The organism is Novosphingobium sp. (assembly GCF_032093395.1).
In the GTDB taxonomy this organism is placed as follows: domain Bacteria; phylum Pseudomonadota; class Alphaproteobacteria; order Sphingomonadales; family Sphingomonadaceae; genus Novosphingobium.
In genome coordinates this window covers 1-53,307 of the sequence record NZ_DAMDBA010000001.1, presented here as the reverse complement: position 1 = coordinate 53,307, position 53,307 = coordinate 1, and the positions used below count along the sequence as shown (strand labels likewise).

At 64.6% G+C, this 53,307-nt stretch carries 34 protein-coding genes, 1 pseudogene and 1 other annotated feature; of the genes and pseudogenes, 10 read left to right on the top strand and 25 right to left on the bottom strand.

Annotated features, from left to right (window positions below; translation table 11 throughout):
• The 10 genes from RT424_RS00175 to RT424_RS00130 all read right to left on the bottom strand — a co-directional run.
• Window positions 1-505, bottom strand: a 505-nt coding sequence (locus RT424_RS00175; RefSeq protein WP_313433547.1) for a calcium-binding protein, incomplete at its 3' end; no start/stop codon positions are given.
• A 482-nt stretch (window positions 506-987) separates the two neighbouring features.
• Window positions 988-3,678, bottom strand: coding sequence for a S8 family serine peptidase (locus tag RT424_RS00170; RefSeq protein WP_313433545.1), 2,691 nt, complete (start codon window positions 3,676-3,678; stop codon window positions 988-990).
• A 799-nt stretch (window positions 3,679-4,477) separates the two neighbouring features.
• Window positions 4,478-6,217 (bottom strand): hypothetical protein, encoded by a 1,740-nt coding sequence (locus RT424_RS00165; protein ID WP_313433543.1) that lies wholly within the window; start codon window positions 6,215-6,217, stop codon window positions 4,478-4,480.
• A 47-nt stretch (window positions 6,218-6,264) separates the two neighbouring features.
• Entirely contained in the window at window positions 6,265-7,566 is a 1,302-nt protein-coding gene (locus RT424_RS00160) for a polysaccharide pyruvyl transferase family protein (protein ID WP_313433541.1), read from the bottom strand.
• 13 nt (window positions 7,567-7,579) lie between these two features.
• Complete coding sequence (locus RT424_RS00155) at window positions 7,580-8,887, bottom strand: FAD-dependent oxidoreductase (protein ID WP_313433537.1); 1,308 nt, start codon at window positions 8,885-8,887, stop codon at window positions 7,580-7,582.
• A gap of 541 nt (window positions 8,888-9,428) precedes the next feature.
• Complete coding sequence (locus tag RT424_RS00150; protein WP_313433534.1) at window positions 9,429-10,415, bottom strand: MucR family transcriptional regulator; 987 nt, start codon at window positions 10,413-10,415, stop codon at window positions 9,429-9,431.
• Window positions 10,416-10,576: 161 nt separating this feature from the next.
• Complete coding sequence (locus RT424_RS00145; protein ID WP_313433532.1) at window positions 10,577-12,859, bottom strand: glycoside hydrolase family 3 N-terminal domain-containing protein; 2,283 nt, start codon at window positions 12,857-12,859, stop codon at window positions 10,577-10,579.
• A 140-nt stretch (window positions 12,860-12,999) separates the two neighbouring features.
• Complete coding sequence (gene proP, locus RT424_RS00140; protein ID WP_313433531.1) at window positions 13,000-14,514, bottom strand: glycine betaine/L-proline transporter ProP; 1,515 nt, start codon at window positions 14,512-14,514, stop codon at window positions 13,000-13,002.
• Window positions 14,515-14,971: 457 nt separating this feature from the next.
• The gene (locus RT424_RS00135; protein WP_409521405.1) at window positions 14,972-15,904 is read right to left on the bottom strand and encodes a DMT family transporter; all 933 of its coding nucleotides are present in this window, start codon (window positions 15,902-15,904) and stop codon (window positions 14,972-14,974) included.
• Window positions 15,905-16,004: 100 nt separating this feature from the next.
• Window positions 16,005-16,787, bottom strand: a complete 783-nt coding sequence (locus tag RT424_RS00130; RefSeq protein ID WP_313433526.1) for an AraC family transcriptional regulator — start codon at window positions 16,785-16,787, stop codon at window positions 16,005-16,007.
• A gap of 119 nt (window positions 16,788-16,906) precedes the next feature.
• Window positions 16,907-16,963 (top strand) — a sequence feature (sul1 is cis-regulatory element that is thought to sense ions involved in sulfur or methionine metabolism; They are found in Alphaproteobacteria).
• A gap of 65 nt (window positions 16,964-17,028) precedes the next feature.
• Here RT424_RS00130 and RT424_RS00125 point away from each other — a divergent pair.
• Window positions 17,029-18,525: a SulP family inorganic anion transporter gene (locus RT424_RS00125; protein WP_313433523.1), complete on the top strand. Its 1,497-nt coding sequence runs from the start codon at window positions 17,029-17,031 to the stop codon at window positions 18,523-18,525.
• Window positions 18,526-18,570: 45 nt separating this feature from the next.
• Here the strand turns inward: RT424_RS00125 and RT424_RS00120 are convergent, their stop codons facing one another.
• The 4 genes from RT424_RS00120 to RT424_RS00105 form a co-directional block, all read right to left on the bottom strand.
• Entirely contained in the window at window positions 18,571-20,652 is a 2,082-nt protein-coding gene (locus RT424_RS00120) for a glycoside hydrolase family 97 protein (RefSeq protein WP_313433522.1), read from the bottom strand.
• 225 nt (window positions 20,653-20,877) lie between these two features.
• Window positions 20,878-22,470 (bottom strand): alpha-amylase family glycosyl hydrolase, encoded by a 1,593-nt coding sequence (locus RT424_RS00115; RefSeq protein ID WP_313433520.1) that lies wholly within the window; start codon window positions 22,468-22,470, stop codon window positions 20,878-20,880.
• A 36-nt stretch (window positions 22,471-22,506) separates the two neighbouring features.
• On the bottom strand, window positions 22,507-24,321 hold the full coding sequence (locus RT424_RS00110; RefSeq protein ID WP_313433518.1) for an alpha-amylase family glycosyl hydrolase: 1,815 nt from the start codon (window positions 24,319-24,321) through the stop codon (window positions 22,507-22,509).
• A 163-nt stretch (window positions 24,322-24,484) separates the two neighbouring features.
• Window positions 24,485-27,199 carry a TonB-dependent receptor gene (locus tag RT424_RS00105; protein ID WP_313433517.1) on the bottom strand — a complete coding sequence of 905 codons (2,715 nt, stop codon included), beginning with the start codon at window positions 27,197-27,199 and terminating at the stop codon, window positions 24,485-24,487.
• A 314-nt stretch (window positions 27,200-27,513) separates the two neighbouring features.
• On the opposite strand from RT424_RS00105, the gene RT424_RS00100 reads away from it, so the two are divergent.
• Together RT424_RS00100 and RT424_RS00095 are read left to right on the top strand one after the other, a co-directional pair.
• The gene (locus RT424_RS00100) at window positions 27,514-28,548 is read left to right on the top strand and encodes a LacI family DNA-binding transcriptional regulator (RefSeq protein WP_313433515.1); all 1,035 of its coding nucleotides are present in this window, start codon (window positions 27,514-27,516) and stop codon (window positions 28,546-28,548) included.
• Between the two features lie 139 nt (window positions 28,549-28,687).
• On the top strand, window positions 28,688-30,193 hold the full coding sequence (locus RT424_RS00095) for an MFS transporter (protein ID WP_313433512.1): 1,506 nt from the start codon (window positions 28,688-28,690) through the stop codon (window positions 30,191-30,193).
• Between the two features lie 162 nt (window positions 30,194-30,355).
• Here RT424_RS00095 and RT424_RS00090 read toward each other — a convergent pair whose 3' ends face one another.
• Entirely contained in the window at window positions 30,356-31,672 is a 1,317-nt protein-coding gene (locus RT424_RS00090) for a dicarboxylate/amino acid:cation symporter (RefSeq protein WP_313433511.1), read from the bottom strand.
• A 475-nt stretch (window positions 31,673-32,147) separates the two neighbouring features.
• Here RT424_RS00090 and RT424_RS00085 point away from each other — a divergent pair, with 475 nt between their 5' ends.
• The 3 genes from RT424_RS00085 (at window position 32,148) to RT424_RS00075 (ending at window position 37,244) form a co-directional block, all read left to right on the top strand.
• Window positions 32,148-34,568 carry a glucose/quinate/shikimate family membrane-bound PQQ-dependent dehydrogenase gene (locus RT424_RS00085; RefSeq protein WP_313433510.1) on the top strand — a complete coding sequence of 807 codons (2,421 nt, stop codon included), beginning with the start codon at window positions 32,148-32,150 and terminating at the stop codon, window positions 34,566-34,568.
• A 108-nt stretch (window positions 34,569-34,676) separates the two neighbouring features.
• Window positions 34,677-36,017, top strand: a complete 1,341-nt coding sequence (locus tag RT424_RS00080) for a carbohydrate porin (protein WP_313433508.1) — start codon at window positions 34,677-34,679, stop codon at window positions 36,015-36,017.
• A 162-nt stretch (window positions 36,018-36,179) separates the two neighbouring features.
• Entirely contained in the window at window positions 36,180-37,244 is a 1,065-nt protein-coding gene (locus RT424_RS00075) for a BON domain-containing protein (protein WP_313433506.1), read from the top strand.
• A gap of 238 nt (window positions 37,245-37,482) precedes the next feature.
• Here the strand turns inward: RT424_RS00075 and corA are convergent, their stop codons facing one another.
• The 4 genes from corA to RT424_RS00055 all read right to left on the bottom strand — a co-directional run bounded on the left by corA (window position 37,483) and on the right by RT424_RS00055 (window position 42,352).
• Window positions 37,483-38,463 (bottom strand): magnesium/cobalt transporter CorA, encoded by a 981-nt coding sequence (gene corA / locus RT424_RS00070; protein WP_313433504.1) that lies wholly within the window; start codon window positions 38,461-38,463, stop codon window positions 37,483-37,485.
• Between the two features lie 84 nt (window positions 38,464-38,547).
• Window positions 38,548-41,199, bottom strand: a complete 2,652-nt coding sequence (mprF, locus tag RT424_RS00065) for a bifunctional lysylphosphatidylglycerol flippase/synthetase MprF (RefSeq protein ID WP_313433502.1) — start codon at window positions 41,197-41,199, stop codon at window positions 38,548-38,550.
• Entirely contained in the window at window positions 41,181-41,609 is a 429-nt protein-coding gene (locus RT424_RS00060) for a DUF2147 domain-containing protein (protein ID WP_313433500.1), read from the bottom strand. The genes mprF and RT424_RS00060 overlap by 19 nt, the downstream gene beginning before the upstream one ends.
• Window positions 41,606-42,352 carry an AcvB/VirJ family lysyl-phosphatidylglycerol hydrolase gene (locus tag RT424_RS00055; RefSeq protein WP_313433498.1) on the bottom strand — a complete coding sequence of 249 codons (747 nt, stop codon included), beginning with the start codon at window positions 42,350-42,352 and terminating at the stop codon, window positions 41,606-41,608. Before RT424_RS00055 ends, RT424_RS00060 begins: the two co-directional genes overlap by 4 nt.
• A 294-nt stretch (window positions 42,353-42,646) precedes the next feature.
• Here RT424_RS00055 and RT424_RS00050 point away from each other — a divergent pair, with 294 nt between their 5' ends.
• From RT424_RS00050 to RT424_RS00035, 4 genes are all read left to right on the top strand, one after another.
• Window positions 42,647-43,093: a PDZ domain-containing protein gene (locus tag RT424_RS00050; RefSeq protein WP_313433496.1), complete on the top strand. Its 447-nt coding sequence runs from the start codon at window positions 42,647-42,649 to the stop codon at window positions 43,091-43,093.
• A gap of 26 nt (window positions 43,094-43,119) precedes the next feature.
• Window positions 43,120-43,806, top strand: a complete 687-nt coding sequence (locus RT424_RS00045) for a response regulator transcription factor (protein ID WP_313433495.1) — start codon at window positions 43,120-43,122, stop codon at window positions 43,804-43,806.
• Window positions 43,803-45,194 (top strand): HAMP domain-containing sensor histidine kinase, encoded by a 1,392-nt coding sequence (locus tag RT424_RS00040; protein WP_313433493.1) that lies wholly within the window; start codon window positions 43,803-43,805, stop codon window positions 45,192-45,194. Before RT424_RS00045 ends, RT424_RS00040 begins: the two co-directional genes overlap by 4 nt.
• A 167-nt stretch (window positions 45,195-45,361) precedes the next feature.
• Complete coding sequence (locus RT424_RS00035) at window positions 45,362-46,033, top strand: hypothetical protein (protein WP_313433491.1); 672 nt, start codon at window positions 45,362-45,364, stop codon at window positions 46,031-46,033.
• Between the two features lie 439 nt (window positions 46,034-46,472).
• On the opposite strand, the gene RT424_RS00030 is transcribed toward RT424_RS00035, so the two are convergent.
• The 6 genes and pseudogenes from RT424_RS00030 to RT424_RS00005 all read right to left on the bottom strand — a co-directional run.
• Window positions 46,473-49,835: a glycosyltransferase gene (locus RT424_RS00030; RefSeq protein ID WP_313433489.1), complete on the bottom strand. Its 3,363-nt coding sequence runs from the start codon at window positions 49,833-49,835 to the stop codon at window positions 46,473-46,475.
• Window positions 49,836-50,183: 348 nt separating this feature from the next.
• The gene (locus tag RT424_RS00025) at window positions 50,184-50,339 is read right to left on the bottom strand and encodes a YezD family protein (RefSeq protein WP_313433486.1); all 156 of its coding nucleotides are present in this window, start codon (window positions 50,337-50,339) and stop codon (window positions 50,184-50,186) included.
• Complete coding sequence (locus RT424_RS00020; protein ID WP_313433485.1) at window positions 50,336-51,316, bottom strand: sulfate ABC transporter ATP-binding protein; 981 nt, start codon at window positions 51,314-51,316, stop codon at window positions 50,336-50,338. Before RT424_RS00020 ends, RT424_RS00025 begins: the two co-directional genes overlap by 4 nt.
• Window positions 51,313-52,152, bottom strand: coding sequence for a sulfate ABC transporter permease subunit CysW (gene cysW / locus RT424_RS00015; RefSeq protein WP_313433483.1), 840 nt, complete (start codon window positions 52,150-52,152; stop codon window positions 51,313-51,315). The genes RT424_RS00020 and cysW overlap by 4 nt, the downstream gene beginning before the upstream one ends.
• A complete protein-coding gene (gene cysT, locus RT424_RS00010; RefSeq protein ID WP_313433481.1) occupies window positions 52,149-52,991 on the bottom strand; it encodes a sulfate ABC transporter permease subunit CysT in 843 nt (280 codons plus the stop codon). Before cysT ends, cysW begins: the two co-directional genes overlap by 4 nt.
• A 47-nt stretch (window positions 52,992-53,038) precedes the next feature.
• Window positions 53,039-53,307 (bottom strand): annotated as a pseudogene (locus RT424_RS00005) (sulfate ABC transporter substrate-binding protein); the annotation flags it as partial.

Here is a 53,307-nt window from a genome sequence, read left to right as displayed (position 1 = left end):
AGAGCAGCACCGAGGTGCCTCCGTAAGTCAGGATGGTGTTGTCGCCCGAGAAGACGAACGAATAGCCGGCGCCTTCGGTCAGGCGAACTTTGTCCGTCCCCTGTTCGAAATCGAAGACCTTGTCCGATCCATCGTCCTTGTCGAACTGGAAGATATCGGCGCCGGTCACGGTTGGATCGTTGGGATCGTCTCCAAACAGCACGTCGTTGTCGGCGCCGCCTGCGATGATGTCGTCGCCGGCACCACCGTAAAGCCGATCGTCGCCGCCGCCGCCGTAGAGCGTATCGTTGCCGTCGCCACCGCGCAGCTTGTCCGGCGAGCCCTGACCCCAGAGAGTGTCGTCGCCCTCGTCACCATAGAGATTGTCGCTGTTGGCGCCGCCCTGGATAATGTCGTTGCCCCCGTTTCCATGAACGGTATCGTTACCCTGCCCCGCAAGAATTTCGTCACCGGCCGAGCTGCCGGAGAGAATGTCACCAAACGAAGATCCATCAATTATAGCCACGGGATATTCCTTCCGAAAATCGTTGAGTCTGGAATTACCTGAACTTCGACGACGATTGTGCCGGCTTCCCGATTATCTGTTCAGCAAATCACGCCCACTCAAGAGATTTGGTGAAGTTCCCCTGTTGCCCAATTCCCGTGTGCGGATCTGGTGCAGCGCTTCATCCTCTTCTCAATCGTTCGAAACGGATACTCTGGATCGAGATTGGCTAGCAACCGATTAAATGCAGGGCTGGTGCGAAGTTCTGTCTATATTAAGCCGATACGGTGCAGATAATACGAATATGTGCGTAGTTTTTGCTCTGTTACACTATGTGTAAACGTTCAGGCACAAGCTCTTGGACCGACAATACGCTGCAATGACCGCTCCATTCCGGATGAGGATTATGCGGCGAAAACAGAAAAGGCCCCGACGCATCGGAGCCTTTCCCTTCCGGATCGCCATTCCGGCCGCCTGGTGGAGGCCGGATCGGGCGGGTTAGTTCACGCCCAGAGCAGGCCCGCATCGGTTTCGGTCATGTGCAGGCCGTCCATGCCGATTCCCTTGACCCGTGCCAGTAGATGCTCGCCTGCCTCGTCGTGCATCTCCAGGTAAGTGACCCCTGCCGTGGTGACGATATCGAAGGTCGCGTTGCCGGTGGAACCGGTGATCAGGATCTTGTCGCCATCGCTGGCGTTGAAGTCGTAGATCGTGTCCATGCCGGCAATGTCTGCGGCGTCGAGCACGAAAGTGTCAGCGCCGGCTTCGCCGTAGAGACGGTCCGCGCCGGTGCCGCCAAAGATCCAGTCGTTGCCGGTGCCGCCCAGGACAGTGTCGATTCCCGCATCGCCGTAGAGGTAGTCGTTGCCGTCGTCGCCATAAAGGGTGTCGTCGCCGTTGCCGCCGTGGATCCCGTCGTCGCCCGCCATGCCGCGCAGCTTGTCGATGCCGTCCAGACCCTCGATCCGCTCGCCTGCGGCGCCGCCGGTCAGGCGGTCATCGCCGGAGGTTCCGTTCAGGGTGATGGCGTAAGCCTTCCCCGCATCTCCATAGGGGCTGCTGTCATGCTGGGCCGGATTACCGGAAGCGGGCGTTTCGACCACCGGCGCGGTGCCGCCGCCGGTCGTGTTGCCCCCGCCGCTTGTGTTGCCGGTGTCTCCGGGGACTTGCGGCGCAGGCTGGCTCGGGGTGGCGCCGCCGGAGGCAAGCAGCTTGGCAAGCTGATCGTAGGAATAGGTGCCATCGGAAAAGGTAAAGCTTTCCACGTTGATGACGGTAGAAATTTCCCCTGCACGCACCGAAATCTGAACCGTGCCGGATGCGGAGACGGATCCCGTGACCTTTGCTGCGGTATAGTTCAGCACGAGGCTGTCCAGGCCTTGTCCGCCGTCGATCTTGTCGTTTCCGAAGCTGAAGTAGATGATATCGTTGCCGCGCCCGGCATTCAGAACATTTGCGGCGCTGCTGCCGATGAGCGTATCGTTGCCGTCGCCGGTATAGGCGTTCTCGATCGTGTCGGCCGTGAGCGAGAGCGTCATTCCGGCAAGCGTGCTCGCCTTGGCGGCGGTCAGGTCGATCACCGTATTCGTGGTAATGGCGGCGGCATTGATCGTGTCCACTCCGCCGTTGGCATCCTTCAGAACGCTCCGCTTGGCAAGATCGGCACCCTGGTAGAGCAAGCCGAACTCGTCGGTGTAGATATAGGTGTCGTTCTTAGAGGTGTCGGCATCGCCCAGCAGGGTCAGCGTGGCGCCCTTGAACTTGCCGGTCATCGGCGCGCCTGCCTTGTCGGCGGCGGCCGGATCGCGGTTGTAGATGTCCACCTTCCAGGTTCCGGCCGAGTCCTCTCCCATAGAGGCGACGGAGCCGAACGTGAAATTGCGGATGCTGCCCACGCGGCTTTCTTCGGGAAGATCGTAGACCAGGCGCACCTGGGTGCCGTCGGGGGAGGTGAGGTAGACGTCGAGATCGCCGGTATTGAGCCAGTTGAGGTCGATCGAAAGCTGGACATGCTCCAGATTGACGGCTTCCGTCACCTGGATGTCGAGCGAGATGTGATCGTTGGAGCCGGCGACCATGGTCTGGGCCGAAGCGACGGTCTTGGTCACGGTCGCCAGGTTCGCGAACGTCTGCTGCTGTCCCCAGGTTTCCGCCAGGCGAACCGCGTCGTGGACATTGAGGAAGCCGTAACCGAATGCGTCGCTGAAATGCAGGCCGCCGCCGTTGAAGTTGTCGGCGCCGTTGGTCCGCCAGCCGTCGCCGAAGTTGGCGCCGTCCGCCAGGCCGGACCGGTGGGCGGAATAGGCCAGGATTTCCTGGATGTCGCGATAGCCCAGGTTCGGATTGGCCTGAAGCATGAGGCCCACTGCGGCCGAGACGGCCGGCGCCGCGAAGGAGGTGCCGTTGACGCTTTCGTAGCGGTCGCTCAGCGTCGTGGTCAGCACGTCCCGTCCGGCGGCGGAAACGAGAACGTTTGCGCCAAGGCTCGTGAACGAGGAAGCCTTCCCGTCGCTGTCGACAGCGCCGACGGCAATCGAATAGGGCGAATTCTGGAAGTTGTGATAGTTCGAGGTGCCCGTGGTGCCGGCGTTGCCTGCCGCAAAGACCAGCGAGGTGCCCAGGCCGCCGCGACCTTCGGATACGGCGCGGACGAGCGCGGCCTTGTATTCGGGGTTGACGGCGAAGTTGTCCGCGAAATTCTCCACGAAGCTCCAGCTGTTGTTGGAAACGTCAACTTCGGACGACTTCTGAAGCGCGGCCACAATCTGGCCCACGGCGTTGGCGGATCCATAATCGACGCCATAGCCGATAAGGGTTGCGCCAGAGGCGATGCCCACCGTTCCTACGCCATTACCGGCGTCTGCGGCGATCACGCCGGCTACGAGCGTTCCGTGCGATGCGGGGAGCGCGGTGGCGCTGATCGCCACGTTGTCGGTGCCGACCGCGAAGTTGAAGTCCAGCGAGGTGCTATAGGCTTTCTTGAGATCGGCGTGGCGGAAATCGATCTGGGTGTCGACGACACCGATCTTCACGCCAGCGCCGTTGTAATCCTTCCACACGGAATAGGCATCGATGCTCAGCTTCGACCGGGTCGAGCCGTCGAGATACCATTGCTGCTTTTCAAGAATATCACCGTAGTAAGTCGTGAGGCTGGCAGCAGCGGAGACAGAATTGCTGTTGATCTTGGTGCTCATGGCTCATAAACTCGCGGTTGGCCAAGTAAGTCGATCTTTTTGATCGTCAAGCTGGCTTGGGAATTCGTTGTTTGCGAGTTTCGTTTTCGTCCAATAAAGCTAATCTCGAACTTCTCGGTGAGGTGAATCGCTTTTAATGAGTGGCCGTGCGAAATATTTCGTGATAGTTGTGGCTGTATAGGTAGCATTTCGGATGCTTTAGATTCGCCTGTGAAGCGACCGCCTGTTTTTCAAACGCGAACAACCAATTGGCCCGAGGTCGCGAAAGGCGGCGTTAACCATGAGGTCGATCCGGTCGCGGAATCGTCAGCTTTCGGAAAGAATCTCAACGGTGCGGAATAGGCAAAGATACGGATCGCATGAATCTAAGGACTAAGCCCTAGGCGGAAGAATTCTTTGCCTCGCGAGTGCGTTTTTTATGGCCCGCGAACGGATTCGCTTAGAGCCCGTTTGAAAAATGCCCGAGAGGGCATTTTCAGAGCGGCACCAGCCCCCCGTTTTTCTCAGGCGCCCCCACCCTACCACCCGCAGGATACTACCGTTGGGTGGTAGGGTGGGGGCGCGGGCTGGTGCCGCTAAATTCGCTTTCAGCGAATTTTTAAACGGACTCTTAGCCAGCGGGAAGGGGGGCACGCGAAAGTTCCGCATGCGGCGACGATTGACCTTGTGCTGGATGGCAGCAGGCCGTTCGATCCGTTTACCTGTGCCGGGAAATTCCAGATCCCGCAAAATCCGAACAATGTCGCCGGAAACGGGAGGAGGGTATTGTAGGAGAATTGGCGCTCATGAGCGTACTTCGTCAGGTGCCGTCGATTCCTCCAGAACCTGCGGCGCCGGGACACGAAGAGGGTGCGAACAGGCGGACGCGGTACTTGGTGGCGCTATCCCGGGCGCTCTCGTTCCATCGCATGGCGAAAGCCAGATTTTGCCCCGACTGGACCTGTAACTGCCGATCAATGACATATCCGGAAGATCGTTGCGATTGCGTGATCCGACGTCCGTCGATCGAGAAGCTGATGTCGGCTCCGCGTGCGCCCACATGGGCCGCCGTGAATTCACCCAAGACGTGCAGCGCGCCACCGCGTGATACGCGATATTCCAAGATCAGCGCGTCTTCGCTGGGACTTGGCAGCGCCAGGTCTGCGGAAGCCCTGGGCAGAGCGGATCCTTGCCGACCGAGGTAGGGTGTCCAGGGCACGCCTTCGACCTGCTGTCCCGGCAGCGTCGCAAGCGGAAACAAGCTTCCGGCCTTGCGAGAATAAAGGGTGAAGCCGGCAGAAGCGGGCACAGTGCCGGGCGCGGGATAGGTGAAATCGTAAAGGCTGTCGGCGATCAGTGCGGTGCAGCCCAGTTTGACGTTCCCGCCCAGCGTCAGAGGCTCGCGGCCTTGCAACACTATAACCCTTGTTTCGTCCATCATGAGGTCGTGAGCGCCAAGGTGCTTGCCGGTCGCGCCGAAGGCAGTGACCTTGGCGTCATCGATGCGCACGACTCTTGGCGTTCCCCAAAGAACCCATGTTCTGGGGCCGAATTCGTGGATGAAGGTAAAGCGATCGGGACTGCGGTCCACGCCGCGAAAGGCGGTGAGGTGGTCGATGGCGAAGCGATAGGCCCGTCCGGCATCCGTTGCTTCGCCATCTCGTCGAAGTAACGGCACGAAGCCGTCTCCCCGCTCGTTGAGCGGGTACCAGTCCATTTCCTTTGCGCCGAGAGAAGATAGCGTCGCATAGGCGCGCACCAGTTCGTCGGGCGCTGCGCGTGGATCCCGGCTCCCCAGTTCGGTGATGTAGATGGGCCTTTCGCGCGCAACGGGATGGCGTCGTAGGACGCCGACTTGCGCGGGCAATTGATCGATCGGCGTCGTGTAGGGGTGTATCGCCAGGCCTTCGAGGAAGGTTGCATCGCGGCTTTCGAGCAAGGGCCACAGAAAGCCCGCGGGCAGCGAATGGACGGAGCCACCGATCACGCGCACCGATCTGCCGGCTTGCCGCACACCCTCGGCGGCGCTCTTCACCATGGCAAGATGATAGGCTCTGCGCCCCGCGAGGTTCGCATCCCTCACGGGGCCATTGACGAAGTTGTTGCCATTGATCTCGTTGCCGACCTCCAAGGTATCGATGGCAGGGTAACGGCGTACGAGTTCCGCTACAAACCGCGAGAAGGCAGCGAGCGCGGCTGGAGAATGCGGTGTATGACCCGCGTCGTAGAGTGGATTGCCCCAGTTGAGCGTCAAAGTGAGACGTACTTTCCGCTCCGTGAGGCGCGCCGGGTACCGGGTCATCGGGGTAATGAAGACGTACTGCCCTTCGACTTTCTCTATATCCGCCCAGCGCAGGCTGTCGCGCCAGTTCGCCACGGGAAGCTCGAGTGCGGCTTCGAACAGCGCCTCGTTCCAGCCTTGCGAGAAATTGGAGGCCGCGCCAAGCCGCATGGGTATGCTCGATACCGGATTTTGACGCGGCACAGATGGGGTGACACTTGCCGTCTTGGCATTGAGCCCTGCGGTGGCGCGATGCGAAACCGGGGCTTGGATGCCCAAGGCTATAAACAGGACCGTCAAGGTAGGCAGCGCGATGAATGCGAACCTCACCGGTGAGTCTCTGCAACTGCCCGATCCATTTCCGCTTTAAGGATGGCTACGCTATCGATGGCTTGCGCCAGAGTGGCGGCGTGGACCTCGGCGTCGATGCCGGTGGACATGGCGGTTTCCAGAACGCCGCAAGTCGATCGGGGTGAGCAGGCGAGGGGATCGATGAGCCATTTTTCCAGATTCACCGATTCAAGGAAAGAATCCAGCTTCGGATCCCAACGCAGTGCCACAAACGGAACCCGACAGGAGTAGGCCGCAATCACGGCGTGCATTCGAAAAGCGACCAGTCCTCGGAAGCTTCCAATAAGCCTTGAGAGTTGTTCGGGGGTCTCGGGCTCGACGTAAACAATGCGATCGGCGGGTACGTCTGCCTCCAGATCCGCTTTGATCCGTCTGGCGCAAGAGCGATCCTCGGGGCTTCCGTTTGTGAATATGGTAACATCGTTACCTGCGACGACGAGAGCCTTCGCCAAATCTCGATACCAGGTTTCCAGAAACTCAGTCTCCACTTGCTGCGTCGAATGGTAGCGCACGGCGAAGGGGCTGGTAATATTGAGTCCGATGGACCGCCGGCCATTGTTCGTTTGCGGCGCGATCCCCTCTATCCCGAAACGCCAACTGGCCAATAGCCCGGGATCGGGAACCACGCCTGCGGGTAGGTCAAAGTCTGCGCCGAATTCGGCATTCCATAGTATCCGGGAACGCTCATCCCTGACGTAGACCTTTTTCAGAAGGCGTCGATCCAGCGCCCGGCGCATGAGTGTCCGACCGCTTCGGCTCCAACCGGAGGACACGCCGCAGCCGTAGATGAAGGCGGGAAGTCCGCGTCGTTCCGCTGCCTCTACAGCCAGAGCGATCTTCGTCGGAAAATTGAGATCGAGATCCACGACAAGATTGCCGCCGCCGATGACGATGCAGTTCGCCCCCGGCAACGCGGCATCATAGTGCGGCCGCCAACGCCGGCGCGACTGCACTGCCAGCGGCAGGCGCACCGCAAGTTCCCGCATGGGGGTGGGAAGCATGTGCAGCGCGCGGATCAAGGGGCCACGCCCCGCTGCGCCGGGTCCGTAGGCGGTGCGGCCGGCAAGGTCCACCGACCAGGTATCGTCATGCGCGCCGCAACGCACCAGCGCATGCTCGAGACATTCCGACAGCAAGCCATCGCCCAGGTTGGGGCTGTATTTTACGTTAAAGATGCGCACGCGAGGGCGAACGGCCTGCGTATCGTCGGAATACGGCGGTGTGTCCGTGGCGCGATCTGCGCTGAACAGGTCGTGCGCCGGGCTGGTTGCGATCATTGGCAAGATTCCTTCATGCCGCTATTCCGGGGGCAGACGAAACCATTGCCGTCGCTCCGACATGGCGGGATACTTGAGCAATTACGCCCGTCGAGGTGGGAAGGTATTCGAAGCGCCCCTGCCGCCCGGCTGTTACGATCCCGGTGCGCTTGATGCGATCCAGCACCGCGTTTACCTTTTTCCGATAGCCGATGGTGTAAAGCGGGTAGCAGTTCTCCACGAGATCATGACCTTCCAGCCTGAGGCCGCGGGCAAGGCCCAACTGCAGGGCGTGTGTGCGAAAAGCGTCGAAAGTAGTTTGCGGCTCATGCGTGGAGCCCGGCGCGAGCGTCGTCTCGACTGAGAAAGACGCTCTTTCATTGGCGGAATTCGGATAGACGCGGGAATAGACTGTCGCTCGCTTCCACGCGCCATGGTTATGAAAGTTGAAAAGGACGTTGCCGCTGTCCGGATGAAGCCATTCCGCCGAGACGTGGAGGGTTGTCATGTCCAGGCTTTCAAGGCCTGACGGTTCCGAAAACAGCGCGCGGTGCAAGGCATCGAGCGGCATAGTGCTGACCACGGAAGTCGCCAGGCGCGTGCCGCGATCGGTTCGGATACGGTAGAAGGCGTCGTCTTTCTCCAACGCTTCCAGGCGTTCCCCAAACGCGAAGGTTACCCCTTGCGCGGTGAGGTGCTGGACGATGGCGGAGAAGAGCACGTCAAAGCCCTGTCTGGGGCGGACGCGCATCGGCCAGTGCCGGACTGCCAGCCCCTTCTTGGGGACGAAGATCCGCATCGCGCTTCGTGCAAGGTTCTCCAGCCGTGTAAAACGATCAATGATCGCCATGCGTCGGAAGAAGAATTCCTCGTCTATGGCGTGAGGTTGGACATGATGGAAACGCGTTATGTAGTGGCGCAAACCGGTATCGGTGAAGAAACGAGTACCCAATCGTTTGCGGCAGAGAGCCTCCAGCGAACCATCGGGCGTCACCGTGATGCGTGAGAACAGCAGGTCAAGTGCCGAGAATGCCAGGCGCGCGGGTTTTTGCCTGAGCAAGTCCCTGGGTTCGATCGGATAGAGCAGGATCGACCCGTCGGGTGCGATTCTGCGCTGAACGCTTGCGACTTCCGGGCAGATATCGCGCAAGGACGGCGCGAGATCGAAGATGCTTGCGGTTTCTTCGTAAAATACGCTGCCGACATCGAAAGTGTAGGGACCGATCTGACGACTGCGGTGAGTGCCACCGGCCCGATCGCTCTGATCGATCACGATGACCCTGTGCCCCGCCGCCGACAGTTGCGCGGCAGCCGCAAGACCGGCGACCCCCGCGCCAAGCACGGCGATAAGGCCCGAGCTTCCGGGCATGGGAGGTTCGCTCATGAAAGTGTGAAGGTAGTAGCAGTGATCTTGTCAGTGACCACGTCTGCAAGGCAGTCCCTGATGATCCGGCTACGACATGATAGGGCGCGGGAATCCTGAATTAGCGACATCGGCGTTCCCCCTTGCAACGATATCGCATCGTCGCTCATCCGCACCATCATTCGGTACAGCCGCGTTTTTATTGCTCGATTTTTTCAGCGGCAATTCGATCCGCATCCGTTTTGGATGGGTAAAGCTGAGTCGGATGCAAAACCGAGCTAGTTACATCTTCTGCCGCAAGGGAAGGTGTGCGACGTCCGTTAGCGGGCCGCATTCGGGTGGGCAAAGATATTGCCGGCACAGTTCGATGGAGGTTTCGGGAACGATGATTCAAGAAACGAGGGAGCTGCCGATGCGGTTAGGGGATCGCATGACAAGCCGTCCACAAGTTCAGGCAGGAGCAAGTTCAGGCAAGTGGGCCGCGACCCGGCAGAACAAAGCTCTGCCGGGCCGTCGATCGTTATTCGGAAGGCTTCGTGTCCGCCTTGGCGGGTTCGGTCTTGGGGCGAGCGCTGCGTGCCTTTGAAGCCGCTTTCGGGGCAGCCGTCTTGGCCGAACGCGTAGTGGAGCCGCTGCGTTTGGCTTTCGGGGCTGCCGGCTTCGGTGCGCTGGCGGCGGAGCCAGCAACTGGGGTAGCTGCTGCAGGTGTGGCGGAGGTTGCGGGTGCCGATTCCGGTTTTGCAGCAGCGGCGATCGTGTCAGCGGATTTCGCGTTCTTCGACTTCGGCTTGGCGGATGCCGGTTTGCGGGCCTTGGAGGGGGAAGCGGTCTTGGGCGCTGCGGCCGTTTTGGACTCTGGGGCCTTCACGGTTTCCGTAGCCGATTTCGGCTCTCTGGCGAACCGCTTCTTGCCCCCGCGAGACGCGGGTGCCGCCTTCTCCGGAGCAGTCGAGGGCACGCCCGGTTTGCTTGCGGCAGACGACGACTTGGCCTTTACTGTGGGTTCGGCAGACACGGGCGCGGAGACGCCGGTGCTGCTTTCGGCGGCAGGCTTCGCTGCGGCGCTGCGTTCCTTGCCCGGCGCGGAGGTTGCGTCCCGCTTGGCGCCGCCAGGGCGGCCGCCGAGGCCCATGCGTTGCGCAACGGCACGGCGATGCTCGGAATAGGCGGGAGCGACCATCGGGTAGTCCGCGGGCAGTCCATAGCGCGAGCGATACTCGGGAGGCGTCAGGCCGTTGTTCGCCAGATGACGCTTGAGGCTCTTGTAAGGCTTGCCGTCGATCAGGCTAAGGATGTGCTCCCTCGAAGCGAGGCTTTCCTCGATCGAGACCGCAGGCTTCTGCGGCACTTCGGCTTCCGCACCCGATGCCGACTGGCCCGCGAGCGCCGATCGAGTTTGATCGATCAGTGCAGCCAGTTCACTGCTGGGCACACTGTTGTTGGCGAAGTAGGCGCTCAGCAGATCGACTGTAAGACGGGTGAGGTCGGGCTGTTCGCTATCGGGCATCACATGCTCCCTTTGAAAATTGGCGAGGTGGAACCGGTAACTTTGCCCTCGCACGGCTGTCGTAAATAAACAGGAAATGCTTTCGGGGCCAATAGTCAATTCGGAGTGAAACGATCGCGCCGAAGAAAAGATGCGCGTGAAGGTCTCCTCCGGTAAACTTTTCAGGAGCGAGTCGTGGCCGGCGCGAAGAGTTCGATCTGGGAATGCAAGCCGCCGGAGGAAGACTGCCCTACCCAGATGTCGAAAAGCCCCGGCTCGGCAATCCGGCGACTGCCGGATCCGACGAATTCCAGATCCTTGCGCGCGATCGCGAAGCGGACGACCTTGCTTTCGCCGGGGTCCAGTGTGATGCGTTCCATGCTCTTCAACTCGCGGATCGGCCGGGTACGACTGGCAACACGATCGCGCATGTAGAGTTGCACCACTTCGCTGCCGCGACGACTGCCCTTGTTGGTGATCTTGGCCGAAATTTCCAGCGTCTCGTCCCAGCGCATGACCTTGTCGGAAAGCTTGAGGCTGTCGAGGGTGAATTCGCTGTAGCTCAGGCCATGACCGAAGGGGAACCGGGCGCTGTTGTCGGTGGTCGTGTAACGGGCGCGATACTCGGTGCGATCGTCCACGACTGGGCGACCTGTCGACTTTCGATCGTAAAAGAAAGGTTCCTGGCCAGATTCCCAAGGAAAGCTGACCGGCAGCTTGCCCGAGGGGTTGACCTTGCCGAACAGAACGTCGGCCACGGCGTGCCCCGCTTCCGAACCGAGGAACCAGGTGGCCAGGATGGCCTGGGCATTGGCGACCCCATCGTGCAGCGCCAGGGCGCGGCCGTGGCGCAGCAGCACCACGACAGGTTTGCCGGTGGCCGTTACCGCATCGGCGAGCGCCTGCTGCGCGGCGGGAATCTCGATCGTCGTGCGCGATTGTGCCTCGCCCGACATCGTCTGAGGCTCGCCGATGGCAAGGAGAACGACGTCCGCCGCCTTCGCCGCCTCCACGGCCCTGGCGATGCCGCCGTCGATCGGCGCGACGATGCCGCTGCCGGGAACGATCGTGAGCTTTGCCGCTTCGGGAAGGGCCGCGCGCAAGCCGCTGGCGATGTCCACGCCCTTGCCGGGATCGCCGTAGAACGCCCAGGGTCCGTAGAGATTGTCCTTGTCCTCTCCGAACGGGCCGATCAGCGCGATCTTCTGGCCATGCTCGGGATCGAGCGGCAGGACGCCGCTGTTCTTGAGCAGGACGATCGAGCGCGCCGCCGCCTCGCGCGCCAGTTCACGGTGCGCAGGCGTGGCGATGCGGGTGCGTTCGACGTCCTCGTCGAGCGAGCGCCAGGGATTGTCGAACAGGCCCAAGGCCATCTTCACATAGAGGATGCGGCGTACAGCGATATCCACCGTCCCCATCGGCACGGCCCCCGATTTCACCAGTTCGGGGAGGTAGCGGACGTACAATCCGCTCTGCATCGACATGTCCACGCCCGCCAGCACCGCAAGGCGGGCGGCATCGCGCTCGTCCTCGGCATAGCCATGGGCAATGAGTTCCTCGTCGGCGGTATAGTCGGAAAAGACGAAACCGCGGAACTGCATCTCTCCCCGCAGGATGTCCGTCAGCAGGGCGCGGTCGGCGGTTGCGGGCACGCCGTTGATCTCGCTGAAGGCCGCCATTGTGGTGAGCGCGCCGGCGGCAAAGGCGGCCGTGAAAGGCGGCAAATGCGTTTCGCGCAGAGTCTCGTCGCTGATATCGACGCTGCCGTATTCGAGCCCACCGGCGACAGCGCCATAGGCGGCGAAATGCTTGGGGCAGGCGAGCAGAGAATCGGCGCGGCGCAAGTCCCGGCCCTGGAAGCCGCGCACTTTCGCGGCGGTGAGCAGCGCCGTCAGGGTGACGTCTTCGCCTGAGCCTTCGACGACGCGCCCCCAGCGCTGGTCGCGGGCGACGTCGGCCATCGGTGCGAAAGTGAGGTGCAGTCCGGCCGCCGTCGCTTCCACGGCCATCGCCCGTCCGGTGCGTTCCGCTAGGGCAGGATCGAAGGTGGAAGCTTCTCCCAGTGGCACCGGGAAGATCGTCTTGAGGCCGTGGATCACGTCGCCCGCAAACAGCAGCGGAATGCCGAGGCGGCTCTGCTTGACGGCCAGTTCCTGGGCGCGTCGCGCGCCGGCCACGCCGATGCCGTTGAACAGGCAGCCCACCCGGCCCTTGCGGATTTCCTCGGACAGGCGCTTTTCGCCTTGAATACCTGCCTGGGGATTGGGCGGGTTGAAGGGACGGAAAGCGTCGGCAAGGCAGGTCATCTGCCCGGCCTTTTCCTCGATGGTCATGCGGGCGATGAGATCGTCCACCTGCCGGACCTGATCGGCGGCGAAAGCGGTGCGGGGGGCAATGCGGGGCAGGCCGAACGCGGCGGCACCTCCGAGGATGCCAGAGAGGATGGCGCGGCGCTGAATGGTCATGGAGGCGAGAAGACGTTCCGATTGATGCAAACGATGCCCCCGAAACGTCGCTAGGCCCGTTTTTGTTGCACTGCGGCGGAAAAGCGACCGGCCGGTTGTCGCTTGGGACAACCGGCCGGCAATGGTCTGGTCTCTGATATTCAGGTAAGCGCTGCGCGGGCCATTGATGGAGACGGGGCGCGCGCAGGGGCCGGCTCGGCGGCGCCAAGCGTCGGTATCATGTCGTCTACCGTCACCGGCTCGTCGCCTTTCAACAGCGCCAGCGCTTCGCCCTTGGTCTCGACGGCGGGTGGCGAGCCACGCAACGGCATGCCTGCCGTCTCGCGCACGGTGAGCATGGTGACGATGCCGATCACGGCGGCGCCCATCAGGTAATAGGCGGGAACCAGCGGGTCTCCGGTACGGCTGACCAGCCAGGCAGTGACCAGCGGCGTGGTGCCGCCGAACAGCGAGACGGAGAGATTGAACGAGATGGATAGCGCACTGTAGCGGACGGGTGTGTAGAACAGCGCCGGCAGGGTGGAGGGCATCGAACTGGTGAAGCAGACCAGCGCCACGCCCAGCGTCATCAGGCCGAGGAAGATCAGCCAGTCGTTGCCGGAACCGATCAGCAGCATGCTGGGGATGGCCAGGACCAGAAGCGCGATGCAGGCGCCGATGATCATCGGGCGACGGCCAAGGCGATCGCTGAACATCCCGCCGATCACGTTCAGGGGCATCATCACCAGCATCACCAGGATGATCAGCAGCAGGCCCTTGGTTTCGGCATAGCCCATGGTCACCGTCAGGTAGTTGGGCATGTAGGTGAGCAGCATGTAGTCGGTAACGTTGAATACCAGCACCAGTCCCATGCACTTCAGCAACTGGGGCCAGTGCAGGCGAAACAGGTCGGACAGGCCAGGGCGGTCCGTCTCGCGCTTGTCCACTTGCTCGGTATAGGCCTGGAACGCCGGGGTTTCCTCCAGTTTGAGGCGCATGTAGAGGCCGAGCAGGCCAAGCGGGCCGCCGACCAGGAACGGAATGCGCCAGCCCCAGGCAAGCATCTCCGCGTCGGAGAGCATCATCTGGAGTGCCGTGACGGTGCCTGCCCCGGCGATATAGCCCCCAAGCGTGCCGAATTCGAGCCAGCTGCCCATCAGGCCGCGCTTCTGGTCGGTCGAATACTCGGCGATGAAAGTGGCGGCGCCGCCGTATTCGCCGCCGGTCGAGAAACCCTGGACCAGGCGGGCGACGAGCAGCAGGATGGGTGCGGCAATACCGATCCGCTCGTAAGACGGGATCAGGCCGATGCAGAAGGTGCCGACGGCCATCATCACCATGGTCAGCGCCAGGATCTTGTGGCGGCCGTAGCGGTCACCCAGGGGGCCGAACACCAGCCCGCCGAGCGGCCGCACCAGGAACGCCACTGCAAACGTGGCCAGGGTGGCGATCAGTTGCAGCGTCGGATCGCCCGAAGGGAAGAACACACGCCCCAAAGTGACGGCAATATAACCGTAGACGCCGAAGTCGAACCACTCCATCGCATTGCCGAGCGCGGCCGCGCCCACCGCGCGGTTCAGCAGCGAACGGTCTACTACCGTGATATCGTCGATGGCCAGTTCCCGGCGGGATTTGAACCAGCCGAATTGCGCATGCTGCGCAATGGGGTTTTGCATGTCTATCTCCGTGCGCGCCCGGGCAGGCGCGCAGGAAGGCACCACTATCGCCGAGCGGGAGGCGGCCGTCCAACGGCCGTGAAGGGATGCGATGCCGGATCGGGCATCAAGCGGGGGAGGGCGCCCCATAGCCATGTTCGGCGAAGAACGGGGCTTTAATGGCCGAACCGTTTCTCAGTGGCGATGAATCGAGTTTGTGTTAACAAATGGACGAAGGCGGCATGGTGCTGAACTCTACCCTTTTCGCGGTTGATTCCGCGATCGGAACCGGAATCAGCTCGATATCTTCGAGGTCGTTCGAAAGCCTGTACAGGCGTGCTCGGATACACGACTACGATGACTGTCGCAGTGAATCGGTAGTTTTCGCGGATGAGCAGACGGCCGCACAGTCGAAGAGATCGATCTTCTTTGGTCAGCGGGGTAACGGCGATTTCAGAACTGTCGCCCGGCCTCCGGATCAGGTTGCGGCCGGGCGTCTCGGGGCATGGGCGGTGAGGCAGGTGAGGACGCTCGCGCCCATGAAGGCGATCGCCAGCAGTTCGGGCACGGTGGGCAGGCGCGACTCCCAGAGGAAACCGTAAAGCAGCGCGAAGGCCGTTTCGAACAGGATCATCTGGCCGACCATGGTCAGGGGCAGCAGTCTGCTCATGGTGTTCCAGAAGGCATTGCCGACAACGGAGGCAAGCAGGGCGACGCCGCCCGAGACAGCCAGAAAACGATACCACGCGGCGGTATCATGACCGGCAGGTTCGAGTAGGAGCGCGAAGGGCACCAGCAGCACCGCCTGAAGGCCGGTGACGATGCCGAGCAACAGGCTCCAGTCATGGGCCGAAACCTCGCCGAGGCGGACGAGCCAGCGGCTGTTGATCACCGCGAAGGTCGCCCAGGAGGCAAGGGCGCCGATCGCGCAGAGCAGACCGATCAACGGCATGAGTCCGGCCTCCGCGCTGTCCGTTACCCGCATCTGTCCCAAGGTCTGCCAGCCGATGCAGGCCACTGCCCCGCAGCCCAGCAGCAGCGACGGGGCCAGTCGGACGAGCGACGGCGCGCTTGCGTCGCGACTGCCGACAAGGGTCACGACAACCGGGATGAAGCCGATCACCAGCGACGTCACCGAGATCCCCGCCAATTGAACGGCGCTGGACAGGAGGATGTAGTAAAGGGTGTTGCCGAGCAGGCTGAGCCAGGTCAGCGCGATCCACTCGGTGCGACCGAGCAGACGTACCAGCGTCCGCCAGCGCGGCATCAGCAGAACCGCGGCGATCAGGCCGTAGGCAAGATAGCGACCGGCCGCGAGATGGAGCGGGCCGAAATCGCCGGCCAGTTCGGGCGCGAGAAAAACCAGGCCCCAGACAGCACCGGCGGCCGCCCCGAAACCCACGCCGACAATCGTATTCCGCTTATCCGACACTTCAAGCTCCACGCCGGGCAAGTTCCATCCCGGAAAGGTGGCAGACTGCAATGAAAATCCGGGCCGGTCTTGACCGGGTCTACGCCGGTTTTGACCCAGTCTCGTGGGCCCCATCCTGCATCTGGCGTCGATAGGCCGCCGGGGCCAGGCCGGTGGCCTTGCGCATGGCGCGCGTCAGGGCGCTCTGGTCGGAATAGCCGAAGCGATAGGCCAGCTCCGCGATCGACAGGTGACCCGCGCACAGCGCCTCTCTCACCCGCTGCAGTCGCAGATCGGAAAGCCAGGCGCGGGGCGTGGTATTCAGCTCGTGGCGGAACAGTTCGTGCAGGCGGCTAACCCCGACGCCGACGTGGCGCGCCATGGATGCGGCAGTCCACTGTCCGCCCGGCTCCGCCTCGACGGCGGCCAGAAGCGCGGTCAGGCGCAGGCGTGCGCGAGGCGTTTCGCCTGCCAGTGTGTCGAACAGCAGGGGCGCCCAGCGTTCCACTATGGCCTGCGTGGTTTCATGGGACGCGCAGGGCTGCGTTGCCATCAGCGCCATGAAATCCACCAGCTTGTTCGCGGCAGGCGAGAGCGCGCTGTAGGGGCTGCGCGCCAGTTCGTCCCGCAGGCGCGGTGCCAGCGCCTGACGATCGAGGTCGAGAATGAAGGACCGGTTGGCGTGTTGGCTCGCCTGATCGTGGCGCATGTCGGTATCGACGAAAGCCATGTCTCCTCGCCGGATCGCGCCGCCGCGGGTGCCGATCTCCATCGTCAGCGAGCCCTCCAGCGGCAGGACGATCTGGGCGAAGCCGTGGCTGTCCGTGGTGCTGTCCCGCCCGTAACTGCGCACGTCGATGGAGAGAGGGGAGAGTGGCACCATCCCCTTCATGTACCACCGATCGCCGCACCGATGACAGGGGGATTTGCGATCCACCTGTCGGCGGGGGAGCGCCAGGGGTTGAAAACCTTGGCCGGAGTCCTGTAAAGGCGCTCCATTCGCAAGGAGCCCGGTGCAAATCCGGGTGGCTATTCCGGCCGCCGATCCGCCGGACAATCTCACATGACTTTATCTTTCAAACGCCGGTAATCATCGGCGTCATGTGCAATTGCGGACTACTTCCATGTCAGACACATCCATCCGCTACCGGCGGCAGTGGTTCAGCGACGCCGTGACCGCGCGCCGCGACGTGCTTGCCGGTATCGTCGTCGCCCTCGCGCTCATTCCCGAGGCCATCGGTTTCTCGATCATCGCCGGGGTAGACCCTCGCGTCGGGCTCTATGCCTCGGTGGCGATCGCGATCGTCGTTTCCTTTACCGGCGGTCGGCCGGCGATGATCTCGGCGGCGACGGCGGCGGTGGCCGTCCTTGTCGGCCCGCTGGTTCGCGATCACGGCGTTCCCTATCTCTTCGCCGCGACGATCCTGATGGGGCTGTTCCAGATCCTGGCGGGCCTGCTGCGCCTCGATCTGGTGATGCAGTTCGTCTCGCGCTCGGTGATCACCGGCTTCGTCAACGCGCTGGCCATCCTGATCTTCATGGCGCAGCTGCCCCAGCTTACCCAGGTGGGATGGCAGACTTATGCGATGGTCGCGGGCGGCCTTGCAGTGATCTACCTGTTCCCGCGCGTGACCAGGGCCGTGCCCTCTCCGCTCGTGGCGATCCTGCTGCTGTCGGCCTTGAGCATCGCGATGGGGCTGCCGGTCCATACCGTGGGCGACATGGGCCGCCTGCCCGAAGGCCTGCCGAGTTTCGCGCTTCCGCAGGTTCCGCTGACCCTGGACACCTTGCGCATCATCCTGCCCTATTCGCTGACGATGGCGGCGGTGGGCCTGCTGGAGTCCATGCTGACCGCGCAGATCGTCGACGACATGACCGATACCGACAGCGACAAGCGCCGCGAATGCGCAGGGCAGGGGAGTGCCAATATCGTCGCCGCCCTGTTCGGCGGGATGGGCGGCTGCGCGATGATCGGGCAATCGGTGATCAACGTCAGTTCGGGTGGACGGGGGCGCCTGTCGACTTTCGTGGCTGGCGCGTTCCTGCTGTTCCTGCTCGCGGTGCTCGGGCCCTGGGTGGGGCGCATCCCCATGCCGGCGCTGGTCGCGGTGATGATCATGGTTTCGATCGGCACCTTCAGCTGGGCCTCGATCGCCAACTTGCGCCGGCATCCACCTACGTCCTCGGCGGTGATGCTGGTGACGGTGGTGGTGGTCGTCGCCACGCGCGATCTCTCACTCGGCGTGCTGGCGGGCGTGCTGCTGTCCGGCGTGTTCTTCGCGGGCAAAGTGCAGCGCATGTTCGCAGTGGAGCGCGAACTTTCGGCCGATTGCACCCGTGCCACCTATCGCGTCACCGGACAGATCTTCTTCGCCTCGGTCCAGCGCTTCACCCGCGCGTTCCAGTCGGAGAGCGAGGCCATGCACGTCCTGATCGACGTATCGGCCGCACATTTCTGGGACATTTCGGGCGTCGGCGCGCTGGACAAAGTGGTGGCCCGGCTGCGGCGCGAAGGCCGGAGCGTAGAGGTGGTCGGCTATAACCAGGCGAGTGCCGATCTGGTCGACCGCTTCGCCCTGCACGACAAGACCGGCTTCGAGAGCGGCGCGACGCCGCATTGAAGCATAGGTTTCCGGGACGGCGCCATGCCGTCCCGGAACATGCGCTTACTTGCCCGGCACCAGCCGCATGGCTGCGCCGCCGCCCGGAGCGAGCCAGAGATCGAGCTTGTCGCCCTTCTTCACGGTACGCGTGTCGTAGGCGATCCGGTGGCGGGCATCGGTGAGGTAGGTCGCGCCTTCGCCGTCCTTCCAGATCGTCGCCTTGTAGGTCTTGCCGGGTTCGAGGAAGTCGAACGAGAGCGTGACGATGCGCGCGGTGGCGTCGTTCACGCCGCCCACGAACCATTCGGGGCTCTTGCGGTCCTTGCGGGCGAAGATCGCGAAGTCGCCCACTTCGCCCGCGATCAGGTGGCTTTCGGCCCAGTCGGCGGGGACATGGCGGATGAATTCCATCTCGCGCGGATGCTTTTCGAGGTTCTCGACGAAGTCCGCCGCCATCTGGATCGGCGAATAGAGCGCGAGATAGAGCCCCAGCTGCTTGGCAAGGGTCGACGCCAGCGGATCGTGCTTTGCGCCTTCCAGGCTCAGCACGCCGGGCGTGAAGTCCATCGGGCCGGAGAGCATGCGGGTATAGACCAGGGTCGGCTCATGGTCGGGACCGTTGGCGAAGGCACCCCAGGCGTTGTATTCCATGCCGCGCGCGCCTTCGCGGGCGATCCAGTTGGGATAGGTCCGGCGCAGACCGGTGTCCTTCACGGGCTCGTGGGCGTTGATGGCGATATGGTGCTTCGCGGCCAGCTTCACCACGTCGAGGTGATGGTTCACCTGCCGCTGGCCGTCGTGCCATTCCATATGCGTGGCGCCCGGCTGCTCGCCGTAATGCCAGGTGTCCGCGATGATGCCGCCGCCATCGGCCACGTAGCCGGTCTTGACCGAGGTTACGCCCAGCTTCTCGTAGAGCGCGAAGCCCGCGTCCATCTGCTTTTCGTAGATGGCGATATTGCCGCCGGTCTCGTGGTGACCGATCAGCACGACGCCCTTCTTTCGTGCATAGTCCGTGACGGCCTTGATGTCGAAGTCCGGCGTCGCTTCGGTGAAGCTGAAGTCGCCGTGGCCGAACCAGTCGCCGTCCCAGCCCTTGTTCCAGCCTTCGATCAGAACGCCGCCGAAGCCGTTGCGCGCGGCATAGTCGATATACTGCCTGGCGCGCGCGGTGGTGGCGCCGTGCTTGGGGCCGGTCGCCCAGGACCAGTCGCCACGGATCATGCCCCACCAGATGCCGACGTAGCGCATCGGCTTCACCCAGCTGACGTCGCCCAGCTTGTTGGGTTCGTTGAGGTTGAGTTCGAGGTCGTTCTCGACCAGCCCCGCCGCCTTGTCGGCAATGCGGATCGTGCGCCAAGGCGTGTTGAAGGGCAAGTCGCGGACCACGCGCGCGCCTTGCGAGGAGGGCGAGAGCGTGGTGCGGAATTTCTGCCCGTCTGCACGCTTGAACCAGTATCCGGCATAGTCGACCAGCGCCGCCTCGTGGAACGAGAGGTGGGTGCCGTCCTCCAGCTTCATGGTGATCGGCGTATGTGCGGTGGAGACGGCGTCGATCGGAGTCTGCTGGTAGACCTGCTCGTAGCGGTTCCATTCGCCGCCGGGAATCCACCAGGCGGTGCCCTTGGGAACGATGTCGAACTCGGTAGTCTCGTCGGCGATTTTCATCGTCTTCATCGCCGGCTGCTCGGGCAGTTCGTAGCGGAAGCCGATGCCGTCGTCGAAGAGGCGGAAGTGCACGTCCATCAGGCGGTTGCCCTGGGAGGCGGACTGGCGGAAGTGGACGGTGATCTCGTTGTAGCGATCACGCACGACGGTGCGTTCACCCCAGGGCTGCTGCCAGGTGTCGTCGTGCGCGCCGGTTTCGCTGCCGGTGATCGAGAAGCCGCGCACCATGTTGACGCCATCGGTCAGCACGAAGCCCAGCTTGCTCGGCGCGATCAGCAGCTTGCCCTTGCGCGAAAGCGACCAGGTGGGGCGGCTGTCGTTGTCGGTATCGACGGTGAGCACGATCGAGCCATCGGGCGAAGCGGCGGTGACGCTGGGCTTGGCCTCCTGCGCATGAGCAGTAAGCGGCGCGAGCGCGGCGGCGAGGATGCCGGCTCCAAGAAAGCTGGTAGCGCCCAGCAGGCGGAAAGGCTTCATGCCCGATCTCCTTTTGAAACGTGTGCGAATGCAGACCGAACGGCCCGCTCAACTAATCCCGTCATCCCCGCGAAGGCGGGGATCCCGCTTGTTCCTTTTGGGCACGCAGAGACGCGGAGACGCAGAGGAGGACGTGCTGAACCGATATCTCTGCGCTCCGCGTCTCTGCGTGAACCCTAAAAGCGGGGCTCCCGCCTGCGCGGGGGCGACGGGTCGAATTGGAGGTCATTCCTCGATCCAGATCGCAGCCCATGCGGGGAGCATTCCGAGCGCCGCGTCATTGACGGCGGCAAGGACTTTGCCAGAAGTCGGCACAGCGTCCGGCCAAGCCGCCTTGCGCTCACCGATGTTGAAAACCGCCAGCACCGAACGCCCCTCCGCCTCGCGGCGCAGCGCAAGGCGTGTCTCATCTGCGAGCAGCACCTCGCAAGTGCCCCGCCGCAGCGCCGCATCGTCGCGGCGCAAGTGGATGAGGCGGCGCGTCAGGTGCAGCAGCGAGGCGGGATCGGCTTCCTGCCGGTCGATGGCGCGGGCAAGATTGGCTTCGGACAGCGGCAGACAAGGGTGGCCGCTGGTGAAGCCGCCATGCTCGTCCTGCGCCTTCCACGGCAGCGGCGTGCGCACGCCGTCGCGCGAGAGGGTGAGCGGCCAGTTGGCGATGGCCTCGGGATCCTGGAGCCGTTCGAACGGCACTTCATCCTGCTCCAATCCAAGCTCTTCGCCCTGGAACAGGATGGGATTGCCGCGCAACGAAAGCAGCAGCATGGCTTTCATCCGCGCGAAGGCGTCGCGATGCTCCAGCGAGCACCAGCGCGAGACGGCGCGGGGAGCATCGTGGTTTTCGAAAGCCCAGCTCGGCCATCCCATGCCGTGTTCGTCGGGCCAGAAATCCTGCGCGGCGGCGATACGGGACGGGGTCAGGTTCTCGGCATAGAGGAAGTCGAAACCGTAAGCGCTGTTCAGACGGGCGGGGCCCTGCGTGAACGCCTTCATCTCCACCCCGGCGTTGAGACCGCCCACTTCCGCCAGCGAATAGGTATCCGGATAGGATGTGATCAGCGCCTGCAAGCGCTCGATGAAGAGCAGGATATCCGGGTGCGACTGGTTGTAGCGCTGGATCTGGAAATCGTAGGGGCGCGTGCGCGGCTTGCCGTCATGCGGTGCCGCCGGATTGTCGCGCAACAGCGGGTCGTGCATCGAATGGTTGAGCGCATCGATGCGAAAGCCCGATACGCCCCGGTCCAGCCAGAACTTCGCCACGCCCAGCAGCGCGTCCTGCACTTCCGGGTTGTGGCAATTGAGCTGCGGCTGCTCGGCCAGGAAGTTGTGCATGTAGTACTGGCCGCGCCGTGCATCCCAGCGCCAGGCGGGGCCGCCGAAGATCGACTGCCAGTTGTTGGGCGGCGTGCCGTCTTCCTTTGGATCGGCCCAGACATACCAGTCGGCGCGCGGGTTGTCGCGGCTGGCGCGGCTCTCGGCGAACCAGGCGTGCTTGTCCGAGGTATGGGCATAGACCTGATCGACGATGATCTTGAGGCCCAGTTCGCGGGCGCGGGCGATCACCAGCTCGAAATCTTCGAGCGTGCCGAAAATGGGATCGACCGCGCAGTAATCCGAAATGTCGTAGCCGAAATCGGCCATGGGAGAGGCGTAGAACGGCGAGATCCACACCGCTTCCACGCCAAGCGAGGCGACGTGGCCCAGCCGTTCGGCAATGCCTTTCAGGTCGCCGATGCCATCGCCGTTGGCGTCCGCGAAGCTGCGCGGATAGATCTGGTAGATGGCGGCGCCGCGCCACCATTCGGGTGTAGAGGTCATGGTCGTTTCCGGGGGGAAGAGAGGGAGCGGCAAGGATCAGGGTTTCGCCGCGCAGACCGCGAAGCCGAGTGGCGGCAGCGCGACGTGCAGGGAACCGGGTGCGCCGGCCGTCGCCGCGCAAGGCGCGCCCGCCAGGGTTTCGAAATCGAGCGAGGCTGCCTCAACCGCGACTTGGGCCGATAGCGGTGCTGTGGACGTGTTGAAGGCCAGCAGCACCTCGCGCCCCGTGTTCGGATCGAAGCGCGACACGGCGAGGAGGCCCGGCTTGTCCGAAGCGGTGCGGGTGACGGAGCGCCCTCCGGTCAGCGCCGGGGTCTTCACGCGCAGGGCGGAAAGCTGTGCGATCAGGCGATAGAGCGGGTGGGCGGGGTCGAAGTTGTCGGTTGCGGTGGTTCGCGCAGTGCCCACCAGCGCCTCGCCGTTGTAGATCGCCACTTTGCTGGCGAACATGTCCTGCCGCGAAAGCTGGTCGCCGCCCGCGCCGACGAAGCCCTGCTCGTCGCCGTAGTAGATCGTCGGCACGCCGCGCAGGGTGAGCAGCATGGCATGGGCCAGTTCGTCCCGCTTCAGCAGTTCGTCGGCGCTCATCGCGGGATCGGCGGCCTTGAGGAACATCGCCGCGCGCCCGGCATCGTGATTGCCCAGGAACGTCGGCAGTTGCAGCGCTGCGGCCGTTCCGCCTTCGTAGAGCCCGTCGTCATCGGGCAGGCGCGCCAGCTCCTCGCCGGTCTTGCCGCTCGCTGCCGCCAGCACCGCGTGCATGAACGCGAAGTCCAGCACGCCGGGGAGCCCGGCGTTGCGTGTCCAGCTGGCTAGCAGTGCGGGATCGTAGTCCCCGCTCATCACTTCGCCGAAGATGTGGAAGTTGGGGATGCCGCTCGCCGCCGCGCGTTCTTTCATGGCAGGTACGAACGCGCGCCAGAATGCGGGGTTCACATGCTTGGCAGTGTCGATGCGGAAGCCGTCGATGCCGTACTTGTCGATCCAGTCGCCGTAGATCGCGATCATGCCCTCGACCACGCGCGGGTGCTCGGTGGCGAGATCGTCCAGGCCCACGAAATCGCCGTATTGCGCGCTTTCGCCCTTCCAGTCGGTATCGCCGCGGTTGTGGTAGTAGATCGGGTCGTTCAGCCATGCAGGCACTTTCACCCGCGCCTCGCCCTTGGGCACGACGGGGGTATAGGCGAAGGACGGGTCGGTCAGTTTCGCCCAGTTGGCCTTGCTGTCGTTTGTGTCTCCGGCAAAGCCCGGATTGATCGCTGCGCCCGAGACGCCGCCCCGGCGGCAGAAGGGGTAGTCTGCCTTGGACCGATAGGGATATTGCTGCGCGGTCCCTTCCTCGTACTGGATCACATCCGCCGTGTGGTTGGCGATGATGTCCATGTAGACCTTCATGCCGCGCGCATGCGCCGCGTCCACCAGCGCCTTGAAGTCCGCGTCAGACCCGAAGTGCGGATCGACATGGGTGAAGTCGGTGATCCAGTAGCCGTGATAGCCGGCACTCTCTCCACCCTTCGGTCCTTGCACCGGCTTGTTCTTGAAGATCGGGCCTACCCAGATCGCGGTGGCACCCAGGCCCTGGATATAGCCGAGCCGGGCGGTGAGTCCCTTGAGGTCGCCGCCGTGGTAGAAAGCCTTGTCGGCCGGATCGAAGCCGGTGGTCAGCTTGCCGCCCTTGAGCCCGCCCTTGTCGTTCGACGGATCGCCGTTTTCGAAGCGGTCGGGCAGGACGAAGTAGATCACTTCCTGTTCCGGGCCGCGTGCACGCAAGTCTTCCAGCGGCCCGGCAAGCGCCGGCGCGGCTCCCAGCGAGAAGGCCATTGCGGCAAGCGAGGCAAATCTGCGGATCATGGCTTGTGGCTCTCCCGTGGACGCCTGGGGCGGAAGAAAGGCGGAACCATGCGAATGTCGTGCATTCCCATGGCTCCGCCGAATGGCCTGCGAGGCGGGTTTGGAGGAGGAGAAACCCCGCAGGCCGAGGGATCGATCAGAACTTACCCGAGACCGGATGGTCTCAGAACTTATACGTAAATCCAGCCAGGAACCGGCGGCCATAGGTCTGATAATCGATGATCTGCCGAGTATCGCCCGGATTGGTGGTGATGAACGGCGCGTCGGTCAGGTTCTGGCCCTGAATGTAGAGCGAAAGCCCCGCCAGCGCGCTGTCCGGCTGGAAGTCGTAGCCGATCTGGGCATCGACGATCGTTTCCGCAGCCGCGCGGCGACGCACGCGATTGGCCGAGAAGCCGGAGACTTCGCCGATGAAGGTGGAGCGATAACGCACCGAACCGCGCGCATTGAAGCCCCACTTTTCGAAGTAGGCAGTGCCGTTTGCGACCCACTTCGAATAGCCGGGCAGGTCGCCCGAGGGCTGGCCCGGCTCGGGCGCGATCTTGGTCTTGGTATAGGCGACGCTGCCCGTCACCCCGAAGCCGTCGAGCGCGGAAGTGAACGTTTCGAACGGCAGCGTTGTGGCCAGTTCGACGCCGTAGAGCTTGCCGCCCTTGCCGTTGATCGGCACGTTCAGCTGCGCGGTGTCGGAAATCGGGATGCCGTTGCCGGGATCCTGAAGGGCCAGGCCATCGGTGGGGACGGTGACGTCCATCTTGTAGACGTAGCTCTTCAGCTCCTTCCAGAAGAACTGCGCAGCGACATAGCCCTTGGCGCCGAAGTACTGCTCGAAAGTAAGGTCGAGCGCATTCGCACGCCACGGGCGAAGGTCGGGATTGCCGGATTCGCCGGTGACCTGCGCCACGCCGCCTACGATCGTGGAGTTCCAGCTCAGCGAAGCGCGCATGTCGTCCAGGCGCGGGCGGATCATCTCGCGCGCGGCGGCGAAGCGGATCACCGTGTCGCTCGGCAGGCGCAGCGACATGTTGAGGCTGGGCAGCACGTCGAGATAGTCGGCACTGTTGTTGCGCGGCAGCGAGCCAACGTTGGGCGAGCCATTGGCGTTTTCGCCCAGGTAGACGGCGGTGGCGCCCTTCGAGTTCTGGTCGGTCCAGTTGGCCTGCACGCCCAGGTTGCCGGTGAACTCGCCGACCCCGAGATCGGCCTTGAAGTTCGCCTGGGCATAGGCGGTCATGACCTTCTCGCGGATCGCGTAGCTCTTGACCACGACGTCGCCGTAAGGATTGGCGACCAGATTGTAGATGCCGTCATCGATCAGCGCGAGCGGGTTGTAGCTGATGACCGGGCCGAGGCCGAGGTACTTCAGGTCGGTGGTGCCAAGCTGGTACTGCTCGGGCACGGGTACGCTGGTCAGGCCATCGGTATTGGCGGCCAGGCCCAGGAAGTACTCCTCGGGCACCAGCGACTTGGAACGATTGGTATAGTTCCAGCCGACTTGGATCGAGCTGAGCGCGCCCGCGTCGAACTTCTTCTCGACCTCGGTGCGGAACTGCCAGAGTTCGTCCTTGACCTTGCGGTTGTTGTAGTAACCGTCCTGGCCGCCGCGAATGGCGGTGCCGTCCGGCGCGATCTGCGTGCCGCCCCAGCCCTGCGGAGACGTGAGCACGATCTGGCTCCAGTCTCCGTAGTTGAGGCCGGGGGTGAAGCGGGCGCCCTGCGAGGTGGAGAGGAAGCCCACGGTGTCGGTCGCGCCGGCGGGGAAGCGGCCGGTGCCGGAATAGCTCTCGACGGTCAGTTCGTTGCGGTCGGTCTTCGAATAGCTGGCGTCGAACATCGCGTTCCAGCCGTTGTCGCCTTCCCACTTGTTGTTCCAGCCGAACGAATAGAGCTTGGCATGGCGCTGGAACACGTCGTTGCGGACGATGCCCTTCACGTCGTCGAAGCTGCCGGACGTGATCAGCCCGTTCTCGGCCGTATAGCCGGGGTTGAGCGTAGCATTGCCGTAGAGCGGCATTTCGATGCCGCGCTTGATCTGGTCATCCTTGAAGTTCGAATAGAAGGCGTCGATCGTCGAGGTGAACTGCGGCACCGGGCGCCATTGCAGCGTGCCGTTGAGGCCCAGCCGCTTCAGCTTGGTGGAGGTATTGTAGGACTTCTGCCCGGTGATCACGCGGTTGCCGTCCGGCGTGGGGTCATAGCCCCAGGCGTTGAACTCCTGGATCTGGTAGGGTTCGTCCGTATAGCTGGCGCCAAGGGCGATGCCGATCGTGTCGTTGGCGAACTGGTCCACGTACATGCCGTTGACCCGGTAACCGAGATCGTCCGAGCCGACGTTGAGCTTGCCGAGATCGGCGTAGGAGCCGCGTGCGCCCACCGTGAAGATGCGCTTCCCGGCGTCCAGCGGACGGATCGTGCGCATGTCCACCGTGCCCGACAGGCCCTGGCCGACGAGGCTGGCCATCGGCGTCTTGTAGACATTCACGGCGCTGACGACTTCGCTGGGATACTGGTCGTACTCCACGGCGCGGTTGTCGCCGGTGGAAGTCTGTTCGCGGCCGTTGAGCAGGGTGGTCGAGAAGTCCGGCGCGAAGCCGCGAATGGCGATGGCGTTGGAGCGGCCGGACACGCGCTGCGAGGTCAGCCCCGGAAGGCGGGCGATCGATTCGGCGATCGAGGCGTCGGGCAGTTTGCCGATGTCTTCGGCGGAGACCGATTCCACGATCTGCTCGGCGGTCTTCTTCTTGTTGACGGCCGATTCAAGGCTGGCGCGAAAGCCGGTGACGACGATCGACTGGCCATCCTGCGCTTCGGCTTCCGGAGCAGATTCCTGTGCCGTTGCGACAGCGGGAACAGTGCCGGCGGCCAGGGCGGCTGCCATCGCGAGCGAGGACGAATTCCGGCGAGAAACGCACCGGCGCGAAAATTCCTTGTGAAGCGACATCCTGTCCTCCTCCTGCGGTTATCATCCGACCCCTGGATGTTTTAGGGGTGGGACGTGGAAGATCCGGTGTTTTGCACCGCGACTCTTCCGTTCACCCCGTCGCTTAGGGCGCGACAGGGGAATGCATAATATGGCATACGTATACGCAAGTGCCGCAGGGCCACGTTACGTTGCACGATTGCAACGTCCTGGAGAGGGTGCAAGCCAGCAGAAATGCTGGGTTTCATGAAGAAAATTCGAAAGTAAAAAGAATGGGCCGCAAACCGAGCAACAGGCCGACGAGTTTCGACATCGCCTACCGGGCCGGGGTATCTCAGCCCACCGTCAGTCGCGCCCTGCGGGGCAGCAAGGCGGTGAGCGCGGCGACGCGCGAGCGGATCGAGGCGATCGCGCGCGAACTGAACTATTCGGTCGACAAGAACGCCTCGTCGCTGCGCTCGCAGCGCTCGAACACGATCGCGCTGCTGTTTTTCGAGGAACAGACGCCCGACGATTCCAGGATCAACCCGTTCTTTCTCGCCATGCTCGGATCGATCACGCGCGAATGCGCCAACCGGGGCCTGGACCTGCTGATCTCGTTCCAGAAGATGGAGGACGATTGGCACGTTCGCTATCAGGACAGCCACCGTGCCGATGGTCTGATCCTGCTCGGCTATGGAGACTACACGCTCTACGAAAGCCGCCTGCGGCAACTGGTGGGGCAGGGCACGCAATTCGTGCGCTGGGGCTCGGTGAACGATGAGAACATCGGCGCTACCGTGGGATCGGACAATTTCGGGGCGGGCCGCCGGGCCGGCGAGCATCTGATCGGACTGGGGCGGCAACGCATCGCCTTCCTGGGCCAGGCCGACGAGCACTATCCCGAGTTCGCCGAGCGCTATCACGGCCTTTGCGCCGCCATGGCCGCTGCGGGGCTGGACTGCGATCCCGTGCTTCAGCGCGACACGATCAGCCACGAAAACCTCGGCCATGCGGCGATGCGCACGCTGATCGAGGAGGGCGTGGCGTTCGATGCCGTTTTCGCCGCCAGCGACCTTATCGCGATCGGCGCCATGCGTGCCTTGATCGCGGCAGGGCGCTCGATCCCCGGCGACGTCGCGGTCATGGGTTTCGACGATCTGCCCGCCGCCAGCATGACCCATCCGCCGCTCACGACCGTCATGCAGGATCTGAAGGGGGCGGGCGAGCGACTGGTCGAGACGCTCGTCGCGCTGATCGAGGATCAGCCGCTTCCGCAGTCGACCTTGGGCGGAAAGCTGATCGTGCGGGGCAGCACTTCGGGATGAGCCTTCCGGGCCATCACGTATTCGTATGCGTGTTGCCGATGGCTGGATGCCGTGCGAGTGCCTTGGCGCGCATTCAAGCGCCGGACGATCGGCGGTACCAGTAGTTCCGTCAACGGGGCCGACAGGAAAGAGGGATGGGATGAGGGGAGCCGCGATGCTGGAAAAGCCGAAACAGGGCTGGGCCGGGCTTTGGAACATCAGCTTCGGCTTCTTCGGCATCCAGATCGGCTTCGCGTTGCAGAACGCCAACATGAGCCGGGTATTCCAGTCGCTAGGTTCCTCGATCGACGATCTTCCCGCGCTGTGGATCGCGGCGCCGTTGACGGGACTGCTGGTGCAGCCGATCGTCGGCCATCTGTCCGACCGCACCTGGCTGGGCCGGCTCGGCCGCAGGCGTCCCTATTTCCTTGCTGGCGCGCTCCTGGCGACGATAGCCTTGCTGGCAATGCCGGAGAGCGGCGGCTTGCTGATGGCGGCCATGTTGCTGTGGATGCTGGACGCCAGTCTGAACATCTCGATGGAGCCGTTCCGCGCTTTCGTGGGAGACATGCTGCGGAAAGACCAACATACCGCCGGCTATGCGGTGCAGACCGCGTTCATCGGCGTGGGGGCGGTGGTGGGCTCGCTGTTCCCTTACGTGCTGGATCATCTTGGCGTCAGCAATATCGCCGGGCCGGGAGGCATTCCCGACACGGTGCGCTTCAGCTTCCGGGCGGGCGGGGTCATCCTGCTGCTGGCCGTGCTCTGGACCGTGTTGACGACGCGCGAATACTCTCCGGAGCAGCAGGCGGCGTTCCACGAAGCCGATGCGCATGAGGCTGCCGCAAGTGCCGAAAGCCTCGCCGCCCGCAGCAAGTGGTCCGCCCTGCCGTGGATCGCGGCGGGCGCTTTGGTGGCGTTCGTGGTGCGCGTCTGGGATCTGGAGAAGGAAGTCTACCTGCTCGCGGCCCTGCTTGCCGGATACGGATTGGCCGTGCTCGGCGCGGTCGGGCTGGCGCGTGCCGGAAAGGGCACTTCGATGCTCGCGGGCATCGTCGGAGACTTCTCGGGCATGCCGCCGATCATGAAGCGCCTGGCCTTCGTCCAGTTCTTCAGCTGGTCGGCGCTGTTCATCATGTGGATCAACACCACGCCGGTGGTCGCCCAGTATCACTTCGGATCGGCCGACCCCGCCAGCGCCGCCTATCAGGCTGCGGGCAACTGGGTGGGCGTGCTGTTCTCCGTCTACAACGGCGTCGCCGCCATCGCCGCGCTACTGCTGCTGCCCCGCTTTGCCGCGCGACTGGGGAAGGCTCGGACCCACGCGGCCTGTCTCGTGCTGGGTGCGCTGGGCTTTGCCGGGTTTCTGGTCCTGCGCGATCCCGATTTGCTGATCGTCTGCGAGATCGGGATAGGCGTCGCCTGGGCCTCGATCCTGGCGATGCCTTACGCCATCCTCGCCAGCAACCTGCCGCAATCGAAGCTCGGCGTGTTCATGGGGCTGTTCAACGTCTTCGTCGTGCTGCCGCAACTGCTGGTGGCGACCGTCATGGGCTCGATCATGAAGGCCTTCTTCCCCGGCGAGCCGATCTGGACGATGGGCTTCGCCGCCGCCACGCTGCTGGTGGCGGCGCTGGCGTCCCTGCGACTGGGCCGCGACGTCTGAAGATCAGAAGTGGCCGCTACAGTAAGCCAGCAGCAGGATGATGGGGATGGGAACGCCGATCAGCCAGAGTAGACCCGAACGCATGGTTTTGTCCTTTCCATTGGTGGGATAGACAATCCTCTGGAAAGGCGGCGGTTCCCCCCGGTCGTTCCCTTGGCTGGTCTACTCGGCCGGGACGGCGGCGGGTCCCGTCTGCATCGGCCCGCGCATGCCCAGGCGTTCGGAGACGATCGTCGGCACCAGGGCCTGCCCCGCGACGTTCACGGCGGTGCGGCCCATGTCGAGGATCGGGTCGATCGCCAGCAGCAGGCCGGCGCCTTCCAGCGGCAGGCGCAGCGTGGATAGCGTGAGTGTCAGCATCACCACCGCCCCGGTAAGCCCCGCCGTGGCGGCCGAGCCGATCACCGAGACGAAGACGATCAGCGCGTAATCGGAAAGCTGAAGCGGCACCCCATAGAACTGGGCGACGAAGATCGCCGAGATCGCAGGGTAGATCGCGGCGCAACCGTCCATCTTGGTGGTGGAGCCCAATGGCACCGCGAATGCCGCATAGGAGCGCGGCACGCCGAGGCGCTCCGTCACTTCCTCGGTCACCGGCATGGTGCCGACCGACGAGCGGGAGAGGAAGCCGATCTGGATCGCCGGCCAGGCGACCGAGAAGAACCGCAGCGGGTTGATCCCGTGGAGGAGCAGCAGGATCGGGTAGACCGCCAGCAGCACGATGGCGAGGCCGATATAGACTGCGCCCGCGAAAGCGCCGAGCGCCGACAGCGCATCCCAGCCGTAGCTCACCACGGCATTGGCGATCAGCGCCGCCGAGCCCAGCGGGGTCAGCGCGATCAGCCAGCGCAGGAGCTGGCGCAGCACCAGGTTGGCCGAGGTCATGAAGCTGAGGAAAGCCTCTGCCTTGTCGCCGATGCGCACCGCTGCCGCGCCTACCGCAACGGCGGCAATGATGATCTGGAGGACGTTGAACGACACCGAGGTTGCCGGGCCGTCCGCCTCCAGCGTGGTCGAAGCCGTGATGCCCAGATAGTTGGCGGGGACCAGGCCCTTGAGGAAGTCCAGCCAGCCGCCGACCGCCTTGGGCGCCTGCGCCGCGCCGGCATCGACGCTGGCGTGGAGGCCGGGCTGGATGGTCAAGCCCAGCGCGATGCCGATGAGCACGGCGATGAGCGCGGTGATCGCGAACCACAGCAGAGTCTGTCCCACCAGTTTCACGGCATTGTCCAGCCCGCGCAGGGCGGCCACCGAGGCGATGATAGCGGTGAATACCAGCGGCGGCACCAATGTACGAAGCAGCTGGACGAAGATCTGCGCGATGGTGTGGAACGTTTCGGTCGCACCGCCGCCGAGCGCGCTTTCGGGCCCGAGCTGCCGCACGGCCAAGCCCGCGATAAGGCCGAACACCATGCCGAGCATGACCTGCGTTCCGAAACCGGGAAGCCACGATCGCTTGGCGTGCGGAGAATTCGACATTCGCTTACTTTCGTTACCGGACCGGATGTCCCGCCATTTCGGCGTTTGCAGACTTTCCTGCAAGGGGTGCGGGAGTGGCACGGTCGCTTGCACGACAAGCGCTCATTGTCAACTCAAACGGTTGACAATGAGCGCTTTCCGCTACCGGAGGTGGCGCGCATATAACACGATGATGGGCTTCCATAACTTTATGGTTTGGAATAGTATAGAAATAACAAAGCAATAAACGATTGCCCTTGCGTAATTCAAATTGGCCGGGGCGGGGTTAGAGTGTCAATGCGCGAGGCTTGTAATCCGTGCAGCCTCCTTATCGGTAAAGCATTGATCGCGCCCTATTCCTGCTTCTCGCTAGAGATGGCGGCGGTTAGGCGCGTCCTGGTGGTTTCCCATCGCTTCGGCGCTGCATGGTCATGACAGATACGCGGTCTCTGCCGACCGCGGGACAATGCAAGCAAGGAGGTGCCGCATGCGGGGCATGAACAAAGACGCGAGTCTGCTGATCAGGGCATGGCTGTTCCTGTTGGGAGCGGTCATCCTCGCCGCCGGGCTGTTTTTCACGATCGGCGGCGTCAAGCTCATCAGCCTCGGGGGAAGCTTCTACTTCATCCTCGCAGGACTGGCGCTGATAGTGTCGGGTGTCCTGATCGTTCGCCGCCGCCCGATCGGCGCCTTGTTGTTCGGGGCGACGTTCCTGCTGACGATCCCCTGGGCCTTGTGGGAAGGGGGGCTTTCGTTCTGGCCGCTGATTTCCCGCCTTCTGGCGATGGGCGTCGGCGCGACCGTGGTGGCGCTGTCCTATCCCCTCCTGCTTCGGTCGGCCGGACGCCTGCCTGCGTGGAAGCCCGCCCTGGTGGTCGCCGCAGTCGTGGGTGCGGCTTCGGCCGCCGGTTTCGCGGGCATGTTCGTGCCCCATGCCACCGTTGCCTTCTCTGGCGAGGAAGGCGGGCTGATGCCCGTCGATCCCGCTCATGAACAGAAGAACTGGGAGGCCTACGGCAATACCAGCGGCGGCAGTCGCTTCGTGGCCCTCGACCAGATCACGCGCGACAACGTGAAGAATCTCCAGGTGGCCTGGACCTATCGCACCGGTGACGTGGCGGTGAGCGACGGCAACGGCGCCGAAGACCAGAACACGCCGCTCCAGGTGGGCGACACCGTCTATATCTGCACCCCGCATAACAATGTCATCGCGCTGGACGCCGATACCGGCCGCGAGAAGTGGAAAGCGCGGATCGATGCCCGTGCCTCGGTCTGGAACCGTTGCCGCGGCCTCGCCTACTTCGACGCCAGCACGCCGCTCCAGCAGCCGAACATGGCCGGCGCGTCGCCCGTCACGGCCGTCACCGTGCCGGAAGGCGCGCCGTGCCAGCGCCGCATCTTGATGAACACCATCAATGCCGAACTGATCGCGCTCGACGCCCAGACCGGCAAGTTCTGCCCGGACTTCGGCAATGACGGCCGGGTGGACCTCAAGGCGGGCCTCGGCGATGCGCCGGACCCGCAGTACCAGCTCACCTCCGCGCCCACCCTGGCGGGAACCACCGTGGTCGTCGGTGGCCGCGTGGCGGACAACGTGCAGGTGGACATGCCCGGCGGCGTGATGCGGGGCTACGACGTGGTCACCGGTAAGCTGCGCTGGGCCTTCGATCCCGGCAATCCCGCAGTCACCGGAATGCCGCCCGAGGGCCGCACCTATACCCGCTCCACGCCCAACGTCTGGGCGGCGATGTCCTACGATCCGGCATCCAATACGGTGTTCATGCCGGTGGGCAGTTCCTCGGTGGATCTCTACGGCGTCCCCCGGACTCCGCTCGATCACAAGTACGGCGCTTCGATGCTCGCACTCGATGCCACGACCGGCAGGGAGAAGTGGCACTTCCAGACCGTCCACAACGACCTCTGGGACTTCGATGTGCCGATGCAGCCGACGTTCCTGGATTTCGCGGCGAAGGACGGCAGGACCGTTCCCGCGCTCGTGTTCGGGACCAAGGCCGGCCAGCTCTACGTGCTCGATCGTGCGACCGGCCGTCCGCTGACGGAAGTGGCGAACGTCAAGGTCAAACCCGCCAACATCGCGAACGAGCCCTACGCACCGACGCAGCCGAAATCGGTGGGCATGCCGCAGATCGGCGTCGGTCCGCTGACCGAGGCCGACATGTGGGGCGCCACGCCGTTCGACCAGCTCCTGTGCCGGATCGCCTTCAAGGGCATGCGTTACGAAGGCCTCTATACTGCGCCCGGCACCGACAAGTCGCTGAGCTTTCCAGGATCGCTGGGCGGCATGAACTGGGGCGGGCTATCGATCGACCCCACCAGCGGCACGATCTTCGCCAACGACATGCGCCTGGGCCTCTGGGTGCAGATGGTTGCCCAAACCCATGAGCAGAAGGCGCTGGCCTCCAGCGGCGGCGAGGCGGTGAACACCGGCATGGGCAGCGTGCCGCTGAAAGGCACGCCCTATTCGGTGGTGAAGGACCGCTTCCTCTCCGCGCTGGGCGTTCCCTGCCAGGCACCGCCGTTCGGCACCCTTACCGCGATCGACATGAAGACGCGCCAGATCAAGTGGCAGGTTCCGGTCGGCACCGTGCGCGATACCGGCCCGATGGGCATGAAGATGGGTCTGCCGATCCCGATCGGCCTGCCGACGCTGGGCGGTACGCTGGCGACGCAGGGCGGGCTGGTCTTCATCGCCGGCACCCAGGACTACTACTTGCGCGCGTTCAACTCCGCGAACGGCAAGGAAGTCTGGAAGGCCCGCCTGCCGGTAGGCAGCCAAGGCGGCCCGATGAGCTACAAGTCGCCGAAGACCGGCAAGCAATATGTGGTGATCACCGCCGGCGGCGCGCGCCAGTCGCCCGATCGCGGCGACTATGTGATCGCTTACAAGCTGCCGTAACGGCCTTGGGGGGCGGTGCGCAACCGCCCCCCTTTACATCCCGGATAGAACAGCCCGCGTCGAGACGACGGCGGGAAGGAGGGGGCCTTGGCCCGACGGTACCGTATCATGAATCGACCCATCGCCGGATTGATCGCCCCCATGACCGGCTTCGGCATGCTGATCGCCGCCCCTTTTGCGCCCGGTTCCGCGCGTGCCGAAGAAGCCGTCCAACCAACTGCCGCTCCAGCCGCGGCCCAGCCTTCCGTGGCCAGCCCCCCGGCCGAACGGGAGACGCTGACGGGCGACTGGGGCGGCCTGCGCAGCGATCTCAAGCAGGCGGGCGTGACCTTTCGGGGCGACTACGTGTCGGAGACGTTCTCGGCGGTGGACGGCGGGGAGCGGCGCGGAACCACTTACGTGCAGCAGGTGCGCCTTGGGGCGGACTTCGACATGGAGCGTCTGGCCGGGTGGAAGGGCGGCATCGTCCATCTGACCGTCAACGACCGGCGCGGCGTGGGTCTGTCGTCCGACTTCGTGGGCAACCGCCTGCCGATCCAGGAAGCGGCGGGCGGCTACTATGCGCGGCTCACCGAGGCCAGTGTGGAGCAGAACCTCATGGGCGGCAGGCTCAATTTGCGATTGGGCTACTTCGCGATGGGTAACGATCTTGGCGGCATGCCGATCGGCTGCAACTTCGTGAACGCCGCCTTCTGCGCCCACCCGCTCTCGATGTCGGGAGACAGCGGCTGGTACAACTATCCCAATGCCCGCTGGGGCGCGGCGGTGCGCTACAAGCTGCGCCCGGACGTGACGTTGCGCACAGGCGTCTATCAGGTGAACCCGCGCCTGAATGACGAGGACAACGCCTGGAATCCGTTCGCGGGCGGCACCACCGGCGTGGTCCTTCCGTTCGAGGTGGAGTACGATCCCGGCATCGCCAAGGGCAGCAAGGCCCTTCCGGGCCATTACAAGGTCGGTGTTTACTACGACACTTCGCGCGTGGAGCGGCAGGGCGGCGGCGGCACCGTTAAGGGACGCTACGGCTTCTATATCCTGGCGGACCAGATGGTCCTGCGCGAAGGACCGGGCGGCCGGGGCCTGTCGGTCTTCGGGCAGTTCACGGCTAATCCCCAGATTTCCGCCCAGATCACGCGCTGGTACGCGGGCGGCCTGGTCAAGACCGGCACGTTCAAGGGTCGCGACGCAGATACCATAGGGCTGGGCTTCACCCATGCCGTCGTCGATCCGCGTTTGCGGCGCGTGAATGTCGACACTGCCCCGGTTTCCGGCTCGTACACCTCGCTTCCCGCGGGCGAGACGGCGATCGAACTGAGCTACGGCTTCCAGGCCAATCGCTGGCTGGTGCTCCGGCCGGACATTCAATACATCGTCGATCCAGGTGCTTTCCGCTTCCGCTCGACGCCCAATGCCCTGGCGTTGGGGCTTCAGGTCAGGATGCAGTTCTAGGTCGATAACCTCCACCTGCGATGAAAACCCCTCCTTGCGCGTTCGGCAGTGGATCAACCGGCCGACATGCGACGTTCCCTTATTAGCCGATGCAGAGTGAGCCCCCGCGTACCGGCCGGGGCCGGTCTCGGCATGAGCAGAACGATATCAAGGAGAGCATCGATGAATCGGCGTGATTCCAACTTCGGCGGCCAGCAGTCGGGTGATTATCGCAGCGAGAATTCAGACTGGGATTCGCCGCGCCAGGCCAACCAGTGGCAGAGCGAGTCGCCCCGCCAGACCGGCGGCTGGAGCAACGATGACGATCAGTCGACACGGTATTCCGATAGCGGCCGCAGCCGCCCTGAAAAATCGTCCGGCGATTTCGAAGGTCGCTATCGGGGCAGATCTCGCGAAGAAGCGGGCTATCGAGAAGGAGGCCGCTACGGACGCGAACGCGGTTATCGCGAGCAGCGCTACGGTGATGACTACCAGAACCGCGATCGGGAACAGTCCTACCGCTTTTCGGGTGATCGCGGCGCCTATCCAAGCCGCGAATACGACGCGAGCGGCGGCAACGATTTCTCCAGCTTCACCAGCGAGGATTACGGCGGCCGCGATTTCTACGCGCCTCGTGGCGGCGGTGGCGGTGGGCTGAGCCCGAGCTTCAGCTATCGCCCCACGTTCGACACGTTCGGCCGCGGCTATTACGGATCGAGAGCGAGTGAAGATCGCGATCGCACCGCGCGCAATCCGCGCGATTACGGTGATTGGCGCGAATATGGCGAGGATCGCGGCTTCTTCGAGCGAGCCGGTGACGAGATCGCCAGCTGGTTCGGCGACGAGGATGCGGCCCGTCGCCGCGAGCAGGACCATCGCGGTCGCGGTCCTTCGGACTATACCCGTTCGGACGAACGCATCCGCGAGGACGTGAACGATCGCCTGACGCAGGACTGGCGCGTGGACGCCACAAATATCCGCGTCGTAGCCAAGGACGGCGAAGTGACGCTGGAAGGCAGTGTCGGCAGCCGCAACGCCAAGCGCCGCGCAGAGGATGTCGCAGAGGATGTCTCGGGCGTGAAGCACGTCCAGAACAACTTGCGCGTGACCGGCGGTACGAACTGGACCGACACCGGCCAGGGGGCCTCGCTTTCCAGCACGACGCGGACCGGTACGGCTTCCACGACGGGATCGTCCAGCACCCTCGGCTCAACTACGGGTAGCTCCACGACGGGCAGTACCTCGTAAGCGAGCACGATCGTAATCAGAATAGCCGCGGGCGCCCATCGGGAGCCCGCGGCTTTTCCTTGCAGAGGGGGGCCCGCAATCGACGTTTGCGTTTATCCGATCGTCATCCTGAACTCGTTTCAGGATCCATTTTTGACCATCAGCGGCGGCTAGTGGCGAGAAATGGATCCTGAAACGAGTTCAGGATGACGGTGTGGAGGGGGACACAGATCTTGAGTGAACCGAGTGCCCTCGGCGGTTAAAGCCACCGTGTATGCCGGAACCAGACATAGAGCGTGCCGCAAAGAACCGCGATCACCCCCAGCACCGCGAAATAGCCGAAGCGCCATTGCAGTTCGGGCATGAACTGGAAGTTCATGCCGTAGATGCCGGCGATAGCGGTGGGCACTGCCAGGATCGCGGCCCAGGCGGCGAGTTGCCGCGTGATCGTGCCTTGCCGCTGCGATTCCAGCAGGTGGCTGACTTCGAACACCGTGGTGAGGACTTCGCGCAAGCTGGCGACCATCGAATCCACGCGGCGCACATGGTCGTATACGTCCTTGAAGTAAGGCCGCACCGCGGCGTCCAGGAACGGCATGTCCAGGTGCACGAGCTTGCTGCACACTTCGGCCATGGGAGCCAGTACGCGCTGGAAGCGGATCAGTTCGCGGCGCAGCGCGAACAGGCGCATCACGTCATCTCGATCGAGGAACGCGTCCAGCGCGCGCTTCTCGATTTCCAGGACGTTCTCCTCGATGGTTTCCACGATCGGCAGATAACCGTCGACGATGAAGTCCAGGATGGCGTGGAGCACATAGTCCACGCCGTTGGACAGCAGCGTCGGCGCGGCTTCGAGCTGCGCACGCAGTTCGGTGTGCGCGCGCGCCGAACCATGGCGCACCGAAATGACGTGGTGCTTGCCGACGAACACCGACGTTTCGCCGTAGACGATCTCGTCCCCTTCCAGATGCGCGGTGCGGGCGACCACGAAGAGCTGGTCGCCGTAGATGTCCACCTTGGGCAACTGGTGGGCCTTCTGCGCGTCTTCCACGGCCAGTGGGTGGAGGCCGTAGGTCGTCTGCACGGAGTGCAGTTCCGCCTCGGTCGGTTCGTGCAGGCCGATCCACACGAAGTCCTCGCCCTCGCCCCGGGCATGGTCCGGGATCGGGGGACAGCTTTCGAGCGATACCGGCTCGGCTGGCTTGCCCTGGCGATAGAGGCGGGCGGCAATGACGGTCATCGAGGCGTGGCTTTCCGGATTTCTGGTCGGCTTTGAAAGACGATAGCGCCGGGCGATCCGTGTGGACAGATGCGCGTCGGCTTATCAGGCGATTTTCGCCGTGCTCCCGTCCGTCCATCTCCGGCCTTTGCCGCCGCCGCCCCTGGCCCCCGCATCGGAAATCAGCGACTGAAGATCGAGCAAGGCCCGGCCGGTCGCCATGCCGCCGTTGCAGGCGATGTAGCGTGGCTCCCAGCACGGCGCGAACTTCTCCTTGTAGTTGCGCAGGCCCTCGAAGCCGTAGAACGATTCCCCGTGGCGAAACAGCATCCCCGCCGCGCGTGCCCAGGTCGGGGCGAGGCGTCGCGCCTCGATGCCGGAAAGCGGTGCAAGGCCGAGGTTGAACCACGCATAGCCTTCCTGCGCCCCCCAGAGCATGAGCCGCGTGAAGAGGAAGTCCATGCAGCCGTAGGGCACCTCGGCGCGGTGGCGCATCAGGTCCACCGAAAGCTCCTCGCGTCCCGCGGTCTTCCAGAGATTGGCGAAAGCGACGATCCGCCCCTGGCAGCGGACCACGGCCATATCGCACCGGGCGATGTAGCCGTCTTCGAAACGACCGACGCTGAAGGCCTTTTCGCGCTGTCCCTTGGCGTGCAGCCATTCGTCGGAGACGGAGCGCAGTTCCGCAAGCAGGGAAGGCACGCGGGGGGCGGCGACGATGGCGAATTCGGCGCCTTCGCGTTCGGCCCGGCGCATGGCGTGGCGCAGGGGCCGGGCCGCCGGGCCTTCCAGGCCGAAGCGCGACAGGTCTACCCGCGCTTCCTCGCCGTATTTCATCAGTCTCAGGCCCATGTCGATGGCGATGGGCAAGACTTCGGGGGTCACCTGATAGAGGAGGACGCGCCCCTGGTTGGCGTCCGCCCGTTCGCGGAGCCGCCAGAGCAGTTCGGGCCAGTCGGCGGGGTCGCCCACCGGATCGCCCATGACGATCCAGGAATGACCTCGGACCTGGTACATCAGCATCGAGCGATTGTCGGGACCGGCAAGGAACAGCTTGTCGCCGGTCAGCGCCAGCATCGCTTCCGAGCGCGTGGCGCAGCGAAGTGCGGCCTCCACGTCCGGCGCCTGCTCGTCGGGCAGGGCTACGCGGCGGCAGGGACGCAGGAACGCCAGCAGGATGGCGGCTCCCATCAGCACCGCCACGGCGAAACTCGTGCGGAGATAGCGCGAGGCGTCTCCCGACCAGGCGAACTTCCACCACAGACTGCCGCCGTAGGCCGGGAACCTCTGGGCGAAGTAGCCGATCACGATGACGAGCGCGACGGTGGCGACCATGGCCAAGATCCAGTTGGCGCTCATCGCGTCGCCGGTAAGCGCCGTGCGCCGCCAGAAGCCTTTGCGCGCCGCCTGCAGCATGGCGGCGACGGCCAGCAGGGTCAGCGCTTCCTCCCAGTCGAGCCCCTTGGCCAGCGAGAAGGCGGCACCCGCCAGCAGCAGCGCGCGGGTCAGCAGGAAGGCAGCGTCGAGGCGGCGGTAGAGCGCGGGGGCGAGCAGCAGCAGCAACGTGCCGACCAGGCTTGCGGCGATCTGCGAGGCTTCGACGAAAGGCAGCGGTACCAGCCCGCGAATGTCCGCCATGCGCTCCGGCAGGGCGGGCGTGGCACCGGACAGCAGCAGGATGCCCCCGCCCAGGAACACCAGCAGGGCGATCGCGCGTGGAGCGAGACTGATCATCATGGTCTCGCCCGCTTTCAGGGCCAGTGCGGCCGGTCGGCGCCAGCGGGCATGTTCATGGCGCAGGAACAGGATCGTCGCCAGGGTCAGCGGCAGGAGATAGTAGACGATGCGGTAGACGAGCAGGGCGGCCACCAGTTCTCCGGCCGGAATCTGGGGGCACAGGGCGATGACGGTCGCTTCGAACACGCCGAGTCCGCCGGGAACGTGGCTAATCAGCGCGACCACGATGGCCAGCACATAAGCCAGCAGCAGCGGCGGGTAGAGCGCGATCGGCGCGTGGGGGAGCAGGACGTAGAGCGTGCCGCAGGCGGCGGCGATGTCCGCCAGCGCCACCAGCGTCATGCCGGCAATCGCTTTGGGGCCGGGGCCACGCCCGTGCACACGCCCGCGCCCAAGCCCGCGCCCAAGCCCACGCGCTGCGACGAGGGCCACCGCGCCCAGCACGGCCAGCAGCAAAGCGCCTGCGGCATGCTGGGCGCCGATGGAAAAGACGTGATCCGCCACGGCCAGCGGGTGGCGGTGAACCAGCAGGGCGAGCGCGGCGGAAACGAGGACGCCGCTCCAGAACGTCACGCCGGCAAAGCCGGTGACACGCGCCACGTCGCCCGCAGTCAGCCCCTTGGCGCCATAGATCCGCAAGCGCGCGGCGCCCCCGGTCAGGATGCCGAAGCCCAGATTGTGGCTGAAGGTATAGCTGGTGAACGAGGCGAGCGCGGCGGTCCTGTAGGGTTGCGGCCGTTCGATGGCGCGCAGGGCCATGACGTCGTAGATCGTCAGCAGCAGGTAGCTGGCCATGGTCAGCCCCAGGGCGACGGCGAGACGCCAGCATGGGATCTCGCCGGCCGTGCGGACCAGGGCCTCCAGGTTCACGGACATCGCCAGCCGGTGCACGCAAAGCGCTGCGAGCGCCAGCACAAGTGCCGCGAGGGCCAGCTTCGCCGGGACTGCCAGCCTGCGGGCCAGCGGCTTGAGGCGGGCGATGCGCGCGGTGGTTGCCGGGTTCATGAGCGGCGCGTCCATGTCTGCGATTTGCAGATCAGTCCGTGGAGAATGCAGCCGCTGATCTTAAGATGGCCCGGATCGGGCTGGCGGATGCGGGAGAAAAAGCTCTCGCCCATGTCCGGCACGTAGACCTGGCCTTGCCAGACGCCGCTGCCCTCGCGGTGATATTGGCGCAGCAACTGGGTGCCCACGAGATGCTCGACGCCGGCGTCCGCGGCGTCGGCCACGGCCTGCCCGCCGACCCAGGTCACTGTGCCGCAGAGCATCGCGCCGCAGGGGGCGATCGAGACTTCCACTTGCCCCCTTGGATTGAGCCAGCGACCGAAGGGACTGGCGGGAAATGGATTGGCGGATTGGGCCGGAGCGGCGGCGGCAAGTGCGCCGATCAGCAGCGGCAGCATTGCAAGGCGCGCGGGGGAACGGGTCATGTCAGAGGCTCTGGTCGAGGGATGGCGTGACGGGCGATGGCTTGATGGGTGATGGCACCCCGGATCGCGGCGAACAGCCGGTCGGCGTCCTTGTTCAGGTAGTGGTCGCCGGGCAGGACGATGCGGGTGAGGCGCGGCAGATGGAGGAGCGGGCAGAGGCTGTCCGGCTCGTCGTGGCCGCGAATGCAGACCACCGGGACCCAATCCAGCTTGCGGGCGCTGGCGATCGCAGGGGCATCGGGCGGAGTTTCGTCGAGCCATTCGAGCGGCGAGACACGCAGGAACACCGTGCGGGTGGGGACGGTCAGCACGACCAGCGCAACCCGGCGGCGAAGGTCGGCGGGCAGGCGCTCCAGGCCGACATGGAGCATGTCCGAGCCGAAGGACTGGCCGAGCAGGACGACGCGGTCGGCATGGCCCAGCGCCATGGCGCGTCGCAGGGCCTGCGCCAGCATGGCCGAAACCTCTTCCGGCGTGCGGCGCACCTTGAAGTAGTTGAGCGCGTTCACGCCCACCGTGGCAATGCCGTTATCGGCGAGACGGTGTGCGATCCCGCCGCCGAGCCCGGCGCGAAGGCCCATGTCGCCGGAGAGCAGGACGGCGGCGTAGCGGCCGCCCGCTCCTGTCCGGAGCATGGCGCCATGTGCGGGAAAATCCTCGAAGGGGGAGGCATTCCAGGCCCCCAGCCAGCCCAGCCACGCTGCGATCAGCGCTGCCGCCGCAATGATGATGATGGCGAACAACCTTGTCGGCCCCCTTACCGACCGGCGTGGCGACCGGCCGGGGCGGCGGCTGCGGGATACTGCTCCTGTCATGTTGCCGATGCTGGGCCCCGCCACCTTGCCTCCGGATGGACCCAAGATGGACTTTCTTTAATGTGACTTGGCGGCGCTCCGATGCGATAGTGCCGGCAAGGGTGCAGCTTGCCGCAGCTTCGTGCTGTGGCCTTGGATCTTGCCGCCTCATGTCCGTTTTTCCCCTGCCGCCAACGTTGCCGCGCGCTCCGTCGTCCTCCTGCGGAGAGATCAGGCTTGAGCATGACTGAAGCGGATGATCGCAAGCGTAGGCTTCCGGGCCTGCTCCCGATGCTGGGCGCGCTGCTGGCGATGACCGGGGCGCTCACCTGGGGCGACATCTGGGCGCAGCGTCACTTCGGCCTGATCGGCCCGGCCCGGCCGTCCCCGCACGGAAACCCGCCTGGCGAGGACTGGCGGCAAGTGCTTGATTTCACAGCAGAGCCGGGGGCTGGGCGGCTGTCCGGGCTGGTCGTCACCAGCGTGCGATCTCGCGGTTCCGCGGAGAAGGCGGGGCTGGCGGTGGGCGACCTGATCAGGAGCGTGGACGGTACCGAGCCCCCAAGCCTTCGTGCGCTTGCGGAAGAGTTGTCTGGGCGCGGACAAGGCCCTATTCACCTGACGGTGGTGCACCGAGGTGCGGTCCGGACGATCGACCTCGCCCGTGGGCCGGGCCTGACAAGGCCGTGAAGCGATGTGAAAGGCCGGGCTGAACGATGGGTCACAAGTTGCTGGTGGTCGAGGACGACGAGGCCACGGCCAGCTACATCGCCAAGGGCATGGTCGAGGAAGGCTTCGTGGTCGATCGTGCCGCCACGGGGCGCGATGCGCTGTTCCTGGCCAGCGACGGCAGTTACGATGCCATCGTGCTGGACCGCATGATCCCGCAGATGGACGGCATGTCGGTGCTGGGCGCGCTGCGGGCGGGCGGTATCGAAACGCCGGTGCTCGTGCTGTCCGCGCTGGCATCGACCGAGGATCGCGTGGCCGGGCTTACTTCCGGCGCCGACGATTACCTGACAAAGCCTTTCGCTTTCGCGGAACTGCTCGCCCGCGTGCGCCTGCTGGTGAAGCGCGGCGGCGGGCAGGCCGCGGTGGAGACGCGGCTTTCCTGCGGCGATCTGGACATGGACCTGCTCGCCCGCAAGGTGCGGCGGGGCGGCCGCACCATCGACCTCCAGCCGCGCGAGTTCCGACTGCTCGAATACTTCCTGCGCCATGTCGATGAAGTGGTGACGCGCACTATGCTGCTGGAAGCCGTGTGGGACTACCACTTCGATCCCGGCACCAACGTCATCGACGTCCATGTCAGCCGCCTGCGCCGCAAGCTCGACGAGGAGGGCGCCGCCCCCCTGCTGCATACGGTGCGCGGGGCAGGCTATCGGCTGGGACTCACCGCTTGACGAGTGGAACCCGAGCCGGGGCGCGGCTTTCGCGTTTCCTGCGGTCGACGACGTTCCGGCTGTTCGTGCCGGTGGTGCTGTTCCAGCTTGTCGCCACGGGCGGGGTGCTGACTTTCGTATGGATCGCCGGCCAGCAGAGCGTGCGGGACGAACAGCGCGCGCTGGTGGAGGAGCTGCGCGACGACCTGCTGGACACCTGGCAGGACGGAGGGAGCGTCGCACTGCGGGCGAATATCGAGCGGCGACTGCGGAGCGAGGGGCGCCGGGCGCCGGTGCTGCTGCTGGCCGACCGCGAGGGGCGGGTACTGGCGGGAAACCTCTCGGCGCTGCCCCCGCCGGACGCGGCGGGTGGAAGCCTGTTCGAGACGGTGCTCTACCGCAGCGACAGCCCCCGGCCACAGACCATGGCCCTGTCGCAAACGCGTCTTGCCGATGGATCAACCCTGCTTGCCGGGATCGAGATCGGCCGCGACCTCAAGCTCCAGCGCAGTTTCGAACAGGCACTGCTCGCGGCCTTGCTGCTGGCGCTGCCGCTGACGATGCTGGTGGCGGTCCTGACGTCACGCCTGGTCGGCCAGCGCGTCCATGACATGGCGCAGACCGCGCACCGTGTGGGCAGCGGCGTTCTTGACGCGCGGGTGCCGCTCGACGGTTCCGGCGACGCCTTCGATGAACTCGCGGGCGAGATCAATGCCATGCTCGCGCGGATCGAGACGCTGGTGGGCGAACTCCGGGTGGTGGCCGAAGGGCTGGCGCACGACTTGCGCTCACCGGTCACGCGGCTGCGATCGGCACTGGAGCAGGCGGCGCGGGAAGCCTCCGATCCGGTGGGCGAGGCTGCCTTGCAGCGCGCGCTGACCGAGGCCGATACGCTCACCCGCATCCTCACCACCGCGCTTCAGATCGGCCGCGCGGAGGCCGGGATCGGGCGCGACCGGTTCGAGGAAACCGCGTTGGCGCCGTTCCTCGAAGACCTTGCCGCGCTCTACGAGCCTTACGCCGAGCAGGAAGGCTTCGCCTTGACCGCCCAAGCACCGGAGGGCCTGTCGCTGCCGCTTCATCGCGAGCTGATGGGGCAGGCTTTGGGCAACCTCGTCGACAATGCCGTAAAGTACGCGACCGGTGGCAGCACGATCGTGCTGCGCGCGGAAACTCAGGACGACCACGTGGTGCTGGGCGTGCGCGACAACGGTCCAGGCATTCCCAAGGCCAAGCGGGAAGCGGCACTGCAACGCTTCGGCCGACTCGACCCCACACGGGCGGTGGCGGGATCCGGGCTGGGTCTGGCACTGGCGGAAGCGGTGGCGAAACTCCACGGCGGCCGGATCGAACTGGCCGACGCGCCGGGCGGCGGGCTTGAGGTGAGGATGTCGCTCCAACGGGGTTGATGCCGATCGGCTGGGCTTTGTTCGGGCGAGAAGCCGCTGGTCTGGTTTCGCCCTAATTGTGCCATCCGTTTCACAGCAGGGCCTCCCTAAATCCGGTCATTCAGTGGAACCTGTAGCGTGCATACTCCGAACTTGGACAATCTTTTCCGACACAGTAAGCACACACTATGAAGCGCGATGATTGGTATCGAAATACCAGTTGGGATGACGTGACGGAGGCAGCATTTCGGGCTAAGCTGTCTCGCTCTCGGACTTCCAGGCCACAATATCTGCGGATACAGGCCAGCTATCTGACAGAAGCGTTCCCTGACACCGCCCTTCAGTTGATAGAGGAGTATTTCGATACAGGGGACGAGTTCGATGTTCCCAACGCGCTTTGCGCACGGGCGGAGGCCAATCTCACACTAGGCCGAAAGGCCGAGGCCGTTGGCGTGTACAAACAAGCTCTAGATTGGGAAGAAGCTCATCCGCTCCACATCTCGACGGCACGCATCGACTTCCCGAAGCTCATGGCATCAGCCCGCCTTTCGAGCGAGTATGACTATGCTCTTGACGTCCTGGCAAAGCGATTCTCGCCGATGGACCATCAGTTCCCCAGCACCAGATACCTCTGGAACGGTTGCTGCGCTCTGATAGCCCATGAACAAGGTCAAGTTGTTGAAGCGCGGAAATTCGCTGAGCAAGCAATGCGGGCTGCGATGGAAAACGAAAGCCCGTTTCGTTATCATCGAACTGTCGGTGTGGTGCGCGACACGTCCGATGATTTTGGGCTGCGCATAAAGCACATTGTGAAACCATCGAGGGTACGCTCGTTTCTTCGGCTCCTCTCTGGGAAATAGGAGTTCCACGGGCGTAAATGGCCGCACTGAAACCGGAATGACAAGATTGCCAGATTTCAATCCTGAGCCAGTGGGCCAGAAACCGATCGTATTGCGGATATTCGTCAGAGCGAGCAGCTTGTGATACGACCGCACGGAAACGGACCAGTGCTGCTGGGCTAACCGAGGAGGATGCATTGTGTGAACACGGCACTACGTCTGTTTGTTCTAATCCCAGCAGCAGCAATTTGCGTGGCAGTCGCCTTTCTTGCCTTTGGGTTCGGCGGGCTGAATATAGGATCATCAGCAATGGCTATCGTCATAGCCGGAACGCCGCTTGCGCTGATCGCATGGACTGTAGCTGATTATCGAAAGCGGAATCACAAAGGCAGGTAACCCGCAATCCCAGCCGCTGGAATGGTGCCGCCAGCCTGGATAAGGCAGGCGGCGGCGCCCGTCACTATGCTGTTTCCAGTTCCGGTTGCTCTGCCGTTGCGCGCTGAACCGGGGCAGTATTGACGCGGCCCGTGCGTTCCAGTTTGCCCCAGCCGATGCCCTTTCCGGCAAAGGCGGCGCTGACGGCGCGGATCACTACGCCGTACATAAGCTGGCGATAGACGAAGCGCTGGGCGAGCAGGAGCAGTGGGCGGAAACGCTCGCGGCGGGTGTCGAGGCGATAGGCGATCCAGCCGCAGGCCAGGTCCACCAGCGTGAAGGTCAGCCAATAGGCGCCCATGCGCAGCACGTCGGTCTGGGTCTGCGCCCAGCCGTGTTGCGAGACGCGCAGGGCCGTGCCCGCGATGGAAATCAGCAGGGCCAGGTCGATGGCGGGTGAGATGACTGCGAAAACGATCTGGAACAGCCAGGCCTGGGGCATGCCGATGAAGGCAAGGCCGGAGGGACGCCCTTTTGCCAGTATACCGCAGTGCTTCCACAGGCACTGGAGCGTGCCGAACGACCAGCGGAAGCGCTGCCGGGACAGGGCGCGGAAGCTCTCGGGCGCTTCGGTCCAGGCGACCGCGTCCTCGTCGTAGGCGATCTTCCAGCCCTTGCGCTGGATGGCGATGGTGAGATCCTGGTCTTCCGCCAGGGTGTCCTCGGGATAGCCGCCGACATCGTCGAGCGCCTCGCGTCGCCAGGCGCCGACCGCACCGGGCACGACCATGATCGCGTCCAGCCGGGTAAGGGCGCGGCGCTCCAGGTTCTGCGCGGTGACGTATTCCACGCCCTGCCAGCGGGTTACGAGGTTCACGCGGTTGCCCACTTTGGCATTGCCCGCCACCGCCCCGATGCGCGGATCGGCGAACCAGCGCACCAGCCGCGAGATGGTCTCGGCCTCGAACTGGGTGTCGGCATCGAGCGCCACGATCACGCTGCCGCGCGCATCTTGCAGCGCGCGGTTGAGCGCCGCGGCCTTGCCGCCGTTTACGAGGGTGAGCAGTTCGACATGGGCATCGTCCGCGAAAGCTTCGGCAACGATGGCGCTGGTCCGATCCTGCGATCCGTCGTCGGCGACGATGATCTGGAGATGTCGGTAGTCGCTTTCGAGCACGCGCCGCACCGAAGCCTCAATTACGCGTGCCTCGTTGTAGGCGGGAATGATGACGGTGACGAGCGGATCGACCGTGTCCTGCGGCGCGGCCATCGGCTGTGGCCGGCGCAGCAGGCTCGCGAGCGAGGCCAGGCCGATCGAGCGCAGCACGCCCATCGCGATCGCGAAGAAGAAGGTCCAGTTGAGCGCGACCAGGATCGCGGCCAGCACCGCGAACAGGGCGACGTCGGCGCGCACGGCGGCCAGGTCCACGCCTTCCACTCTGGGCATGACCGCGTCGTGCGACAGACCGGCGAGCGTGGAGACCGGCACGAAAGTATAGCCGTCCTGCTTCAGCCGCTCGATGATGACGGGCAGCGCGGCCACGGTCTGCGAACGGTCGCCGCCGCCGTCGTGCAGCAGGATGACGTTTTCGGACCGGTCGGCGGTGGCCGATTCCACCTGCGCAATCGTGCTGTCGATGATGTGCTGGACGCCGGGGCGCTTCCAGTCGTCCGGATCCACATGGAGCCCGACGACGGTGTAGCCGTGTTGCCGGGCAATCGCGGCGGGGACGAGTTCGTCTGCGGTGGTCGGCTCGGCGTCTCCGAAGTAGGGCGCGCGGAACAGGCGGATCGAGTGCCCGGTGGTGGCCTCGATCAGGCGCTGGGTGGCGTTGAGTTCCAGTCCGATGCCGGTGGCGGCTTCCTCCGCCATGTTCGGATGGGTGTAGCTGTGGTTGCCGATCTCGTCGCCGTCATCGGCGATGCGCTTGACGAGATCGCGGTTGGTAAGCGCATTTTCGCCGACCATGAAGAAAGTGCCCGGCACATGGTATTGTTCGAGGATCGAGAGGATGCGCGGGGTCCAGGTCGGGTCGGGGCCGTCGTCGAAAGTCAGTGCCAGCTTCTTCGCCAGGGCGCCGGTGCGGTGCACGACATAGGGCGTGGGCAGGCGGTCATACTGCTCGGAGGCGATCATGCCGGTGGTCGGGTCGAAGGCGATCGCCCGGCTGCCGTCCTGCGGGGTGGCGGTTACGTCGAGGATCTCGCCCTGGCCTTCCACATCGACGTTGGAGGCTTGCACCAGATGGGTCAGGTTGGGTCGGGCTTGGGTTCGCCACGCCTTGAGCGTGCTCCAGAAGCCGGGGTCTTCCGAGCCGAGGCGCCAGAGGGCGATGTCGCCCACGCCGAGGCGTGACAGGATCCGCATCTGGTTCCAGCTTGCCGCCGCGTCCAGCATCCAGACGTCGTGGCGGTGGCCCTGCTCTTCGTAGGAGTAGCCGGAATTGCCGCTGGGCCGGTCGTACTGCGGGGCGGCGCCGCTGTCGTGCGCGTCGAGCCAGGCCTCCTCGACGGTTCTGCTGTCGGCCTTGCCGTCGTGCCAGTTGTAAGCATACTCGCCCAGCGCGACGATCGCCTTGCCGCGAGGCAGGTCCGTCAGGGCATGGGTGAGCTTCTGGGCGAACCAAGGGTTCGAAGCGATCGGGCCGGGCGTGCCGCCCTGCCAGTGCTCGTCGTAGGCCATCAGCACCAGCCGGTCGGCCACTGCGGCAAAAGCGCGGGTGGACCAGTCGGGGTTGTCGATCGGCATGGTGACCGAAACGATGCGGTGTTTCGGCGAGAGCTGCGTTCCAAGCTCGCTCAGGAACAGGCGCAGGTTCGGCAGGCTGGCGCGGGGCATGGTCTCGAAATCGACCATGACGCCGGCATAACCGGTCCTGTCGAGATAGGCGGCGACCTGCCCTTCCAGCGCGCGGCGGCGGATGGGATCGGCGAGTTGCGCGGCGGTGGCATCGCCCTGCCAGTCGCCCTCGACGGTGTTTTGCAGCACCGGCACCACGAGCGGGCGGTGCAGGGCCGTGGCCAGCAGGTGGTCGAGCCGGGCATCGTCCTCGATCTTGAGCGCGCCGGTCCGGTCCACGGACAGGGTTGCGGGGGCGACCCAGTCCAGCCGGTCGATATGGCGCTCCAGCGACGTCGCGCTGTCGTCGCTCCAAGGCGTGTAGAAGCCGACGGTGATCGGCCGGACACCGGGCGCGGGAGCAGGTACTACCGGTTTGCCGAAAAGCAATTTCCGTGCGCGCCGCGTCAGATGGCCGATCTGCGCCCGGAACGGCAGCGGCGAGGCATGTTCATAGGCGATCGGCAACGGCGGCGGCGCGGGCACGCTGGCGACGGTGGTCGCGAAGACGGCGCAGGCGGCGATCGCCAGCAGCAGTGCCAGGAACGACAGGCGGCGGACCCGGACGCGCCGGTTTCCGGTGGGATCGAAGAAAACGGGAGCTGCCACGGCGAGCCTCACGAAGTTTCCGGGCGGCGTGGGGGAACGCCGCCCGGAGACTCATTGGTCATTCGGAAGGTACGGCCCGGAAACCGGAGGCAATGACGAGGGTGCGAATGTCACATTCGGCTCCCGAGCCGCAGGTCCGTTCTAGCCCTGGCGGCATGGAGCCGGCGTGGAGGCAAGGTTACAAAAGATTCATGTTGGGGGCGGGCGGAGAATGTCGTCGTCCCGGACTTGATCCGGGACCGCTGGCGGTACTTTAGGCGATAGCTCGCGAAAAAGCGCCCTGCCTCAAGGTGGGCTGGTCACGGCCAGCGGTCCCGGATCAAGTCCGGGACGACGTATCGCGGCCGCTCAGAAGCGCTTCTTCTCGGTGACGTCGATCTGCACCACGCGGCCGTCATGCACGGTCAGCGAGATCTGGCCGTAGCGCAGTTCTTGAAGCGCTTCGCGAACCTTGGCGAGGCTTTCCTCGAGGTTGCGGACGGCGGGCGGAGTATCGTTGGTCATCCTTGGTCTCCGGCGGTGGAGAAGGTGCGGGCTCGCCTTGCGGCGATAATGACGGTTTCGCCGACGGCGGGCGGAGCCTCGTGAGCATCGACGTCGATTTCCACGATCGTCTCCCCATCCGGAAGCCGTCCTTCCACTCGCCAGGAACCACCCTTGCGGAACACGTTGTCCACGATCAGGCGATCCTGGCTCGATCCCGGCGCTTCCGTCGCGATCTCGAAGTCGTGCGGGCGGATGTGGCGGCCGTCCGGCAGGCGGTTGGTTTCGCCCACGAAGTGAGACACGAAGGCGGTGGCCGGCTCCATGTAGACTTGTTCCGGGGTGCCGATCTGGTCGATGCGGCCATGGTCCATCACCACCACGCGGTCGGCCAGTTCCAGCGCCTCTTCCTGGTCGTGTGTGACGAAGATCGAAGTCAGCCCCATCTGCTTGTGCAGGTCGCGAAGCCAGCGGCGCAAGTCCTTGCGGACCTTGGCGTCGAGCGCGCCGAACGGCTCGTCCAGCAGGAGCAGGCCGGGCTCGATCGCCAGCGCGCGAGCCAGCGCCACGCGCTGGCGCTGGCCGCCGGAGAGCTGGCCGGGATAGCGGTCACCCAGCCCTTCGAGCTGGACCACGCGAAGCAGTTCCTGCGCGCGGGCCTTGATCTCGGCTTTCGAGGGGCGGAGCCTTGCCTTGCGCACGGTGAGGCCGAAGGCAATGTTGTCGGCTACGGTCATGTGGCGGAACAGCGCATATTGCTGGAACACGAAGCCCACGTTGCGCTTGCCGACAGGAATGTCCGAAACGTCGTCGCCGTTGAAGTAGACGTGCCCTTCGTCCTGGAATTCCAGGCCGGCGATGATGCGCAGCAGCGTCGTCTTGCCGGAGCCGGACGGGCCGAGCAGGGCGATGAACTCACCCGGCTGGATTTCCAGGTCGATGCCGTGAAGCGCCGGGTAGTTGCCGAAGCGCTTGGTGATGTTTTCTACGCGGATCAATGTTTTGCTCCCGAGTGAAGGTCGAAGCGCCATTCGAGCACGGTCTTGAGGACGAGCGTGACGAGCGCCAGGGCGGCGAGCAGCGAGGCCACCGCGAAGGCGCCGACGAAATCGTATTCGTTGTAGAGGATCTCGACATGCAGCGGCATGGTGTTGGTTTCGCCCCGGATGTGGCCCGACACGACCGAGACGGCGCCGAATTCGCCCATGGCGCGGGCATTGCAGAGCAATACGCCGTAAAGCAGGCCCCAGCGGATGTTCGGCAGGGTGACGTGCCAGAACGTCTGCCAGCCGCTGGCGCCTAGAGAGACCGCCGCTTCCTCATCGTCTTTGCCTTGCTCCATCATCAGCGGGATCAGCTCGCGCGCGACGAAGGGGAAAGTGATGAACACCGTTGCCAGGATGATGCCCGGCACCGCGAAGATGATCTTCACGCCGTGTGCCGAAAGCCACGGTCCCAGCATCCCCTGCGCGCCGAACAGCAGCACGAAGATCAGGCCGGAGACTACCGGCGAAACGGAGAACGGCAGGTCGATCAGCGTCAGCAGCAGGTTCTTGCCGGGGAAGCTGAACTTGGTGATGGCCCAACTGGCGGCAAGGCCGAAGACCATGTTCAACGGCACGCTAATCGCCGCGATGATCAGGGTGAGGCGGATGGCCGAGAAGGCGTCCGGATTGGTCACGGCGCTCAGGAACAGGCCGAAGCCCTGCTTCAACGCCTCGCTGAACACGGCGATCAGCGGCAGCATCAGGAAGAACGCCAGGAATGCGAGCGCCAGCCCGATCAGCAGGACTTGCGCGGTGCGGCTTTCGGTGCCGGGGTTGTGTCGCTTCATGCGCCCAGCCTCCTGCGACGGATGGACTGGATCGCGTTCAGCGTGAAGAGCACGGCGAAGGACACCAGCATCATGACCATGGCGATCGCGGTTGCGCCGTCATAGTTGTATTGTTCGAGCTGGGTGACGATCAGCAGCGGCGCGATCTCGGTTCGGCCCGGCATGTTGCCGGAGATGAAGATCACCGATCCATACTCGCCCACGCCGCGTGCGAAGGCCAGCGCGAAGCCGGTGAACAGCGCCGGCAGGATCGCGGGGAAGATCACCCGCGCGAAAGTCTGCGCGCGGCTAGCGCCGAGCGTGGCGGCGGCTTCCTCAACGTCCTTGCCAAGGTCGGCCAGCACCGGCTCCACCGAGCGCACCACGAAGGGCAACCCGATGAAGACCAGTGCCACGGTAATGCCGATGGGGGTGAAGGCCACCTTGATGCCCAGCGGATCAAGGTACCGGCCTATCCAGCCGCTGGGCGCATAGAGCGCGGTCAGCGCGATGCCGGCAACCGCCGTGGGCAGGGCAAAAGGCAGGTCGACCAGGGCGGATATCACGCGCTTGCCGGGGAACGCGTAGCGCACCAGCACCCAGGCGACGAGCAGGCCGAAGACGGCATTCACGAAGGCCGCGGCGATGGCGGTGCCGAAGCTCAGCCGATAGGCAGTGAGCGCGCGTTCGGAAAAGCCGACTTCGACGAAAGCCTGCCAGCCCATGCCGGCCGACTTGATGAACAGCATGGAGAGGGGGATCAGCACGATCAGGGAGAGCCAGGCCAGGCTGAACCCGAAGGTCAGCCCGAAGCCCGGCAGAACGGAGGGCGCACGCCAACCGGCCTTGCGCGTCGTCATGGATGGCATCTGCAGTGGCCTGCTCGATCTTGGCGCGAAGCGCGGGGTTATTTCTTGGCGTAGATGCGGTCGAATACGCCGCCGTCGTCGAAGTATGTCTTCTGTGCCCGGGTCCAGCCACCGAAGTCCTCGTCGATGGTGGTGAGGTTCAATTTCGGGAACTGGTTGGCGAACTGCTCGGCAATCTTGGGATCGCTGGGACGGTAGAAATTGCGCGCGATCGCGACCTGGGCCTCGGGCGTGTAGAGATATTCGAGATAGGCCTTGGAGACGTCCTCGGTACCGTGCTTCTTGGCGTTCGCAGCCACCACCGCGA

What these genes read in the sequence shown, in the direction of transcription:
- cysT (WP_313433481.1), bottom strand. Translation starts at nt 52,991, where the DNA reads ATGACGACGCGCAAGGCCGGTTGGCGTGCGCCCTCCGTTCTGCCGGGC.
- proP (WP_313433531.1), bottom strand. Translation starts at nt 14,514, where the DNA reads ATGCAAAACCCCATTGCGCAGCATGCGCAATTCGGCTGGTTCAAATCC.
- RT424_RS00145 (WP_313433532.1), bottom strand. Translation starts at nt 12,859, where the DNA reads ATGACCATTCAGCGCCGCGCCATCCTCTCTGGCATCCTCGGAGGTGCC.
- RT424_RS00025 (WP_313433486.1), bottom strand. Translation starts at nt 50,339, where the DNA reads ATGACCAACGATACTCCGCCCGCCGTCCGCAACCTCGAGGAAAGCCTC.
- RT424_RS00150 (WP_313433534.1), bottom strand. Translation starts at nt 10,415, where the DNA reads ATGCCCGATAGCGAACAGCCCGACCTCACCCGTCTTACAGTCGATCTG.
- RT424_RS00120 (WP_313433522.1), bottom strand. Translation starts at nt 20,652, where the DNA reads ATGAAGCCTTTCCGCCTGCTGGGCGCTACCAGCTTTCTTGGAGCCGGC.
- RT424_RS00130 (WP_313433526.1), bottom strand. Translation starts at nt 16,787, where the DNA reads ATGGTGCCACTCTCCCCTCTCTCCATCGACGTGCGCAGTTACGGGCGG.
- mprF (WP_313433502.1), bottom strand. Translation starts at nt 41,199, where the DNA reads ATGGACGCGCCGCTCATGAACCCGGCAACCACCGCGCGCATCGCCCGC.
- RT424_RS00160 (WP_313433541.1), bottom strand. Translation starts at nt 7,566, where the DNA reads ATGATCGCAACCAGCCCGGCGCACGACCTGTTCAGCGCAGATCGCGCC.
- RT424_RS00125 (WP_313433523.1), top strand. Translation starts at nt 17,029, where the DNA reads ATGTCAGACACATCCATCCGCTACCGGCGGCAGTGGTTCAGCGACGCC.
- RT424_RS00060 (WP_313433500.1), bottom strand. Translation starts at nt 41,609, where the DNA reads ATGACCCGTTCCCCCGCGCGCCTTGCAATGCTGCCGCTGCTGATCGGC.
- RT424_RS00075 (WP_313433506.1), top strand. Translation starts at nt 36,180, where the DNA reads ATGAATCGGCGTGATTCCAACTTCGGCGGCCAGCAGTCGGGTGATTAT.
- RT424_RS00105 (WP_313433517.1), bottom strand. Translation starts at nt 27,199, where the DNA reads ATGGCAGCCGCCCTGGCCGCCGGCACTGTTCCCGCTGTCGCAACGGCA.
- RT424_RS00115 (WP_313433520.1), bottom strand. Translation starts at nt 22,470, where the DNA reads ATGACCTCTACACCCGAATGGTGGCGCGGCGCCGCCATCTACCAGATC.
- RT424_RS00050 (WP_313433496.1), top strand. Translation starts at nt 42,647, where the DNA reads ATGACTGAAGCGGATGATCGCAAGCGTAGGCTTCCGGGCCTGCTCCCG.
- RT424_RS00110 (WP_313433518.1), bottom strand. Translation starts at nt 24,321, where the DNA reads ATGATCCGCAGATTTGCCTCGCTTGCCGCAATGGCCTTCTCGCTGGGA.
- RT424_RS00100 (WP_313433515.1), top strand. Translation starts at nt 27,514, where the DNA reads ATGGGCCGCAAACCGAGCAACAGGCCGACGAGTTTCGACATCGCCTAC.
- RT424_RS00095 (WP_313433512.1), top strand. Translation starts at nt 28,688, where the DNA reads ATGAGGGGAGCCGCGATGCTGGAAAAGCCGAAACAGGGCTGGGCCGGG.
- RT424_RS00035 (WP_313433491.1), top strand. Translation starts at nt 45,362, where the DNA reads ATGAAGCGCGATGATTGGTATCGAAATACCAGTTGGGATGACGTGACG.
- RT424_RS00045 (WP_313433495.1), top strand. Translation starts at nt 43,120, where the DNA reads ATGGGTCACAAGTTGCTGGTGGTCGAGGACGACGAGGCCACGGCCAGC.
- RT424_RS00170 (WP_313433545.1), bottom strand. Translation starts at nt 3,678, where the DNA reads ATGAGCACCAAGATCAACAGCAATTCTGTCTCCGCTGCTGCCAGCCTC.
- RT424_RS00085 (WP_313433510.1), top strand. Translation starts at nt 32,148, where the DNA reads ATGAACAAAGACGCGAGTCTGCTGATCAGGGCATGGCTGTTCCTGTTG.
- RT424_RS00080 (WP_313433508.1), top strand. Translation starts at nt 34,677, where the DNA reads ATGAATCGACCCATCGCCGGATTGATCGCCCCCATGACCGGCTTCGGC.
- cysW (WP_313433483.1), bottom strand. Translation starts at nt 52,152, where the DNA reads ATGAAGCGACACAACCCCGGCACCGAAAGCCGCACCGCGCAAGTCCTG.
- RT424_RS00090 (WP_313433511.1), bottom strand. Translation starts at nt 31,672, where the DNA reads ATGTCGAATTCTCCGCACGCCAAGCGATCGTGGCTTCCCGGTTTCGGA.
- corA (WP_313433504.1), bottom strand. Translation starts at nt 38,463, where the DNA reads ATGACCGTCATTGCCGCCCGCCTCTATCGCCAGGGCAAGCCAGCCGAG.